General features: G+C 49.3%; 54 protein-coding genes and 1 pseudogene (1 of these 55 running past the window's edge). 16 read left to right on the top strand and 39 right to left on the bottom strand.

Going from position 1 to position 57671, the window contains the following annotated elements; genetic code table 11:
- From MOZ60_RS06615 to MOZ60_RS06605, 3 genes are all read right to left on the bottom strand, one after another.
- Positions 1–422 carry the 5' portion of a type IV pilin protein gene (locus MOZ60_RS06615; RefSeq protein ID WP_370596073.1) on the bottom strand. 127 nt of this gene lie to the left of the window's left edge, so 422 of the gene's 549 nt are visible here — the first part of the coding sequence; its start codon is at positions 420–422; its stop codon lies off the left edge, out of view.
- A gap of 80 nt (positions 423–502) precedes the next feature.
- Positions 503–949: a pilin gene (locus MOZ60_RS06610; protein WP_370596072.1), complete on the bottom strand. Its 447-nt coding sequence runs from the start codon at positions 947–949 to the stop codon at positions 503–505.
- A gap of 24 nt (positions 950–973) precedes the next feature.
- Positions 974–1519, bottom strand: a complete 546-nt coding sequence (locus MOZ60_RS06605) for a hypothetical protein (RefSeq protein WP_370596071.1) — start codon at positions 1517–1519, stop codon at positions 974–976.
- Between the two features lie 435 nt (positions 1520–1954).
- Here MOZ60_RS06605 and MOZ60_RS06600 point away from each other — a divergent pair, with 435 nt between their 5' ends.
- Positions 1955–2236, top strand: a complete 282-nt coding sequence (locus tag MOZ60_RS06600; protein ID WP_370596070.1) for a hypothetical protein — start codon at positions 1955–1957, stop codon at positions 2234–2236.
- A 23-nt stretch (positions 2237–2259) separates the two neighbouring features.
- On the opposite strand, the gene MOZ60_RS06595 is transcribed toward MOZ60_RS06600, so the two are convergent.
- The 9 genes from MOZ60_RS06595 to MOZ60_RS06555 form a co-directional block, all read right to left on the bottom strand.
- Positions 2260–2700, bottom strand: a complete 441-nt coding sequence (locus MOZ60_RS06595; RefSeq protein ID WP_370596069.1) for a type II secretion system protein — start codon at positions 2698–2700, stop codon at positions 2260–2262.
- A gap of 199 nt (positions 2701–2899) precedes the next feature.
- Entirely contained in the window at positions 2900–4111 is a 1212-nt protein-coding gene (locus MOZ60_RS06590; protein WP_370596068.1) for a type II secretion system F family protein, read from the bottom strand.
- Complete coding sequence (locus MOZ60_RS06585) at positions 4108–5202, bottom strand: type IV pilus twitching motility protein PilT (protein ID WP_370596067.1); 1095 nt, start codon at positions 5200–5202, stop codon at positions 4108–4110. The genes MOZ60_RS06590 and MOZ60_RS06585 overlap by 4 nt, the downstream gene beginning before the upstream one ends.
- Complete coding sequence (locus MOZ60_RS06580) at positions 5199–6887, bottom strand: GspE/PulE family protein (protein ID WP_108775628.1); 1689 nt, start codon at positions 6885–6887, stop codon at positions 5199–5201. Before MOZ60_RS06580 ends, MOZ60_RS06585 begins: the two co-directional genes overlap by 4 nt.
- A 132-nt stretch (positions 6888–7019) precedes the next feature.
- Complete coding sequence (gene tuf / locus MOZ60_RS06575; protein WP_108775630.1) at positions 7020–8213, bottom strand: elongation factor Tu; 1194 nt, start codon at positions 8211–8213, stop codon at positions 7020–7022.
- A 73-nt stretch (positions 8214–8286) separates the two neighbouring features.
- Positions 8287–10365, bottom strand: a complete 2079-nt coding sequence (fusA, locus tag MOZ60_RS06570) for an elongation factor G (RefSeq protein ID WP_108775631.1) — start codon at positions 10363–10365, stop codon at positions 8287–8289.
- Between the two features lie 19 nt (positions 10366–10384).
- Positions 10385–10855: a 30S ribosomal protein S7 gene (gene rpsG / locus MOZ60_RS06565; RefSeq protein ID WP_108775632.1), complete on the bottom strand. Its 471-nt coding sequence runs from the start codon at positions 10853–10855 to the stop codon at positions 10385–10387.
- 20 nt (positions 10856–10875) lie between these two features.
- On the bottom strand, positions 10876–11289 hold the full coding sequence (rpsL, locus tag MOZ60_RS06560; protein ID WP_108775633.1) for a 30S ribosomal protein S12: 414 nt from the start codon (positions 11287–11289) through the stop codon (positions 10876–10878).
- 299 nt (positions 11290–11588) lie between these two features.
- A complete protein-coding gene (locus MOZ60_RS06555) occupies positions 11589–13454 on the bottom strand; it encodes a diguanylate cyclase (RefSeq protein WP_370596066.1) in 1866 nt (621 codons plus the stop codon).
- Between the two features lie 125 nt (positions 13455–13579).
- On the opposite strand from MOZ60_RS06555, the gene MOZ60_RS06550 reads away from it, so the two are divergent.
- A complete protein-coding gene (locus MOZ60_RS06550; protein WP_108775635.1) occupies positions 13580–14509 on the top strand; it encodes a hypothetical protein in 930 nt (309 codons plus the stop codon).
- 79 nt (positions 14510–14588) lie between these two features.
- Here the strand turns inward: MOZ60_RS06550 and MOZ60_RS06545 are convergent, their stop codons facing one another.
- Together MOZ60_RS06545 and MOZ60_RS06540 are read right to left on the bottom strand one after the other, a co-directional pair.
- Positions 14589–15254, bottom strand: a complete 666-nt coding sequence (locus MOZ60_RS06545) for a CpXC domain-containing protein (protein WP_370596065.1) — start codon at positions 15252–15254, stop codon at positions 14589–14591.
- Positions 15255–15318: 64 nt separating this feature from the next.
- Positions 15319–16089: a ZIP family metal transporter gene (locus MOZ60_RS06540; protein ID WP_370596064.1), complete on the bottom strand. Its 771-nt coding sequence runs from the start codon at positions 16087–16089 to the stop codon at positions 15319–15321.
- 148 nt (positions 16090–16237) lie between these two features.
- On the opposite strand from MOZ60_RS06540, the gene MOZ60_RS06535 reads away from it, so the two are divergent.
- On the top strand, positions 16238–18751 hold the full coding sequence (locus MOZ60_RS06535) for a ribonucleoside-diphosphate reductase subunit alpha (RefSeq protein ID WP_370596063.1): 2514 nt from the start codon (positions 16238–16240) through the stop codon (positions 18749–18751).
- A gap of 13 nt (positions 18752–18764) precedes the next feature.
- Positions 18765–19820 carry a ribonucleotide-diphosphate reductase subunit beta gene (locus tag MOZ60_RS06530; RefSeq protein ID WP_370596062.1) on the top strand — a complete coding sequence of 352 codons (1056 nt, stop codon included), beginning with the start codon at positions 18765–18767 and terminating at the stop codon, positions 19818–19820.
- Positions 19821–19896: 76 nt separating this feature from the next.
- Here the strand turns inward: MOZ60_RS06530 and MOZ60_RS06525 are convergent, their stop codons facing one another.
- Together MOZ60_RS06525 and MOZ60_RS06520 are read right to left on the bottom strand one after the other, a co-directional pair.
- Positions 19897–20703 carry a ChbG/HpnK family deacetylase gene (locus tag MOZ60_RS06525; RefSeq protein WP_370596061.1) on the bottom strand — a complete coding sequence of 269 codons (807 nt, stop codon included), beginning with the start codon at positions 20701–20703 and terminating at the stop codon, positions 19897–19899.
- Positions 20704–20718: 15 nt separating this feature from the next.
- Positions 20719–22014: a PTS sugar transporter subunit IIC gene (locus MOZ60_RS06520; protein ID WP_370596060.1), complete on the bottom strand. Its 1296-nt coding sequence runs from the start codon at positions 22012–22014 to the stop codon at positions 20719–20721.
- 247 nt (positions 22015–22261) lie between these two features.
- Between MOZ60_RS06520 and MOZ60_RS06515 the strand changes: the two genes are divergently transcribed.
- A complete protein-coding gene (locus MOZ60_RS06515; protein WP_370596059.1) occupies positions 22262–23014 on the top strand; it encodes a MurR/RpiR family transcriptional regulator in 753 nt (250 codons plus the stop codon).
- 65 nt (positions 23015–23079) lie between these two features.
- Here MOZ60_RS06515 and MOZ60_RS06510 read toward each other — a convergent pair whose 3' ends face one another.
- The 8 genes from MOZ60_RS06510 to purE are packed head-to-tail and all read right to left on the bottom strand — an operon-like array spanning position 23080 to position 32488.
- A complete protein-coding gene (locus MOZ60_RS06510; RefSeq protein ID WP_370596058.1) occupies positions 23080–23469 on the bottom strand; it encodes a transcriptional regulator in 390 nt (129 codons plus the stop codon).
- Between the two features lies 1 nt (position 23470).
- Complete coding sequence (locus MOZ60_RS06505) at positions 23471–27181, bottom strand: phosphoribosylformylglycinamidine synthase (RefSeq protein WP_370596057.1); 3711 nt, start codon at positions 27179–27181, stop codon at positions 23471–23473.
- A complete protein-coding gene (gene purD / locus MOZ60_RS06500; protein ID WP_370596056.1) occupies positions 27181–28449 on the bottom strand; it encodes a phosphoribosylamine--glycine ligase in 1269 nt (422 codons plus the stop codon). The genes MOZ60_RS06505 and purD overlap by 1 nt, the downstream gene beginning before the upstream one ends.
- Before the next feature lie 12 nt (positions 28450–28461).
- Positions 28462–29640 carry a phosphoribosylaminoimidazolecarboxamide formyltransferase gene (locus MOZ60_RS06495; protein ID WP_277634761.1) on the bottom strand — a complete coding sequence of 393 codons (1179 nt, stop codon included), beginning with the start codon at positions 29638–29640 and terminating at the stop codon, positions 28462–28464.
- A gap of 1 nt (position 29641) precedes the next feature.
- Positions 29642–30352 (bottom strand): IMP cyclohydrolase, encoded by a 711-nt coding sequence (locus tag MOZ60_RS06490; protein ID WP_370596055.1) that lies wholly within the window; start codon positions 30350–30352, stop codon positions 29642–29644.
- Entirely contained in the window at positions 30349–30957 is a 609-nt protein-coding gene (gene purN / locus MOZ60_RS06485; RefSeq protein WP_277654803.1) for a phosphoribosylglycinamide formyltransferase, read from the bottom strand. Before purN ends, MOZ60_RS06490 begins: the two co-directional genes overlap by 4 nt.
- Positions 30954–31994, bottom strand: coding sequence for a phosphoribosylformylglycinamidine cyclo-ligase (gene purM / locus MOZ60_RS06480; protein WP_370596054.1), 1041 nt, complete (start codon positions 31992–31994; stop codon positions 30954–30956). The genes purN and purM overlap by 4 nt, the downstream gene beginning before the upstream one ends.
- Entirely contained in the window at positions 31994–32488 is a 495-nt protein-coding gene (gene purE / locus MOZ60_RS06475) for a 5-(carboxyamino)imidazole ribonucleotide mutase (protein WP_108775687.1), read from the bottom strand. Before purE ends, purM begins: the two co-directional genes overlap by 1 nt.
- Positions 32489–32778: 290 nt before the next feature.
- Between purE and MOZ60_RS06470 the strand changes: the two genes are divergently transcribed.
- Positions 32779–34410 carry a GGDEF domain-containing protein gene (locus MOZ60_RS06470; RefSeq protein WP_370596053.1) on the top strand — a complete coding sequence of 544 codons (1632 nt, stop codon included), beginning with the start codon at positions 32779–32781 and terminating at the stop codon, positions 34408–34410.
- Between the two features lie 62 nt (positions 34411–34472).
- On the opposite strand, the gene MOZ60_RS06465 is transcribed toward MOZ60_RS06470, so the two are convergent.
- Both MOZ60_RS06465 and MOZ60_RS06460 read right to left on the bottom strand, forming a co-directional pair.
- Positions 34473–34754, bottom strand: a complete 282-nt coding sequence (locus tag MOZ60_RS06465; protein ID WP_277009354.1) for a thioredoxin family protein — start codon at positions 34752–34754, stop codon at positions 34473–34475.
- Between the two features lie 57 nt (positions 34755–34811).
- A complete protein-coding gene (locus tag MOZ60_RS06460; RefSeq protein ID WP_108775654.1) occupies positions 34812–35393 on the bottom strand; it encodes a TetR/AcrR family transcriptional regulator in 582 nt (193 codons plus the stop codon).
- 108 nt (positions 35394–35501) lie between these two features.
- Between MOZ60_RS06460 and MOZ60_RS06455 the strand changes: the two genes are divergently transcribed.
- The 5 genes from MOZ60_RS06455 to crcB all read left to right on the top strand — a co-directional run bounded on the left by MOZ60_RS06455 (position 35502) and on the right by crcB (position 41223).
- Positions 35502–37667: an ABC transporter ATP-binding protein gene (locus tag MOZ60_RS06455; protein ID WP_370596052.1), complete on the top strand. Its 2166-nt coding sequence runs from the start codon at positions 35502–35504 to the stop codon at positions 37665–37667.
- A complete protein-coding gene (locus MOZ60_RS06450; RefSeq protein WP_370596051.1) occupies positions 37664–39517 on the top strand; it encodes an ABC transporter ATP-binding protein in 1854 nt (617 codons plus the stop codon). The genes MOZ60_RS06455 and MOZ60_RS06450 overlap by 4 nt, the downstream gene beginning before the upstream one ends.
- Before the next feature lie 443 nt (positions 39518–39960).
- A complete protein-coding gene (locus MOZ60_RS06445) occupies positions 39961–40134 on the top strand; it encodes a hypothetical protein (RefSeq protein WP_370596050.1) in 174 nt (57 codons plus the stop codon).
- 90 nt (positions 40135–40224) lie between these two features.
- Complete coding sequence (locus MOZ60_RS06440) at positions 40225–40815, top strand: DUF1287 domain-containing protein (protein WP_370596049.1); 591 nt, start codon at positions 40225–40227, stop codon at positions 40813–40815.
- Between the two features lie 48 nt (positions 40816–40863).
- Entirely contained in the window at positions 40864–41223 is a 360-nt protein-coding gene (crcB, locus tag MOZ60_RS06435; RefSeq protein ID WP_108775658.1) for a fluoride efflux transporter CrcB, read from the top strand.
- A 96-nt stretch (positions 41224–41319) separates the two neighbouring features.
- Here crcB and MOZ60_RS06430 read toward each other — a convergent pair whose 3' ends face one another.
- The 3 genes from MOZ60_RS06430 to tnpA form a co-directional block, all read right to left on the bottom strand.
- Positions 41320–41532, bottom strand: a complete 213-nt coding sequence (locus MOZ60_RS06430) for a helix-turn-helix domain-containing protein (RefSeq protein WP_370596048.1) — start codon at positions 41530–41532, stop codon at positions 41320–41322.
- A 309-nt stretch (positions 41533–41841) separates the two neighbouring features.
- Positions 41842–42849 carry a lactate oxidase gene (locus MOZ60_RS06425; RefSeq protein ID WP_370596047.1) on the bottom strand — a complete coding sequence of 336 codons (1008 nt, stop codon included), beginning with the start codon at positions 42847–42849 and terminating at the stop codon, positions 41842–41844.
- Between the two features lie 52 nt (positions 42850–42901).
- Positions 42902–43384, bottom strand: coding sequence for an IS200/IS605 family transposase (gene tnpA, locus MOZ60_RS06420; protein WP_370596046.1), 483 nt, complete (start codon positions 43382–43384; stop codon positions 42902–42904).
- Positions 43385–43461: 77 nt separating this feature from the next.
- Here tnpA and MOZ60_RS06415 point away from each other — a divergent pair, with 77 nt between their 5' ends.
- The 3 genes from MOZ60_RS06415 to MOZ60_RS06405 all read left to right on the top strand — a co-directional run bounded on the left by MOZ60_RS06415 (position 43462) and on the right by MOZ60_RS06405 (position 45532).
- On the top strand, positions 43462–44757 hold the full coding sequence (locus MOZ60_RS06415; protein ID WP_370596045.1) for an RNA-guided endonuclease InsQ/TnpB family protein: 1296 nt from the start codon (positions 43462–43464) through the stop codon (positions 44755–44757).
- Between the two features lie 428 nt (positions 44758–45185).
- Positions 45186–45359 (top strand): hypothetical protein, encoded by a 174-nt coding sequence (locus MOZ60_RS06410; protein ID WP_370596044.1) that lies wholly within the window; start codon positions 45186–45188, stop codon positions 45357–45359.
- On the top strand, positions 45356–45532 hold the full coding sequence (locus tag MOZ60_RS06405) for a hypothetical protein (RefSeq protein ID WP_370596043.1): 177 nt from the start codon (positions 45356–45358) through the stop codon (positions 45530–45532). Before MOZ60_RS06410 ends, MOZ60_RS06405 begins: the two co-directional genes overlap by 4 nt.
- Before the next feature lie 25 nt (positions 45533–45557).
- Here the strand turns inward: MOZ60_RS06405 and MOZ60_RS06400 are convergent, their stop codons facing one another.
- Together MOZ60_RS06400 and MOZ60_RS06395 are read right to left on the bottom strand one after the other, a co-directional pair.
- The gene (locus MOZ60_RS06400; RefSeq protein ID WP_108775661.1) at positions 45558–46904 is read right to left on the bottom strand and encodes an MATE family efflux transporter; all 1347 of its coding nucleotides are present in this window, start codon (positions 46902–46904) and stop codon (positions 45558–45560) included.
- Between the two features lie 37 nt (positions 46905–46941).
- A complete protein-coding gene (locus tag MOZ60_RS06395) occupies positions 46942–48399 on the bottom strand; it encodes an immunoglobulin-like domain-containing protein (RefSeq protein WP_370596042.1) in 1458 nt (485 codons plus the stop codon).
- A 128-nt stretch (positions 48400–48527) separates the two neighbouring features.
- On the opposite strand from MOZ60_RS06395, the gene asnA reads away from it, so the two are divergent.
- Complete coding sequence (gene asnA / locus MOZ60_RS06390; protein ID WP_370596041.1) at positions 48528–49538, top strand: aspartate--ammonia ligase; 1011 nt, start codon at positions 48528–48530, stop codon at positions 49536–49538.
- Positions 49539–49672: 134 nt separating this feature from the next.
- Here the strand turns inward: asnA and MOZ60_RS06385 are convergent, their stop codons facing one another.
- The 8 genes from MOZ60_RS06385 to MOZ60_RS06350 form a co-directional block, all read right to left on the bottom strand.
- Positions 49673–50590 carry a MetQ/NlpA family ABC transporter substrate-binding protein gene (locus tag MOZ60_RS06385; RefSeq protein ID WP_370596040.1) on the bottom strand — a complete coding sequence of 306 codons (918 nt, stop codon included), beginning with the start codon at positions 50588–50590 and terminating at the stop codon, positions 49673–49675.
- A gap of 12 nt (positions 50591–50602) precedes the next feature.
- Entirely contained in the window at positions 50603–51295 is a 693-nt protein-coding gene (locus MOZ60_RS06380) for a methionine ABC transporter permease (RefSeq protein WP_370596039.1), read from the bottom strand.
- Positions 51292–52371, bottom strand: coding sequence for a methionine ABC transporter ATP-binding protein (locus MOZ60_RS06375; RefSeq protein WP_370596038.1), 1080 nt, complete (start codon positions 52369–52371; stop codon positions 51292–51294). Before MOZ60_RS06375 ends, MOZ60_RS06380 begins: the two co-directional genes overlap by 4 nt.
- A 13-nt stretch (positions 52372–52384) precedes the next feature.
- Positions 52385–53596, bottom strand: coding sequence for a M20 family metallopeptidase (locus tag MOZ60_RS06370; RefSeq protein ID WP_370596037.1), 1212 nt, complete (start codon positions 53594–53596; stop codon positions 52385–52387).
- A gap of 264 nt (positions 53597–53860) precedes the next feature.
- Positions 53861–54496, bottom strand: a complete 636-nt coding sequence (gene pyrE / locus MOZ60_RS06365) for an orotate phosphoribosyltransferase (protein WP_370596036.1) — start codon at positions 54494–54496, stop codon at positions 53861–53863.
- On the bottom strand, positions 54493–55200 hold the full coding sequence (pyrF, locus tag MOZ60_RS06360) for an orotidine-5'-phosphate decarboxylase (protein WP_370596035.1): 708 nt from the start codon (positions 55198–55200) through the stop codon (positions 54493–54495). The genes pyrE and pyrF overlap by 4 nt, the downstream gene beginning before the upstream one ends.
- Positions 55185–56111, bottom strand: coding sequence for a dihydroorotate dehydrogenase (locus MOZ60_RS06355; protein WP_370596034.1), 927 nt, complete (start codon positions 56109–56111; stop codon positions 55185–55187). Before MOZ60_RS06355 ends, pyrF begins: the two co-directional genes overlap by 16 nt.
- Positions 56099–56827, bottom strand: a complete 729-nt coding sequence (locus MOZ60_RS06350) for a dihydroorotate dehydrogenase electron transfer subunit (protein WP_370596033.1) — start codon at positions 56825–56827, stop codon at positions 56099–56101. The genes MOZ60_RS06355 and MOZ60_RS06350 overlap by 13 nt, the downstream gene beginning before the upstream one ends.
- A gap of 458 nt (positions 56828–57285) precedes the next feature.
- Between MOZ60_RS06350 and MOZ60_RS06345 the strand changes: the two are divergent.
- Positions 57286–57671, top strand: a pseudogene (locus tag MOZ60_RS06345) (IS1634 family transposase); the annotation flags it as partial.

The raw sequence follows: 57671 nt of genomic DNA, 5'->3' as shown, positions 1-57671 counted from the left end.
TACCCATAGTTATCATTCCATAAACTATGTCCATGCATACGTTGTAACGCTTTTGACGTATAGAGAACAACATATAGAGTCCTGCTCTCTCCTTCTGGTCGATTGATACCTAACGTTTTGATGCCACCGCCAATCGTTTCATCATTTCCTGCAAGTGCAAACTGTCTGTGGATATTTCCGTTATTACCCTGTCCCTGATGAGTCATCTTCACAGGAACATACCACGAGTGATCCGGATCAGATGCAGCAGCTGCCATCACTTCTGCATAGGCGGCACGAAGATTAGCCTTATCAACAGCCTCCTGTGCTTTCAGTTTCTGTTTTGCGAAAACCGGGATGGATATCGCCACCAGTACTCCGATTATGGCAACCACGATCAGGAGCTCCGCTAATGTAAAGCCCTTATTCAATTTTCTCCTCATCTGTAATCACCTGCCCTTCTGAGTCTGATATTGTCTTCTAAATCGGTTCTTACATCAACAGGCCAAAGCAGCCTTCAACACTATCTATAGAAGTAATAGTAATCTACTGTACCGCTACCATCTTTCTTCAGATCAACACCTATTCTGTGATATATCCGATCGCCAAGACCACTGAAATTATTTAAGTCCCAGCTCGAAGGGTCGCTTGTTATCCATCCTATAACACAACCGCCTTCTCTACTTAGTCCTGCTCTTTCTCGTCCATCCTCCGTTGCACGATCCCATGCATCATGGATCGCAGTCACGGTTCCAGTACGGATATCATAGGTCCATCCCAGCTTGCCGGTATCCAAGTACGCGACAATTGCCGCAGCTTTAGCTGAACGAGCATTTGCAAGATTGGTCGCAAACCTTGCTTTCCTTAGCTGATTATTGAAGATCGGGATGGATATCGCCACGAGCACTCCGATTATCGCAACCACAATGAGGAGTTCAGCAAGGGTGAAGCCCTTCTTATTCTTTTTCATTGAGCATCACTCGCCCTCTCATAACTATAATAACGCCCCATATAACTGAAAGATCAGATAAATAGCCAAAAGTACGAGTACAATCGCAGCTATCATTCCTATCGTAGAAAATGATCTATTCCTTTTCCACTCCGTCTTTAGGATAGATGGTGTCAGAACACTCAGTGCGAAAATGATGATCATGTTAACGATATTCCATTGACATTTTACGCCGAACAAAAGTGAAGCTGCGCCAAGAATGATGCCAGCTATGCTTAAAGAAAATCTGCCCTTTGCATTTCCGCTCACTATGGTAGTTCTATTCTGCGAATAAATATACCCACCCTTCGGGAACTCCTTCCGAAGCTTTGAGATTTGCATCCACTCGCCAGACCCGTGTTTTACCAGGCTGCTGTCATCAAGTCTGTGCTCTCGCATCAACCGGCAGATATTGTCTTTATCACACGGACCGAAATCATATCCATTCAATCTGTAGTACCAGCCCAGTGAGTTTTTATATTTTACGCCTGCCGCCTTATATTCTTTTGCGCGCTGGTCTCTTTGATACCAGTCCCGTTCTTGAATACCCATATTACTCCCCCATCATAATCTCATGAATAAAGAATCAGATAATGCTTTCCGTAAATTTAATTACGCCCACAGGTTCTTAAAATTGCGGAAAACAACCTCATTCTGCGCAAATGTACACGTTGGAAATTGAAGATCAGATGGTCCATCCCGGTCATCTCCCTATTGGCTGATGGGCCATCATCATAGGTAACTTATATTTACGACCGCAGGTTCCAAAATCTGCGAAAAACGGCCTCATTCTGCGCAATAGTCTAGGATCATTACAAGCGATGGACAGGCACGCGTAATAGTGCAGAGCAGGTCACGAATACATGCCTCAGGGGCGTTTTAGTTGCTATCAGCATCCCAATTTTCACATCACAGCTGGAGAAGGCTAGAGAGGCTACTGACCTCGCTAATATTCGTGCAGCTTATGCTGAATGTTCAGTTGCAGTATTGACAGAGGCAAACTCTGGCAATGCTACATATAATAGCACTGATGGCTCTGCCTCAGAGGAGGTTGCTCTTCATCAGAAGACTACCGACTGGACAGATAATAACAAAGAAGCTAAGATTGGCAACCAGGTAGCAAAGAATAACTTTAATATTGCTGAAGGCAATACTAAGGCCACCGTTAAAATTGCGAAAGATGGCACGCTGACCATTACCATGGGGGTAAGTAGTTTCCTAAAAAAAGGGCTCGAGATTATCTTGATAATCTCGAGCCTTCTTTTTTGAGACTATTGGAGCGTTTGAGCTAATTATTTATCATATTCAAGTGTGCTAGCCGTTCCATCTTCGTGAATGGTTAAGGTTGCTTTTGTCGCGCCCTTACCAGGGGTGCCGGCAGAAATCCCACCAATACTTCCATCCTTTAATGCGTCGCTCTGCCAGTCTGCCTGAGTCTGATGCAATTTAATTTCAGCTTTATAAACAAGATTTCCGTCAGCGGCTGAGCCTGTAGTTGCTTTTAATGTAATGTCGCCTTCTTTTTTGTCAGCGCTAATAGCTGTTTCTGTTAATGCGTCAGCAGAGAGCTCAGCATACGCAGCACGGATATTAGCAGCATCAGTAGCCTCTCTTGCCTTCTCCAGCTGTGCTGTGAAGATCGGAATTGAAATAGCAACAAGAACTGCAATGATTGCAACTACAATGAGCAGTTCGGCGAGTGTAAAGCCCTTTTTCTTTCTTGAATCGTTCATGATAATCCTCTCCTTGTTTTTTTGGTTTGGAATCCCTCCTTTTTGAGTAGAGATTCGTCACTGTTATGCTAGCATTTGTACCTGTTTCGTTCAATCATCCATCTGTAATATGTTGAGTATTTTGTAATATTTTATGATAGATTACTGAAACTGTCAGGGTTTATTGCCTGTTGTAAATCCGCGGGGTTCTTCCTTTGCATCACATGTAGTTGTACATTGTAAACATCGGCAGGTACAGGGCAATGACAATGAAGCCGGCAATGAAGGCCATGATGATTAGCATGGTTGGTTCGATCTTGCCAATGGCTTTCTGTACAGCATAGTTGTATTCATTGGTGTAATAGTCGCCGATGGTTGTCAGTGTCTTTCCCAGTTCGCCGGTATCTTCACCGACGGCAGTCATTTCATCCAGAACATGTGGGAAGTATTTGCTTTCCTTCATGACTTCGCCCAGAGTATGTCCGGTCTCAACCTTTTCAGCCATAGGCGCTACATCTCTCTGTAATGCATAGTTGTCCATCACTTTGGCGGTAATGCGCAGGGAATCGGATACGGTCATGCCTGCCTGTGTCAGTGCGGCCATCGTAGAGGCAAACTGGGTCGCGCCCTGCAGGGTATTGATATTGCCGGTGATGGGCGATGTCAGCTTGTGCTTGGCCCACCAGAGTCTTCCTTTTTCGGTGGATACTGCGATTCTTGCCGCAACAACAGCCGCAAGAATCACTGCCAGGATGATTGGCCACCACTTGCTGAAGAAGGAAGAGATATGGATGAGAATAACGGTCATGGTTGGCAGTTCACCACCAAGGTCATTGAATGTGGAAATGAATGTCGGCATGACAACGATCATAACGATGGCAATGACAATAACTGCCACAACCAGGACAAAGATCGGATAGGACAGTGCCTGTCTGATCTTCTGGCTGACCTTGTAGCTTTTCTCATAGTATTCCTGCAGTGTCGCAAAGGCATGGTCAATCGTACCGGACAGTTCTCCTGCCCGGATTGTCTCGATGAACAGAACCGGGATCTGGGGGCAGTTTTTCTCAAAGGCATCTGCCATCGTGGATCCCTGGGCAACATCCTTTGCAGAGCTCTCCAGCATCTTCTTCAGTCTCTTGTCACGGGTCTGCTCTGCTACCATCATGATTGCCTTGTCTATGGCAACGCCAGAGCTGAGAATGATGGAAAACTGCGAGCACATGACACTGAGTGCCTTATGATCAATCTTCGTATTGATTTCCCTGTTCAAAAGATCATGCATGCCGCCCTGCTTTACTTCTGCAATAGACAGGACAATCGGATATTCCTGCTTGATGCTTGCCACCGCAGCGTATTCATCCACGGCATCCAGTACCCCAGATACCTTGGCGCCATCCCTTGACTGGGCTGTATATTTGTACGATATCATCGCAATCCTCCCATCTGTGTCTGTTTCACAAAGGACATGCTCATGCCTGCACTCTTGCGTACATATTCCTGATTCACAGCATTCTCTGCAGCTGTCTCAGCACTGATCATACCCTTTCTGACAAGGTCCAGCAGACAGTTGTCCATGGACAGTGAGCCAATACTGCGTGAAGCCAGCAGTGAAGACTGCATCTGCGGGGTATTTCCATCTCTGATCTGGTTGCGGATTGCCGCATTGACCATCATCAGCTCACAGGCAGCCACTCTGCCATGTCCTGACTTTCTGACAAGCAGCTGCTGGGACAATACTGCTTTCAGGACAGAAGCCAGCTGGACGCGAATTTCCTCCTGGCGCTCAGCCGGAAAAGCAGAAACAACACGGTCAACCGTATCCACAGCACCATTGGTATGCACGGTAGAAAAGACAAGATGTCCTGTTTCTGCTGCCGTCAGTGCAATTTCCATTGCGGCCGCATCCCGCATCTCACCAATCAGGATAATATCAGGATCTTCACGCAGAATAGATTTCAGTCCATCTGTCCATGACTGCGTATCCCTGCCAATCTCACGCTGTGAGATCAGGCACTGATCCGGTGCATAGACATATTCGATCGGATCTTCCAGGGTGATGATATGTTCTTTTCTTGTGTGGTTGATCTGATTCAGGATGGCGGCCAGGGTTGTAGACTTGCCGGATCCGGTTTCCCCAGTCACAAGGATCAGCCCCTTCTTCATGGACGCAAAGCTGTCTACTGCCGGCGGCAGTCCAAGCTCCTTCAACTGTGGAATACGGTCAGCCAGAAGGCGCAGTGCCAGTGACATCGCCCCATCCGTCCGGTACAGATTGATCCTGATCCGGCTGCCATCAATCTGCACGGCACCATCACTCTCACCAATCCTGCTGATGCCATCAAACCCCTTTGGATCCAGCAGTCTGGCATAGTCATCACAATCCTGACCAGTCACAATCTCATCATCCATATTCTCAAGCTGACCGTCAATGCGCAGCTTGACAGGAACTCCCGCCGCAATATGAATATCAGAAGCACCCTTCTCTTTTGCCAAAGCAACAATCTGTTCCAGCGACTTCATTCTACCGTCACCACCTGATGCACAACTTCATCCAGCGTTGTCACGCCATTTTCAACCAGATCACGGGCATTGGCAATCATCGGTACAAAATCACCCTGACTGGCAATTACCTCACGCAGCTCCGTACTGTTTTCCCCTCTGGCAATTGCATCACGGATCTTTGCATTCACAGGCAGAATCTCAAACACACCTGTTCTGCCTTTATAACCGGAGCCAAAGCACATGTGGCACCCTTTTCCCTTATAGAATCTGAACTGGGACGGATTTTTGATGCCGGCCAGATCACAGAGATATGGATCCGGCTGTATCTGCGTACGGCAGTTTGGACAGATGCGTCTGACCAGACGCTGCGAGATGATGCCTCTGACACTGGACGCAATCAGATATGGCTCAATGCCAAGATCACGCAGACGGTCAATCGCACTGATCGTATCCTCGGTATGAATCGTAGAAAGCACAAGATGGCCAGTCATAGCTGCCCGCAGCGCAATCTCAGCTGTCTCACCATCACGGATCTCACCTACACAAATCACATCCGGATCCTGTCTCAAGCATGCACGCAATGCACTGGCAAAAGTCAGTCCCACTTTCTCATTGATTGCGACCTGGGTAACACCCTCAATCTGGTATTCCACCGGATCTTCCAGAGAAATCATATTGATATCCGGTTTATTCAATTCCTGAATCATCGTATACATCGTACTAGTCTTGCCAGATCCGGTAGGACCAACAATCAGAATCATGCCGGAGGAATTATGCAGGATACGATCAAACTTGGCATTGTCACGATCTGTGATGCCAATGCCTTTTCTGGTCAGCGTTGCCGCATCACGCCACAGAATACGGATGACAACCGTCTCGCCAAAGATCGTGGGCATCGTATTCAGACGCAGATCAATAGTCTGGCCATTGCTGCGGCGGAACTGGGCACGTCCATCCTGCGGAATCCTGCGCTCCGTAATATTCATGCCGGCCATGACCTTGAAGCGGGAAACAACTGCAGACTGCAGCTGTGAAGGAATCGTCAGAATCTCCTGCAGATGACCATCCACACGAATCCGCACCGTCATATTCTCCTCATGCGGCTCCACATGAATATCACTTGCCTTCTCATCAAAGCCACGCTCCAGAATACTATTGACAAGCTTGACAGTCGGTGCCGATGAAGCCTCATCCTGCACCTCTTTTTCATCCGCAGCCGCACCAATCGTCAGTCCTCTTTCCTCACTCATCTCCTTGATGGCAAGGGCAGCACCTTCATTCTCATACAGAACACTCAGAGCACGGCTGATGGCATTGCTGTAGGCAATCATCGGCACAACCTTGCGTCTGGTCGCCTCACGCACCACTTCAAGCGCACGGAAATTCAGCGGATCTTCCATTGCCAGATACAGCTGACTGTTCTCAATCCTGACCGGGACAACACGGTACGCCCTGGCAATATTACGGGGCACAACCTGTGCCATAGACGGATCAATCTTCACTTTGTTGAGATCCACAAACTCAATGCCCAGCTGCATACGCAGCGTCTCAATCAGCTGTGACTCCGTAATAAACCCATTGTCAATCAATACCGTACCAAGACGCTTCCCAGTACCCTTCTGCAGCTCCAATGCTTTATTCACCTGCTCGCTGGTCAGCACACCGGCATCCACGAGCATTTCACCAAGTCTCTTATTCTTCATGGCAGACCTCCAAAGAACCTGATAATTGTACAGTAAGAATATACACCAAAACAGGATGATAACCCAGCCAGCAAGCCGCCTGATTGGAAAAACGCAACAAAAAAGATGCCTTTCGGCATCTTTGTGTATCACTTACTTAATGATTTCAGTGATGTTTCCGGAACCAACTGTACGGCCGCCTTCACGAATGGAGAAACGTGTTCCCTTTTCGATAGCGATCGGAGCCAGCAGGTTGACTGTCATCTCGACGTTGTCGCCCGGCATGCACATTTCTGTGCCTTCCGGCAGAGTGATGACACCGGTAACGTCAGTTGTTCTGAAATAGAACTGCGGACGGTAGTTGGAAACGAACGGTGTATGACGGCCGCCCTCTTCCTTTGTCAGAACGTAAACCTGAGCCTTGAACTCTGTATGAGGCGTAACAGAACCCGGCTTAGCCAGAACCTGTCCACGCTCAACCTGATCACGGTTGACACCACGGAGCAGAGCACCAATGTTGTCACCAGCCTGAGCATAATCCAGAGTCTTTCTGAACATTTCAATACCAGTAACGACAGTCTTGATGGTCGGCTTCAGACCAACGATCTCAACTTCATCGTTCATGTTCAGCTTGCCACGCTCAACACGGCCAGTAGCAACAGTTCCACGGCCAGTGATCGTGAAGACATCCTCGACAGCCATCAGGAACGGCTTATCGAACTCATGAACAGGAGCCGGAATGTATGTGTCAACAGCATCAAGGAGTTCCTTGATAGCCGGTGTCCACTTCGGATCACCCTGCAGAGCCTGATAAGCAGAACCACGGATAACCGGGCAGTTATCGCCATCGAAGCCATACTCATTCAGAAGTTCACGAACTTCCATCTCAACCAGGTCGATGAGCTCATCATCATCAACCATGTCGCACTTGTTCAGGAATACGACAATCTTCGGAACACCAACCTGACGGGCGAGCAGGATGTGCTCACGAGTCTGAGGCATCGGTCCATCAGTAGCAGCAACAACGAGGATAGCGCCATCCATCTGCGCTGCACCAGTGATCATGTTCTTGACATAGTCAGCATGACCTGGGCAGTCAACATGTGCATAGTGTCTCTTCTTTGTCTGATATTCAACGTGTGCAGTATTAATCGTAATACCACGAGCCTTCTCTTCCGGTGCACCGTCGATCTTGTCATAAGCCTCAAATACGGCCTTGCCATCTTCCGGATGCTCGGACAGATACTTAGTGATCGCAGCTGTCAGTGTTGTCTTACCATGGTCAACGTGACCGATAGTACCGATGTTGACATGTTCCAGCGTACGGTCGAAATGTTCCTTAGCCATAATACTTTTATCCTCCTGGTTTTTTTAGTCAGCCTGTATGTATTCTAATTTATACAGTTTTTAAAATCAATCATTACTTAGAAGCAGTGCTGTTTTTCTCGATAATTTCCTTAGCAATGTTCTTCGGCACTTCCTCATAGTGATCCATCTGCATCGTATAGATGCCGCGGCCCTGTGTGAACGAACGCAGATCCGTTACATAGCCGAACATGGATGCCAGCGGAATGTATGCCTTAACCTTGATTGCATTGCCTGTCTCTTCCTGCTCACGAATCTGACCACGTCTCTTTGTGACATCGCCCATGATGGTACCAAGGTACTCACTCGGGGCAGTGATATCAACAGACATGATCGGCTCCAGAATGGTCGGACCGCACTTCTTGGCAGCTTCCTTCAGTGCCAGAGAAGCAGCGATCTTATATGCCTGCTCAGAAGAGTCGACATCGTGATAGGAACCATCGAACAGCACAGCCTTGATATCTACAACCGGATAGCCTGCAACCAGACCATTCGGCAGTGCTTCTTCCAGACCCTGCTCAGTAGGCTTGATGAATTCCTTCGGAACGGAACCGCCAACTGTAGCATCCTCGAATTCGAAGCCCTTGCCAGGGTTCGGGGAGAAACGAATCCAGACGTCACCATACTGACCATGACCGCCGGACTGACGGATGAAGCGGCCTTCAACCTCAGCTTCCTTGGTAATGGTTTCACGGTAAGCAACCTGCGGTGCACCAGCAGTAGCCTCAACCTTGAACTCTCTTCTCATACGGTCCATGATGATATCCAGCTGCAGCTCACCAACACCAGCGATGATGGTCTGACCTGTCTCTTCATCCGTATATGTCTTGAAAGTAGGATCCTCTTCAGCCAGCTTAGCCAGAGCATCATCCATCTTCTGGGAGTCAGCCTTTGTCTTCGGCTCAACGGACATCTGAATGACCGGATCCGGGAAGACCATGGACTCAAGAATAATCGGATGATTCTCATCACACAGCGTATCACCTGTACCTGTGTACTTCAGACCAACAGCACCAGCGATATCACCGGCATAAACCTCAGTAATATCCTTTCTGTGGTTGGCATGCATACGCACGATACGGCCCAGTCTCTCACGCTTGTCCTTGGATGCATTCAGCACATAGGAACCAGCAGTAGCAGTACCGGAATATACTCTGAAGTATGTCAGACGGCCGACGAACGGGTCAGTCGCAATCTTGAATGCCAGAGCACTGAACGGCTCATCATCAGAAGGCTTTCTGTCTTCCTCTGTACCATCTTCCAGATGACCGACAATAGCCGGAACATCCACCGGAGAAGGCAGGTAGTCAACAACGGCATCCAGCAGCATCTGTACACCCTTGTTCTTGTAGGCAGAACCACACAGAACCGGGAAGAACTCAGAAGTCAGAACACCCTTGCGGATCGCACCCTTGATTTCTTCAACAGTCGGCTCTTCACCTTCCAGAACCTTCATCATCAGATCATCATCATAGTCGGCAATTGCCTCCAGCATGGTCTGACGCATCTCCTTGGCCTTGTCAAGGAACTGAGGCTCAATGTCCTCAACCTTGATGTTTGTGCCAAGGTCATTCTCATACATCTCTTCCTTCATTGTAACAAGGTCGATAATGCCGCGGAATGTGCTCTCCTTGCCAACCGGCATCTGGATTGCAGCAGCCTTGGCACCCAGACGGTCGCCGATGGACCTGACACTCATGTCAAAGTCAGCACCAGTCGCATCCATCTTGTTGGAGAATACGATACGCGGAACCTTGTACTCAGTTGCCTGTCTCCAGACAGTCTCAGTCTGCGGCTCAACACCAGCCTTGGAGTCAAGAACTGTTACCGCACCATCCAGAACACGCAGAGAACGCTCAACCTCAGCAGTGAAGTCGACGTGGCCTGGTGTATCGATGATATTGATCTGGCAGTCCTTCCAGTGGCAGGTTGTCGCAGCCGAAGTAATCGTGATGCCTCTTTCCTGCTCCTGGGCCATCCAGTCCATCTGCGAAGCACCATCATGTGTCTCGCCGATCTTGTGAATCTTACCTGTGTAATAAAGGATACGCTCAGTAGTTGTTGTCTTACCGGCATCAATGTGGGCCATGATGCCAATGTTACGAATCTTGTTTAATGGAAACTCTCTGGGCATTTTTAGCTCCTTCCCTCAATTACCAGCGATAGTGAGCAAACGCCTTGTTTGCTTCAGCCATCTTGTGTGTCTCTTCCTTCTTCTTCACAGAAGCACCAGTACCATTGGCCGCATCCATGATCTCATTTGCCAGTCTCTGCTCCATCGTCTTCTCATTTCTCAGACGCGCATAGTTGACAATCCAGCGAAGACCAAGAGTCAGCTTTCTCTCAGCACTGACTTCAACCGGAACCTGATAGTTGGCACCGCCAACACGGCGGACCTTAAGTTCCAGCTGCGGCATCACATTGCCCAGAGCCTTCTCAAATACTTCCATCGGGTTCTCACCCGTCTTCTTCTCAATATCTGCAAATGCATCGTACAGAATTGTCTGAGCCGTACCACGCTTGCCATCCAGCATGATTCTGTTGATCAGCTTTGTGACCAGCTTGGAGTTATAGATCGGATCCGGCAGTACGTCGCGCTTTGCTACATAACCTTTTCTTGGCATATTCTATCTTCTCCTATCTATTACTTCTTCGGCTTCTTAGCACCATACAGAGAACGGCTCTGATTCCGATCAGAAACACCAGCGCAGTCCAAAGTGCCTCTGATAATGTGATAACGAACACCAGGCAGGTCCTTGACACGGCCGCCTCTGATCATAACCACGGAATGCTCCTGCAGATTGTGACCAACACCCGGAATATAAGCAGTCACTTCCATACCATTGGAAAGACGTACACGGGCATACTTACGAAGCGCAGAGTTAGGCTTCTTCGGTGTCATTGTACCAACACGGGTGCAGACACCTCTCTTCTGCGGGGAACTCAGCTTTGTCGGACGGCTGTGCAGAGTATTGAAACCTCTGTTCAGAGCCGGGGACTTTGACTTGTAAACTTTATCGGTACGCCCTTTGCGTATCAACTGGTTTATTGTAGGCATCTATAATCTCCTTCCATCTTGTTTCATGCACACACAACCAAGTGTGCCGCCTCTTAGCCTAAATATAAGCTTTACGCACACGTAAAGCTCGTTTTCACTAAGCGAATCAATTCTATTTGTTTCCCCGCCCCCCGTCAAGCACTTTTTGATGAAACAGCAAACGATTCTAAATTGCAAAACGCAGTGCAGCAGCACTATCACGCTGAATTGTTTTGCATGAAGCATCGCTGTTTTGGCTTTTCCCCAGGGGTACAATAAAGCGGAAACAGCGCAAAGCCAGATAATCGCTGCTCCAGTGATTATCTGGCCACATTGACAACCATACCGTCATGACTGTGCTTGGTCTGATACATATAGTCATCTGCCCGGGCAATGGCCTGATCCAGAGGCACTGCATCGTCTATGCATACCTCACCAACGCTCAGTCCATTCAGTCTGGTCTTTTCTTTCTTCAATACAGAAGCACATACTTTCTCAATAGCCTCTTTGACCGGTGCCTGACAGACTGCCACAAACTCATCACCGCCATAGCGCATCAGAAAAGCATCTCTGTCCACTGCCAGACGGATGATCCGGCTTGCTGTACTGATTGCCTCATCTCCTGCCTTGTGGCCATACGTATCATTGATCTGCTTCATATGATCGATATCGATGAACGCAACATACACTCTTCCATACTTTGCCAGCACTTCCTTGTAGTGCATACTGCCATACTTCTCCAGTCCAAATCGGTTGAAAAATCCCGTCAGAGAATCATGAAGATACAGATCATCCAGCAGCTGATTGTGCTTTGTCATCACCACTTTGCGCCGCACATTCTCCAGTGCATTTTCAATCATTGACAGATACATGGCCAGGAAGCCATACTCCATCATCTCTGGTATCTCCGGCAGCACGACTATGCCAATGGCAAGACGGTTGCTGCGAAGGGGCAGCACCAGGTAGAAATTGCTCAGCTGCAGCATTTCTTCAGGCAGAATCTGACTCGATTCCACCTGTCCATAGCAGTGATACACAGAATCCGCTTCCACTGTATGATCATCCGCCGGTGCCCACACCATCAGATTCAGCGTATGGCTGTAATGACGGCAGTTGTCCGGATTCTCATAATTCTCCAGATAGCTCTGATCCAGCAATAATGCAAGATGATTCAGACCGGCATGACTGACTTCCTTCTCCAGTTCCTTTAGCAGCTCCACCAGGTTGGCAGCTGCCGACAGTGCCGGCAGATCATGCGACTGTATCCGCAGAAAGCGGTGAGCCTCCCGCATCAGTACACCATACGCATTGACAAGATATGACGGATCCTCCTGTTCACTATTGCAGCCGCAGGAATCATGCAGGACCAGGCGGGCAGGCACATAGACAGAAGAAATCTTCTTCTTTTCCTTCATCAGGGATATGATGGCACCAGCCGCCTGTTCTCCGATTTTCTCATAATCCCGGAACATCGTTGTAATCTGCGGAAATTTTTCATCACTGGCATTCTGGCCATCAATCCCCGTCAGAAGAATATCCTGCGGGATCCTGATGCCATGTGCCGCAAACCAGTCAGCGGCTCCGCGGGCAGCGGAATCATTGGCACAGATCAAGGCATCCGGCAGCCCATTGGCCAGACAGAACGCCGCCGCCTTTGCCCCATCCTGTTCCTGCCAGCCATGGCTGACAACCATGGCATCCTCTATGCCATACTGGCGGCAGGCATCCAGAAAGCCCAGTTCCCTCTGCTGAGACTCATACGAGCTCTGCAGACCACTGGCATAATACAGCCTGCGGGCATGATGAACCTGAATCACATGCTTCACCATCTCAAACATGGCCCCATAGTTATCCGTCCCCACATACACAGCATGATCAAGCGGATAGTTCACCGAGACAGCCGGAATGCCAAGCGCATAAGCCGCATCCACAATACGCTGTCTCTGGGCAACCGGCCAGGAACTGTTTCCCTGCAGCAGAATGCCGTCATAATCCTGCAGATGGCACAGATTGAAAATTTCCAGAGCACCTTCCTCAATCTGCTCATCCAGATAGCGTGCAAGCGCATTGAACACGTAAAAACGGACGTCCTTCTCCCTGCCAAGACGAGTCCTGATTCCCTTCAGAAGACCGGTCATCATCATGTAATTCCAGTCAAATGTCAGAAACGCAACCTTATATGTCATGTTTCCCCCACAGCTTCTTGTTTTTAGTATAGCACGCTTCGATTCTGCTGTATCATGAAGTAAACAATGCTGTCTGCTTTTCAAGCTTGACAGCAATCGTTATAATGTAGACCGGAGGTGTTTCCATGGCTAAAAACGTTTGCGATTTCTGCCTGAAAGAAAGCGGCGGGCTCTTCGGCAGAACAATCCGTCTTTCAGACGGCCATCATATCTGCAAAAACTGCCGCGCGATCATTCAGTCGTACGGCCTTCCCGTGCAGTTTGACCTGTTCCAGCAGCTGGTAACAGCCCACCCCAATCTGCGCGATATGATCATGGATGCCTATCTGGAAACACATGATCCCGGCACGGCCATTGCCAGGTTCTATCCCCTGCCGCGGGTGATGATGCATGAGGGAGAACACTGTATCAATGCCGTCGAAGCCGAGATGACTGTAAAAAAGAGTGAGATTCCTGCTGCCAATGCCGTAGCCTCCATTGCGGATATTCAGCGCAAGGATATTGTCAACCTGGCCGATGCACCGGAAGACACCTCACGCAGCGATCTGCAGAGAGTCAAGGGCATGCTGTATGAAAGTGAAGTCGCATTGTACTTCCTGTCTGAGAAGTTTATCAACTGCCACCGGCTGGGCTTTGTCAAGCGCAATACAGGTGAGACAGACCAGATTCAGGTGGTGACCAGAAAGTATACCTATACATATAAGGTTGCCCATGCAGATCTGTTTTTCATGCGGGAGCGCTTCTTCCGCAAGGTCAATGCGGCTGCCAACAACAAGCAGCAGCACCTGATCTACATCCGCAATGACAATGAACTCACCATCACCCCGGGTGTCTATGAAATCCCAAGATCCCTGAAACCAGGTATTTACAAGGTAAAGGCAGTCAAGGATGACGGCCTGCATATCCGTGATTCCATCGGCAGAGTCAAAGACTACTATGAAAATGAAGAGTGCATCGACCTTACTGACGGCGGCATTCTGGAATGCACAGGTGAATACGAACTGGAATGGGTTGCCAGCAATAAAGAAGAAGCAGAAAAGAAGACCAGAAGATGACAGCAGCTGCAGATGCGGCTGCTGTTTTTGCATACGAAAAAGGCTGTATGCACCGGCACACAGCCATATCTTCAAAATTTTAATTCATTCTGCCGGCCTGGCGGGATGCCCAGGCCTCATCCACCACAAAACTTTTGTCATTCTTCAATTGCGGCATCTGTTTTGCCATATCTTCATACATCTGCTTTGGCATCTGTGCAAAAGCAAGATCCTCTTTCCCGTCATCCACAACCAGTTCCCACCTGTCGCCATCCGTATTGAACCAGGCGTGCACAATGTTGTCAAAACGCTTGGTAGACAGCAGAATACTGACCGCCGTATACTTGCACATTTCCATCACCCTGTCATCCAGGCCAAGACTGGCAAGAACAATCTTTTCCTGCAGATCCGGAACTGATCTGACAATGCGGCACGTACACTGACTGATCCATGCCTGCACCGCATCCGGGAAACCATCTTCCTTCTGCCCGGAAAACAGCTGCTGGAACCTTGCGGCATCTTCATCCTTGTCAGCCAGTGCATACAGCAGTTTCTTAGAGCCATCGTGAAACAGACATGTATAAGAAAGTGCTGTCTGCTCACCACAATGCGGACATCTGTAGTAAAACGCCGACCCATCCAGAATATGACTGGCAGCCTGAGGATCCTGTAACGTATCCATCAGCTGATGAACCGTAAAGTCACCTGTTTTCCCGCACGCACCACAGGTCACCTTGGTTGTATATACATTCTTGATTTTTTCCATGATCTCTTCTCCTGCCCACATCATACCTGAATCCATCACAACATGTCGACAGGGAAAACAAATCTTAACCAAGTGCAACGTCCAGGATCATCATGATCACAAAGCCCAGTGCAAAGGAAATCGTTCCAATATTGGAATGCTTTCCTTCTGACATCTCCGGCACCAGTTCCTCTACAACAACATACAGCATGGCACCAGCCGCAAAAGCCAGTAAATATGGCAGAATCGGCACCACGAGATCTGCTGCCCAGATCGTAAACAGGGCAGCAATCGGCTCCACGGCACCTGAAAGTACACCGTACCGGAATGTTTTCGAGCGCTTCATGCCCGCTGCCATCAACGGTGCAGACACAACCGTACCTTCCGGAAAATTCTGGATGGCGATGCCAATCGCCAGGGCCAGAGCAGATGCCAGAGAAACACTGCCGGCAAGATATCCTGCATACACAACGCCAACCGCCATGCCTTCCGGAATATTGTGAATCGTGACAGCAAGGATGAGCTTGGTGCTGGACTGCAGAGCAACATCCGGTCCTTCCGTGCTTTCATCCATATGCATATGCGGAATGACATGATCCAGCAGAAGTAAAAAACCTATTCCGGCAAGAAAACCAATGGAAGCCGGCAGAAAAGACAGCCTGCCAAGGTTTTCAGACTGGCTCAGCGCAGGTTCCAGCAAAGAGAAGAACGTGGCCGAAACCATCACCCCAGCCGCAAAGCCTTCCATAATCTTTCCTGTCTTCTCACTCATCTGCTTCTTCATCAGAAACACAACCGCAGCACCTAATGAAGTGCCAAGAAACGGTATCAATATACCAATGAGAATATGACTCATATCAAACTCCTTTTACAGCTATTAGTATGCGTATTTTACAGAATACTTGCAAATTATTCACTTTCTCCTGCGTACTCTTTCAGTACGGTCAAATCTGTTGCCGGGAAGTCAAAGATTCGATACTGTTGGAGCAATCGGAGAAATGGTGATGAAACAGGTAATCAAGCGTAATGGAACAGTAACGGCGTATCAGCCGGATAAGATCAAAAATGCAGTGTCCAAGGCATTTGTGCAGGTGCATCAGGAATATACAGATGTACTTGGCAATACGATTCTTTCTTCTGTGGAAGCGGAATTGGATGGCCGTGATTCTGCCTCGGTGGAAGAGATTCAGAATGCGGTGGAAAAGAGCCTGATGAAGGAAGGCTTTTATGATGTCGCAAAAGCTTATATTCTGTATCGTCAGAAACGGACGGAGGCACGTGATGTGCGTTTACAGCTGTCTTCTCTGCTGAAAGATGAGAAGCTGAATGAGGTGCTGTTTGATATTCAGAAGGACTTCGGGGACTATGATCTGAAACGTTTGGCATTGAAGTTTCAGTCCATGGATAAGGAAGAATTATCTTCTTCTGAACGGATGGGAGTGCTGATCCGCAGTGCAGAGGAGCTCACCAGCAAGGAAGAACCGCGCTGGGAAAAGATTGCCGGCCGGCTGCTGGCTTACCAGTTCCATCAGGATCTCAGAGCAGAAGAAGACAAGCTTGGCATTCACAGCTTCTATGACAAGATTGTCTGGCTGACAAAGGAAGGCTACTATGGTGCCTACATTCTGGATGCCTATACCAGAGAAGACATTGATACACTTGCCGGTTATATGGATGATGACCGTGACAAGCTGTTTGCCTGGGCTGGCCTCGATCTGCTGTTATCGCGCTATGTGATTCACACCCGCCATCATGTCAGGATGGAATCCCCGCAGGAGATGTACATGGGTGTGGCCATGCATTTAGGCATGAATGAGAAAAAGGACCGGCTTGCCATTGTCAGACGCTTCTATGACATGATGAGTCTGCATAAGGTCACCATGGCAACCCCTACCCTTGCCAATGCCCGCAAGCCATACCACCAGTTGTCCAGCTGCTTCGTGGATACCGTGCCGGATTCTCTGGATGGCATCTATGCATCCATTTCCAACTTTGCGGAAGTATCCAAGTTTGGCGGCGGCATGGGCATGTATCTGGGAAAGGTCAGAGCCAGAGGCGGCAGTATCCGCGGGTTTGAAGGTGCGGCTGGCGGTGTCATCCGCTGGATCCGTGTCATCAATGATACGGCCGTAGCCGTTGATCAGCTGGGTGTACGCCAGGGTGCTGCTGCTGTATACCTGGATGCCTGGCACATGGACCTGCCTGAGTTTTTACAATTGAGAACAAACAATGGCGATGACAGAATGAAAGCACATGATATCTTCCCGGCTGTGTGCTATCCCGATCTGTTCTGGAAGATGGCCAATGAAAACCTGAACCAGAACTGGTATCTGATGGATCCCCATGAAATTCTCATGGTAAAAGGATATGCCCTGGAAGACAGCTGGGGAGAGGAATGGGAAAAGAAGTATCTGGATTGTGTCCATGATGCCCGCATCCGCAAACGTACAGTTTCGTTAAAAGAGATTGTGCGTCTGATCCTGCGCTCGGCAGTGGAAACAGGCACACCGTTTGCCTTCTTCCGTGATGCTGTCAACAGAGCCAATCCCAACAAGCATGCCGGCATGATCTACTGCTCCAACCTGTGCACAGAGATTGCCCAGAACATGAGTGAATCCGAGATTGTCTCACAGACCATCACCACAGAGAATGGTGAGAATGTGATTGTGACCGCGACAAAGCCAGGCAATTATGTGGTATGCAACCTGTCATCGTTATGCCTGGGCAATATCAATGTGGATGATCAGGAAGAACTGGAGCGTGTAACGACAGATGCCATCCGGGCGATGGATAATGTCATCGATCTTAACTTCTATCCTGTTCCGGCAGCGAAACTGACCAATCATAAGTATCGTTCCGTTGGACTTGGCATCTCCGGCTATCACCATATGCTTGCAAAGCATCAGATCAAATGGGAATCTGAAGATCATCTCAGATTCGCAGACAAAGTGTTTGAGGATATTGGCTACGCAGCGATCAAAGCTTCCAATGAACTTGCCAAAGAGCGCGGCAGCTATTCCCTGTTTGAAGGATCTGAATGGCAGAGTGGTGAATACTTTGCAAGAAGGAATTACACGAGTGAAAGATGGCAGAAACTGAAGGAAGAAGTGAAGAAATATGGCATGCGCAATGCCTATGTCATGGCCACAGCGCCCACATCTTCAACTTCCATTCTGGTGGGATCCTCTGCTGGTCTGGATCCGATCATGAACCGGTTCTATCTGGAGGAAAAGAAAGGTGCAATTCTGCCAAGAGTGGCACCGGATCTTTCACCGAAAACATGGTGGTATTACAAGAATGCCCATGAGATTGAACAGATATGGTCTGTCAAAGCTGCTGCCGTCAGACAGCGCCACATTGATCAGGCCCAGAGCTTCAATCTCTGGATTACCAATGAATACAAGATGAGCCAGTTGTTAAGACTGTACATTCTGGCAGATCAGCTTGGGGTCAAGACCATTTACTATGTACGTTCCCGCTCGCTGGATCCATCAGAGTGCGAGAGCTGCTCAGCATAACAGGAGAAAACGCATGAGTGAGAAAATTCAAAGAAAGCCGCTTTTCAATCCCGATGGCGATACTGAAGTACGAGACAGAAGACTGCTGAACTTCAACACCACCAACATCAACGATTTCAACAACCTGAAGTATCCATGGGTATCTGACTGGTACCGCAATGCCATGAACAACTTCTGGATTCCAGAGGAAATCAGCCTGAATCCAGATAAGTCCGACTACCCGAATCTATTGCCGGCAGAGCGCACTGCCTATGACAAAATTCTCAGTTTCCTTGTATATCTGGATTCTCTGCAGTCAGCCAATCTGCCAAACATCAGCCAGTATGTCACCGCCAATGAAATCAACCTGTGCCTGTCCATCCAGACCTTTCAGGAATGCATCCACAGCCAGTCATACAGCTATATGCTGGATACGATCTGTTCACCGATGGAAAGAGACAACATTCTCTATCAGTGGAAGGAAGATGAGCACCTGTTAAAGAGAAACACGTTCATTGGCAATCTGTACAATGAATTTGTTGCAAACCAGGACAAACGCTCCTTCCTGCAGGTATGCATCGCCAACTTCATCCTGGAGGGCATCTACTTCTATTCCGGCTTCATGTTCTTCTATAACCTTGGCAGAAATGGAAAGATGCCCGGCTCGGTGCAGGAAATCCGCTACATCAACCGTGATGAAAATACCCACCTCTGGCTGTTCATGGAAATCATCCACATTCTGCAGAATGAAGAACCACAGCTTTTCAATGAAGAAAACACCCAGATGATCTATGACATGATCGACGAAGGTGTCCGCCAGGAAATTGAATGGGGCAAATATGTCATTGGCAATGAAATTCCCGGCCTGAATGAACAGATGGTGGAAGACTACATCAAATATCTGGGCAATCTCAGACTCAGATCCATCAACCTGAAACCTTTGTATCCAGGACTGGAAGAAGAACCGGAATCCATGAAATGGGTCGCACAGTACGCCGATGCCAACCAGGTCAAGACAGACTTCTTTGAAGCACGCAGCTCAGCCTATGCCAAGAGCAGTGCCATTGAGGATGATCTGGATCAGCTGTGATAGAGCAAAAGACGCAGACAAAAAAGGAAGCGGTGTTCAGGAGATATCCTGATACACGGCTTCCTTTTCCATATCCTTACTTTTCTTCCCAGTCACGAGGCAGATCACGGAATGTAATCAGTTCAATTCCATGATCCTTTACCCATTGGGCAACTGCATCCGACGTGACTGCTTCAAGATCTTTTGCCCGGCAGAGATTAAAGCTGGACAAGGCAAAGATTCTGGCATCCGCATAGCCGCAATGGCATACAAGATATCCATATTCCTTTCCTGAAGAAAGCATGCCGCCAGCATCACTGACAAGATAGCCTGTCATATCCTCTTCCAGCTGCTTTTCAGGAGATGCCCCAAACTTGTACCAGCCCATACCGGCAGGCGCCACATTTTCCTTCTTCATGACGCTGTCTGTCCAGATGCAGTGATACTTTGCAGCAAGCTTCTGTGAAACGGCCATCGTTGTAGCAGTGCCATAGGCATGATTGTGGATATAATCCGGTGTATGGCCAACCAGCTTTATGTACATCTTGATCTGGGCTTCAAACTCCGCTTCCAGCTGGTCAGAAACAGCGGCCAGATGGTCATGGCCATTTTCATCCGTATCCATTGCCCGATTTTCACGGGAACCATAGAACATACCATCTTCCTTCGTCAGTGCTGGCAAAGCCTCATGTCCCAGCAGAGAAGGACCAGTAGACGCATTGAGATCAATGCCAAAGGCAATCTGATCTAAGAAAGGAGAAATCTCATCCACACATTCCTTTGCCCAGGGCATATTGGCAAACAAACCGGTATTACGGATAATGCCATGACGGATAGCTTCAAGAGCACCCCTGGCACATCCTGGTGTAATCCCATAATCATCCGACTGTGCAATCAGTTTCATTTCCTGTTCACTCCTTTACTGTGCATTCTCTTCTGCCTTTTCCTGCAGCGTTTCAGCCTCCTGCTTCTGGATCTGCCTGTCATATGCTTTGACAAACGGAATATAGATCACAACATCCAGTGCAAACAGGACACATCCCCAGAATAATCCACGTATGCCATAAGAAACAAGATTATTGACAAAGAAAGGAACGAATCCGCCGGCGGTGGCACCTGTCGCATAGCCCATGAGGCCTGTTTTTTCCAGCAGCCAGGTACCCCAGACAGCGATGGATGGTGTCAGAATCACCCAGGGAATGAAGAAAATGGGGTTGAGAATCATTGGAAAGCCGAAGTAGATAGGCTCATCGACGCCAAACAGAGATGGCAGCAGACCAAGTTTGGTAATCGAACGGTTGGCAGTAGATTTGCATACGATCAGTGCAGCAATGACAAGCGGCAGAGAACCGCTGCTGTAGCTCAGAATCGTGCCGGTCACCATGTGAGGCAGAGGCTGGCCAGCCTGGAAGGCAGCCAGATTTTCCATCTGCAGCTGAGTAAACAGAAGTGTAATCACCGGGCCGATGGTCATGCCGCCATGAATGCCCAGAAACCACATCAGATACAGGACGACCATGATGATCCACAGGCCAAAGATATTGGCGCCAAGTGCCTGCAGAGGAAGGGAAACAACGGCATAGACAGCCTGCTGCATGGAGCCTACAGGTGTTGCTGCAAAGATCATTCTGACAATACCGGCAAGAAGAATAGAAATGGTACCCGGAATGAGAAGTGTAAACTGAACTGCAATGTTGGGCGGTACGGAGTCCGGCAGCTTCACAGAAAGATTTTTTGCTTCACAGAACTTGAAGATCGCACCAGTTCCAAAGGCAATGAGCAAAGCGGTAAACATACCGGCAGAGCCAAGCCATGACATCGGCAGGGTGGCACTGCTGTAGGCATCTGCTGCCTCTGTATACGGCGTTACAATCAGAAAGCAAGCCAGAGCAACAATAGCAACGCCAAGACCACCGCTCTTTTTCAGATTGTACGTATGGGCAAATTCATAGGCAGTCAAAGTAACTACATATACTGCCAATAACCCTACCGTAAAGTTATAAATAGCACCAAGAGCACCATACAAAGGTGTTGACTGCAGCCATGCCTGATAGCCGCCAATACTGATTCCTTTGAACAAGGAAGCAAAACCACCGATCATCGTTACCGGCAGCATCCGCATGAATGCATGCTGAATAACCTGCAAAAACCGAATGCCGGCAAACTTAGCCGAAGCATCCACCAGCCGATCCGTAAAACTCTTCTTCGTACTCATCTCTGTCCTCTCCTGAATGATGAATCATTCACACCACAATACCGTTTCACTTTGTCCATGACTGCAAAAGCCTGATCAGAGCTCTTCACGGGCAATCAGTAAGCGCTTACCTGACTCCCACATTCTATCACTGATGAATCATGAGTCAATGTTATTTTTTATTATTTTAAATTGTCATTCATTTATTTCATTTCTCATTTTATGCATCATCATTCAGTGCTATCATGATGATCAGTGAGGTTAACGCATGAATATCATCACCCGCATGGACTCCCTGGTGGCATCCTATACTGCCACTGACCGAAGAATCTATGAAGCCATCAAAAAGTTCCCAGACCGTTTCGCTTCTGACTCGATCCGTAATCTTGTCCAGTATCTTGGCATCTCTCAGCCAGCCCTGACAAGATTTGCCAAAAAGCTTGGCTTTTCCGGCTTTCTGGAATTTCAGTATCAGTTTCGTCAGGATTACTCCGCTGTCAAAACAGACAAGATACCGGAAAAGCGCAGTGAATTCTTCAGCCAGTATCTGCAGAACACAGAAAACAGTCTTGATCCTGCGGTTCTTCACACTCTCGGCCAGCGGATTTACAATGCACGCATGACGTATTTTACCGGTTACTCTATTGCCGGCCTGCCCGCCAGATACATCGGCGGATTCAGCAGTCTGGGCATGCTGGTATCAGGCGTCTATGTTGCCCCGGACGATCTGCCTCTTGGCTTTGCAGGAGATGAGGTGCTGCTGATCTATTCCGCCATTGCCGGCGACAGATTCCGCACCTACCTTTCCATGCTTTCCCGCATGGAGCATAAGCCCTATATTGTCATGATCACCATGAATGCAAAGCATCCCCTGCGCAAATTCACCGATCAGCTCATTGTCCTGCCAGAAGCAGGCATCATCAGTGACAACACCTCCGCCATGCCCGAAACCATGGAATTTCTGATGTTCACAGATCTGCTCATCCAGCAGATTCAAAATCTTCCCAAAACAAAGAAATAAATTGAAAAGTGGCAGAACCAGTATTGTCTGATTCTGCCGCTTTTCTATGCTTTTAACAGTGATTTTTACTGGTTGACTCTTCTCTTCCAGTACTGTCCTACCGGTTCATCTGCCCTGTCTTTGGTCCATGGTACTTCATGCCGTTCAAAGTAGCCGATCACTTTTCCTTCTCTGACCACTGGCACAAACCATTCCCGTTCACCGGTCTTGTTGTTATACGCCTCAAACATTTCGTTTGTTTCACCATGGTCTGCTCTGTCCAGGAAGGCTTTGATTTTATTCTGCGAGTTTGTGTTGTGGCAGTTGAAGATCGATGTGCCGATGACAACCCTGTCTCCATAACGTTCCTTTGCTGTCCTGTTCAGCCAGCGGATGGTGTGGGTACGGTCACAGAAGACCACTTCATAGGGCAATGCATCAAGGATTGCCCTGTATACTGTTTCGTCCAGTTCCATATTACTTGAAGTAATCGACTGCACCCTTGAACATCAGCTCTTCGGTGTTGATGTCCGGAACGTTGGCATACAGGTTCTTACCGGATCTTTCGGCATGGCCCATCTTACCCAGGATTCTGCCATCCGGAGAAGTAATGGCTTCTACAGCCTGGAAGGAATTGTTCGGATTGAAGCGGATATCGTTGGTTGGATTGCCATTCAGATCACAGTACTGTGCTGCAATCTGTCCGTTTTCCTTCAGCTGCAGGTACTGTTCCGGATCAATGACAAATCTGCCCTCACCATGAGAGATCGCCACTGTCTTGACCTCACCTGGTGTGAAGTAGCGGAACCAGGGTGACTTGTTGGACGCAATTCTTGTGTCAACAAGCATGCTCTGGTGTCTGCCGATCGTATTGAATGTTAATGTCGGGGCATGCTCATCCGGTTCTGTAATCTTTCCATACGGCACAAGACCAAGCTTGATCAATGCCTGGAAGCCATTGCAGATGCCAAGCATCAGGCCTTCACGCTCATTGAGCAGCCGTTCCACCGCAGCCCTGACTTCCTGATTGCGGAAGAATGCCGTAATGAACTTGGCGCTCCCCTCCGGCTCATCGCCGCCGGAGAAGCCGCCTGGAATGGCAACAATCTGACTGTGATCCATCGCCTTGGCAAAACCTGTCACAGACTCTCTGATCTGTTTGGCACTGCGGTTGCGGATGACAAAGATTTCTGTCTCAGCACCGAACTTTTCAAATGCTCTGGCCGTATCCCACTCACAGTTATTGCCCGGGAATACCGGAATCAGTACATGCGGCTTTTCACACTTGTAGGACGCATGCAGGAAGTTATTGGCATGATAATTGACCGGATCATAGGTCTTGACTTCTGTCTTGTTGAGATACGGGAAGACATCCTGCAGCTTGCTTTCCCAGGCAGCCTGCAGCTCATCCAGACCAATCTCCACATCCTGCATGACAAGACGATAAGTATCGGTGGTCATGCCGACAAGCTGGGCACCTTCGATCTCTTCCTCAGTCTCAAACAGGAAGGATCCGCTGGCATCCACAAACAGCTTCGTATCATCAAAGCCCTCTGCTGCCTTGAAACCCAGGTGATTGCCAAGCGGGCACTTCAGCAGTGCATCCGCAATGCCATGCGGACCAAGTGCCGTACAGGACAGCACATTGCCATCATGAATCATCTGCTCCATGGCATCCATCGTATCACGCACACTCTGCCATACCGGCAGGCCGTTTTCATCATAGTCCGGCTTCAGCACATACAGATAATGCCCTGCCTCTTTCCACTCATCCGATACAACCTGATCCGCCTTGGCAAGAGATACCGCAAAGGCAATCAGCGTCGGCGGCACATCAATATCATCAAACGTACCGGAAGAAGAATCCTTTCCGCCGATGGCCGCCACCTGCAGCTCCTTCTGTGCCTGCAGAGCACCCAGCAGTGCTGCATACGGACGGCCCCACTTCTTCGGTGCCGTGCAGCGGCCAAAGTACTCCTGGAAACTCATCCAGGCATGATGGCGGCTGCCGCCGGCTGCCACAATCTTACTCAATGCATTGATCACAGACTTCTGGGCACCCTTGAACGGAGAAGCTGACATCTGATACGGATCAAAGCCCCAGCTCATCAAAGATGCCGTATTTGTCTCACCCTTTAACAGCGGAATCTTGGCAGCCATCGTCTGAATCGGGGTCAGCTGCCTTCTGCCGCCAAACGGCATCAGTACAGTACCCGCACCAATCGTTGAATCAAAACGCTCAGACAGACCGATCTGTGAACATACATTCAGATCACTGGCAAAGGAAAGAAGCTTTTCCTTTGTCGGCACACAGGTTTTGTCTTCTTCCGGCTTGTCTGCCTCAACAATGACATCGGTATGCTTCGGGGCACCATTGGTATCCAGGAATGCTCTGGACAGGGAAACAATCGAAACACCATCCAGGTTCAGCACCATGCGCGGCTCTTCGGTTACCACTGCCACAACCGTGGACTCCAGGTTTTCCTTGTCCGCCAGCTGCTGGAACAATGGTGCATCCTTTTCTGCCACAACCACAGCCATACGCTCCTGGGATTCCGAGATCGCAAGCTCTGTGCCATTAAGACCCTTATACTTGACCGGCACCTTGTTCAGATCGATGATCAGACCATCGGCCAGCTCACCAATGGCAACCGATACACCGCCGGCCCCAAAGTCATTGCACCGCTTGATCAGGCGCGTTGCTTCAGGATTGCGGAACAGTCTCTGCAGTTTGCGCTCTTCCGGGGCGTTACCCTTCTGTACTTCAGCACCGCATGTTTCCAGAGAATCATCATTGTGTGCCTTGGAAGAACCCGTAGCACCGCCGCATCCATCTCTGCCTGTACGGCCGCCCAGCAGGATCACGACATCACCTGGCTCAGGCCGCTTGCGGATGACATTGGCAGCCGGGGCAGCCGCAATGACCGCACCAACTTCCATTCTCTTGGCAACATAGTTGGGATGATACAGTTCCTGGACAAGACCTGTGGCAAGACCAATCTGGTTGCCATAGGAGCTGTATCCATTGGCTGCTGTTGTCACGATCTTTCTCTGCGGCAGACGGCCCGGCATCGTATCCTCAATCGGCGCCGTCGGATCGGCTGCACCCGTGATGCGCATCGCCTGATACACATAGGAACGCCCGGACAGCGGATCACGGATCGCACCGCCAAGACATGTCGCCGCACCGCCGAACGGCTCAATCTCCGTCGGATGGTTATGCGTCTCATTCTTGAACATCAGCAGCCAGTCCTGCTGCTCACCATCCACATCCACCTTCATCTTCACCGAGCACGCATTGATCTCTTCACTCTGGTCCAGATCATCCAGCCTGCCGATCTTCTTGAGATACTTGGCACCAATCGTACCAAGATCCATCAGGGTAACAGGCTTAGCCTGCCGGCCGGCATAAACGGTCTCCCGCAATTGGGCATATTCCTTTGCCGCATCTTTGACATACTCTGGTTCAATCTCAATCTTGTTCAGACGTGTATTAAAGGTTGTATGACGGCAGTGATCCGACCAGTACGTATCAATCACCATGATCTCGGTGAGTCTTGGATCACGCTTTTCTTCCTCTTTGAAGTACTTCTGCAGAAAGATGATATCTGCCAGATCCATGGCCAAGCCATGGTCCTTGATAAACTTTGCAAGGCCTGCTTCATCCAGGCTGCAGAAGCCATCCAGCACCGGCGGCAGCGGCGGTTTCTGATAGGAATCCTGGATCGTTGCCGGTTTCAGAAGGGAAGCCTTTCTGGCTTCGACCGGATTGATCAGGGTAGACTGAATCAGTTCCTTTTCCTTGTCCGTGAACTCACCCTTGATGTAATAGATTCTGGCTGTGCGCACCAGCGGTCTTTCCTTGCCAGTGGCCAGCTGAATGCACTGGGCACAGGAATCTGCTCTCTGGTCAAACTGACCAGGCAGATATTCCACTGCCAGCACATAGTCATCCTTGTCCGGGGCCGGTGCTTCCTCATTGTAGTAATGATCTACCTGAGGCTCAGACAGAATGGTGCGGGCTGCCAGTTCAAAATCCTTTGGATCAATATTCTCGATGTCATAGCGGTTGACAATGCGCACCGCTTCAACCGGTCTGCGCAGAGCTGTCTCAAGATCTGTGCGGACACCCTCTGCCTCAGTTGCATATGCTCTTTTCTTCTCTGAAAAACCACGATATACCGTCATTACAATACCTTCCTGCCAATATCATGGCGATAATGCATATTCTCAAAGCCGATCTCATCTACGGCCGCATATGCCTTCGCCAGTGTTTCCTTCAGATCACTGCCAGTGGCCATGATGCCAAGCACACGGCCGCCATTGGTATAGAACTTTCCATTTTCCTTCTTTGTGCCAGAATGATACACATACACACCCGGATGCTGGCCATTCTCATCCAGGCCATGGATTTCATAGCCCTTCCTGTAGCTTTCCGGATAGCCGCCGCTGGCTTCCATGATGCAGGCCGCAGCTTCATCAGACCACTCAATATCCAAGTCCGCCAGCTTTTCATCATGCACAGCCTGCATGATTGTAAATAGATCACTCTTTAACAGCGGCAGGACAACCTGGGTCTCCGGATCACCGAAACGGCAGTTGTATTCCACAACCTTCGGTCCATCCTTGGTTAACATCAGGCCAAAGTACAGCACACCCTTGAAGGTGCGGCCTTCCTTGTTCATGGCATGCATGGTCGGCACAAAGATCTTCTCCATGCATTCCTTTGCAATCTCTGGTGTATAGACAGGAGACGGGGCAATGGTGCCCATGCCGCCGGTATTGAGGCCCTTGTCGCCATCATCGGCACGCTTGTGGTCCATGGACGATACCATCGGCACAATCACATGGCCATCGGTGAAGGAAAGCACGGATACTTCCGGTCCTTCCATGAACTCTTCCACAACCACTTCATTGCCGCTGGCACCAAACTTCTTGTCGACCATCAGTTCCCTGACAGCAGCTTCTGCCTCTTCCTCATTCTGCGCAATCAATACACCTTTGCCCAGGGCAAGGCCATCCGCCTTGATCACCGCCGGCCATGTATTTCTCTTCTGCAGATAGGCAAGCACATCAGCTGGATCGGTGAATACTTCATAAGCAGCTGTCGGAATGCCATACTTCTTCATCAATCCCTTGGCAAACACCTTGCTTGCTTCAATCTGGGCTGCTTTCTTGTTCGGGCCAAAGCTTGGAATGCCGGCTGCTTCCATGGCATCCACCATGCCAAGAGCCAGCGGATCATCCGGCGTCACCACGCAGAAATCAACGCCATTGTTCTTGGCATAATCCACCATGCCATCCACATCGGTGGCAGTGATATTCACGCATGTGGCAAGGGAGGCAATGCCGCCGTTGCCAGGTGCACACACAATTTCATCAATACTTTTATTTTTGGAAAGCGCACGGATCACGGCATGTTCACGGCCGCCGCTGCCAACTACCAATACCTTCATGATCACATCTCCTCAATGATGGAACAGGCGCAGACCCGTAAAGGCCATGACCATGTCATACTTGTCAGCTGTCTCAATGACATTGTCATCCCGAATCGATCCGCCCGGCTCAGCCACATATTTCACGCCAGACAGATGGGCGCGCTCAATGTTGTCGCCAAACGGGAAGAACGCATCAGAGCCAAGTGAAACATTCTTCAGCTCTTTCAGCCAGGCAAGCTTTTCTTCCTTTGTGAAAGGCTCCGGCTTTCTGGTGAAGAACTGTTCCCAGACACCATCCGCCAGGACATCTTCCGGATGTTCTCCGATATAGTTATCAATGCAGTTGTCACGGTCTGCTCTTCTGATCTTTTCCACAAATGGCAGCGAAAGAACCTTTTCATTCTGACGGAGCCACCAGTTGTCAGCCTTGGAGCCAGCCAGCCTTGTGCAGTGCACACGGCTCTGCTGTCCTGCCCCGATGCCAATGCACTGGCCATCTTTGGCATAGGCAACCGAATTGGACTGCGTATACTTCAGGGCAATCAGCGAGATCATCAGATCACGCTTTGCTTCTTCCGGCAGATCCTTGTTCTTTGTCACAATATTGCTGAACAGATCTTGGGAGATCACGGAGTTGTTGCGGCCCTGCTCAAAGGTCACGCCAAACACCTGCTTGTGCTCAATCGGATTCGGTACATAAGAAGGATCGATCTGAATGACATTGTACTTACCCTTCTTCTTTGCACACAGGATTTCCAGTGCTTCCTGGGTATAGCCCGGGGCAATGACGCCATCGCTGACTTCTTTCTTCAACAGAAGGGCCGTTGCCTTGTCGCAGATATCAGACAGTGCCGCAAAGTCACCATAGGAGCTCATTCTGTCAGCGCCTCTTGCACGTGCATAGGCACAGGCCAGCGGGCTGAGATCGACATCGTCCGTGAAGTAGATCTGCTTGTCGATGTCAGACAGAGGAGATGCCACGGCAGCGCCGGCCGGTGATACATGCTTGAAAGATGCCGCACTAGGCAGGCCCGTGGCTGCCTTTAACTCTTTGACAAGCTGCCAGCTGTTCAAAGCATCCAGAAAGTTGATATAGCCCGGACGGCCATTCAACACTTTCACAGGAAGATCAGAACCATCCTGCATATAGATGCGGGCCGGTTTCTGATTCGGATTCATGCCATACTTCAGTTCCAACTGATTTGCCATCTCATTCTCCTTCGTTTTTATTGAAAATCTGTGTTTCTGTTTCCCCTGTTTCCAGATTGATCTGTCTGGTAAACAGAGACACTTTGTTATCCTGATTCAGACTCTGCCAGATATGCTGGCCAAACAGTGAAAAGTTCTCATGGACCATTGCCCAGGATACCGGCTCACCGGCAAAGGAAGGCAGCGGATTGCCATCATCCTGATACGTTGTGATCACACGGCCGCTGCCCGGGGCAACATGGCTGTAAGAGAACGTGAAGCGCAATGTGCTGCTTTCATCTCCATCATCACTCTTCAGAATCGACATCGTTAAAGAATCACCCTTGACAAGTGCTGAAATGCGCGGTGTCCAGTTAGGACCATCCGGTTCAAAGGTACGTGTATCCAGTGCTTCTTCAAAACTCTTGCCATCCTTCAGGAAATCCAGAATGGTATCGGTCTGATCGCCATTGGTCACAATCGTATTGTCCTGGAAGACTCTGACCGGATGATAAATGATCAAAGATGGATCAGAGCACCGGGAAGGATCAAAAGCCTGGGTGCGGATCCCGTCATCGGTTGTCACAAAGATCCGGTTGCGGCTGTTATCTGAACGTCCCATGATCCAATAGGCAATGCGCATCTTCTTTCCACATGGTGTACGGCCAATGGCAATGCCCCGGCCCGGATATGTCTTTGCCTGCAGCCAGGCATACAGATCAACTGGTTTCATGACTTTTTCTCCTTTTCAATTCTCTCGGCAAGATCGGCCGCCGCCTTTGGCAGCAGAATCCATTCTGCCTGTTCCATCACCCGCTTCTGCAGCACTTCCGGTGTATCACCCGGCAGAATTTCCACCGCTTTCTGGGCAATGATCTGTCCGCCATCAGGGATCTCATTGACATAGTGCACGGTTGCACCGGTCACCTTCACACCCCGCTTCAAAGCTGCCTCATGCACATGCAGGCCATAGTAGCCTTTGCCGCAGAAAGAAGGAATCAGGGATGGATGAATATTGATGATGCGCTTTGGATAGGCCGCAATCACACGCTGGCCAAGGATCGACAGGAAGCCTGCCAGGATGACTTCTTCAATGCCATTGTCTTTCAGCAGGGAAAGCATGGCCTGATCATAATCCTCTGCACTGGCATAGTCTTTTCTGCGGATCACGGCTGTCTTCTTGCTGAACTTCTCAGCCCTCTCCAAAGCATAGGCATCCGGGCGGGATGAGACAACCAGCACAATCTGGCCATACGGGATCTTACCGTCTTTCTCCGCATTCAGCAGAGCCTGCAGATTCGTACCGCCGCCGGACACAAGAACTGCAATCTTTGTCATCTGAATGTCACCGTATGGCTGCCTGGCACCATTTCACCAATGACATAGGCAGGCACATTGCTTTCTTTCAGGGAAGCCAATGCAGCCTCGACATCTTCCTTAGCCACGATAACCATCATGCCAATACCCATATTGAATGTATTGAACATGTCATGTTCAGAAATGCCGCCTTTCTTCTGGATGAGATCAAAGATTGGCAGGATGGGCCAGCTGCCCTTTGTCATGCAGGCAGACAAGTTTTCACCAAAGGCTCTTGGCATATTCTCATAGAAGCCGCCGCCGGTAATATGGGCGATGGACTTCACGTGTACCTTATTTAATAAAGAGAGCACCGGTTTGACATAGAGTTTTGTCGGTCTTAACAGCACTTCACCAAGCGGCGCCCCAAGTGCTTCCCTGTACTGATCCAGCACCGCCGCATTGTCAATGCCGAATACCTTTCTGACCAGAGAGAAACCATTGGAATGCACACCGGAAGATGCCAGGCCAATGCATACATCACCAGCCATGACACTGTTTTTATCCAGGATCTTTTCTTCTTCGACCATGCCTACAGTAAAGCCAGCCAGGTCATATTCGTCTTCCGGCATCAGGCCTGGATGCTCAGCTGTTTCCCCGCCGATCAAGGCACAGCCGGATTCCTTACAGCCGTTTGCAACGCCTTTGACAATGGCCGCAATCTTTTCCGGCTCATTTTTTCCGCAGGCAATGTAGTCCAGGAAGAACAAAGGTTCTGCACCGGCACAGATGACATCGTTGACGCACATGGCAACGCAGTCAATACCAACGGTGTCATGCTTGTCCATCAGGAAGGCAATCTTGAGTTTGGTGCCGACCCCATCGGTGCCGGATACCAGCACCGGCTTCTTCATGCCGGCAACCTTCGGCGCAAACAGACCGCCAAAGCCGCCGATTGTATCCAGCACTTCCTCACGGGCAGTGGATGCCACATCCTTCTTCATCAGTTCAACCGAACGATAGCCGGCTGTCACATCCACACCGGCATCCTTGTAGCTCTTTGAATAACTCTTATCCATTACTTTGCAAACTCCTTCTGGATGCCGGCATCCTTGGCAATGACGCCATCGTGCATTCTGACACGCTCATCAGCTAATTTCTTTGCAAGATCCTGATCGCCGACGGCAAGGATTTCAAGTGCCAGCCAGGCAGCATTCTTGGATCCATCGATGGCAACGGTCGCAACCGGAATGCCGCTTGGCATCATGACAGTCGCAAGCAGTGCATCCGTACCCTCCAGGGCTGCACTTTTCAGCGGTACGCCAATGACCGGCAGGGTTGTATGAGCTGCCAGCACACCAGCCAGTGCAGCGGCCATGCCGGCACCGGCAATGATGACGCCAAAGCCATTCTCTTCAGCCTTTTCTGCAAAAGACGCTGCCTCCACAGGCGTGCGGTGTGCACTGTAGACATGCACTTCATACGGTACCTCAAACTGATCCAGTACGGCGGCAGCCTTCTTCATGACAGCAAGATCGCTGTCACTGCCCATGACAATCCCAACTTTTTTCATCTGTTCTCCTTTGTCCATAACAAAATCAGCCCATGGATACTCCATGGGCGTAATGCGTGTTGTGAAATGATGGCAGAACTGCTCCATCAGCGTGGAAAGGGCGCGGTACATCAAACCAGTCAAGCAAAGAAACCGCCATAGTCCCAACCTTCCTTCCCAAACTGCCAGTCAATGCCAGATAAAAACCAAGGTAATATTAGTAAAAAACACCGTGATTGTAAAGGGAATGGGAAACACCGTGAAAGGCGGCATTACATTTTTTCATAAAAGAGGATGTCGGCAGAGCAGAAATGCATATTTCTTCAGGAAATACGGAATGTTTTGACTACAATAGAGGCATGACCAGCAAGTATTCGCAGAAAATTCAGGCGCTGACAGAGATCTGTCTGGATGTACGCCATCAGGAGGATGACAAGGTCAGTGCGGCTTCTGATGTCATCATTGAAGCCGGCAAAGCTTCCCATGATCATTACCTGCAGGGAATCGGCATCTATGCCCGCTGCTTCGTGCTGTACCGCAACGGCCATACAATGAAGGCCAATCATGATCTGCGCAAAGCTCTGAGCCATCTGTCGCATACCCGGGCATGGCCGCAGCTCATCAGTACGCTGAATATGATCGGGCTGATATCGATGCGTATTGGCGATACTGCCAGTGCCATGGAATCCTTTCTGCAGGCACTTACGATTGCGGAACAGTACAGTCAGACAGCCGATATCGAACTGCTGAACATCAACCTGACAGATGTCTGTCTGCGGGCCGATGCTTTCGGCAATGCCTATGCATACATTCTCAAAGCGGAAAGCCTGCTGGACAGCCTGAAGCAGAGTGAGCGCTATGTGGAGTTTGCCTGCATTGCCATAGGCGAGGCAGCCCTGCTTGCGATGTTTACGCACCAGGATGAAGATGCCAGAAAGCACATGAAGCTGCTTGATGATCTTGTGCGGAATCATCCCGAGGCAGCGGATAATCCGGTGCTCAAGATTCTGGAGCTGTACAGCATCAAAGACCCTGTCAGTGCACATACATGTGCAGTGCGCCTGCTGCCGTTTATGAAGCGGAAGGATATCCAGGATGAAGGCGGCACCGAGTTTCTCTTCTATCTGCGCTATCTTTCTTCTCACGGCTTCAAGGAAGAATTCCACCAGATCAGCACCTACTTCATCCGGTCACTGAATGAAGAAAGTATGCCCGGGGATATTATTCCAGCCCTGCAGGAGATTGTTGCTTTTGAAGAGGCAAGCGGCCAGAGAGAGAGCTTCCTGCATGATCTGCAGCTGCTGTGGAAATATGCAAGAATTGCAGATAAGGCATCCCGTGAATCCATGATTCACTATATTGAAACAAGAAATACACTGCGTGATACCATTCGTCAGAATCAGATTCTGACTCACCTTGCGGATACGGATCCGCTCAGCGGCATTGCCAACCGGCGATATCTCAGCAAAGTAGCTGATGAATGGTTTGAGACAGCACGCACAAAGAATATTCCTTTTGCAGTCGAGATGATTGATATCGACCACTTCAAGACGATCAATGATACAAAGGGACATGATGCCGGTGATGCGGCCATCCGGATCATGGCAGGATGCCTGCAGAATATTCATGATGGCACAAAGATCTTTGTTTCAAGGTATGGCGGCGATGAGTTCATTGTTCTCTATCTTGGCATGACCTTTGACCAGGTAAAGGAAAAAGCAATTGCGCTGCGCGACAGTGTTTCTGCCGCATCCACAAAGGCAGGCATTCCAATGACCATCTCCCAGGGAATCGTCCATCATAAAATCAGGGCGGACAACAAAATCTGGGACTATACCTCAAATGCCGACTACGCCATGTACTATGCCAAAAAGAGCCATCCCGGTGCAATCATGATCATTGACCACCAGAAGGATCTCCAGCATCCTCTTTATGAAGATTAAAGGGCTGTAACAGTTGAATAAGCTGTTACAGCCCCTTTTATGATCTTGCTGCAGTGATCTGCTCAGTCTTCCAGTGCTCTTTTAAGCACCTTCTCTACCTTTTCACGCGTCTCGGCTTTCTTTTCACCAATATGCGCCTCATACAGCTTCTCATGACCAATGAACATGCTTGGATTTGCCATATAGTCATACTGATCGGCAATCTCCGGATGTTCATATTCATCCACTTTTTCAAACTGTACCTTGGCATATTCAGGATGTTCCTGAATGAGCTCCTGAATCACTTCATCCGCCTGCCGGCAGTAAGGGCAGGTATCCAGATGGAAATACATCACTTTCTGCATATGTGCACTCCTTTGTTTACAGACAAAGCTTAGCAGAAGATCCACCCGAATAACAGTTTAATGACCATCCGGCCGCAGAACCTCCTGCACCATCCTGAGATATGTCTGCTCAAGTTCAATGTCAGAGGACATCGTCGCCCAGCACTGCAGGCATCCAATCAGCAGGGTCATTTGCAGCTTCATGATCTCTTTTACACTGAGATCCGTACGGATTCTGTTCTGTTCAATAGCGCGCTGATAGATCGCAGAGATCATCTCACGCGTCCATTCGTTCGGATGCGGCCTGCTTCTGTCTCCTTCCACAAAGCTGCTGGCAAGGTTCATAATCATCGCCTTGCGCACAACCTCTTTGCCAAGTCCTTCAAAATGCTGTGCACTCATACTGCAGAACTTCAGAATCTGCTCCCACGGATCCGCAATCTTCATCAGCTCTACGGCCAGCTTTTCCCCACTGTATCCGGAAGGACGGAACACATCCCGGATCAGATCCTCCTTGGAGTCATAATAATAATAGAACGTATTCTTGGAAATTCCTGCTGCTTTGGCAATCTCATTGACCGTCACATTGTCATATCCCTTTTGCCGGAACAGAGACAGCGCCTTCTGCCGGATCTCCCTTTTCTTGTCATTCTCACTCATGCATGCGTATTTATAACATATATTTTAAACTCTGTAAATATACTTATATGCCCGCATTGACACTGATATATTACCAGAGTAATATATCGAGGCAAAGGAGTAAAGATTATGTTAAAAGCATTCCGCTATCTGAAGCCATACTGGCTCAGTGTGCTTGCCATTATCGGGCTGATCTTCGGTCAGGTGCAGGCTGAGCTTGCCCTGCCGGACTATATGTCCGATATCGTTACCTATGGCATTCAATACGGCGGCGTCAAAGAAAGCGTGCCGGAAGCCATGCGGGCATCCACCCTGCAGCATATGTCATACTTTGCGGATGACGCTGCGGATGCCTGGACCATTGTTTCAAAGGGGGACAGTGACTACGAAAAGGAATATCCAGCCGCAAAGGAAGAAGACATTGCCGTTCTCAAGGATGGTGCCTCTCCTTCTGATCAGGCAAAGAAAGCATTCCTGCTTGTATCTCTGCTGGACTCTGAGGAGGTCCTGAAGCAGTTAAATATGACATCCGCGGATCAGCTGTACGCTGCCATGGATGCAAGTCCCGCCATCAAAGAGCAGATTCTGTCCACAGCAGATGAAAAGATCTCCGGCTTTACCGAGGAGAACCTCACCAGTGCTGAGATCATGGCAGTCAAAAGTGAATACACAGCCCTTGGCATGGATATGGCGCATCTGCAGTCTTCCTATATCCTGAGTGAGGGCGGAAAGATGCTGGTGATTGCAGCACTGGGATCACTGGCCGCAATGATTGCGGCTTATCTGGCCTCCCGCACCGCAACCGGTGCCTGCCGTGATATGCGCAGAGATGTCTTTGCCAGGGTGGAATCCTTTTCCAGTGAAGAATTCTCCCACTTTTCCACTGCCTCTTTGATTACCAGAACAACTAATGATATTCAGCAGGTGCAGCAGGTCATCACGATGATGCTGCGGATTGTGCTGTTTGCACCGCTGATGGGGCTGACATCCCTGCTGAAGGTACTGCGCTATCCCGGTATGTTCTCTATCCTGCTGTGGATTATCGCTGCCATCGTCGTACTGATGCTTGTATCCTTCATCCTGGCGATGCCCCGCTTCAAAAAGATCCAGCAGCTCGTTGACAGGCTCAATCTGGTCACCAGGGAGCAGCTGGAGGGAATGCTTGTCATCCGTGCCTTCAACAACCAGAAGACGGAAGAAAAACGCTTTGATGCCGTAAACAAAGACATCACCAGCGTCAATATCTTTGTCAACCGCCTGATGGCAGTGATGATGCCGGCCATGACCTTTCTGATGAGCTTTGTGTCCGTGCTGATCATCTGGTATGGTGCCAGGCAGATCGATGCCGGCACCATGCAGATCGGTGCCATGATGGCCTTCCTGCAGTATGCCATGCACGTACTGATCTCCTTCATGATCGTTGCGGCCATCTTCATCATGATTCCCCGTTCCTCCGTCTCTGCAAAACGTATCTTTGAAGTTCTGGAAACAAAGCCAACCATTCTGGATCCGGACAACCCAAAGCAGATGCCAGAAGAAGCAGAGCCGATTACCTTCGATCATGTTTCCTTCCGCTATCCCGGTGCTGAAAAAGATGTGCTGGAGGATATCAGCTTCACTGCCAACCCTGGTGAAACGGTTGCTTTCATTGGTTCAACAGGCTCTGGCAAGAGTACGCTGATTAATCTGATACCACGCTTCTTTGATGTCACCAAGGGTGCCATCTACTATGGCGATACGGATATCCGCGAAGTGACCCAGCATGATCTGCGTGAAAAGATCGGCTATGTGCCGCAGCAGGGCGTTCTGTTCTCCGGTACGGTCCTCTCCAACCTGAAGTACGCTGATCCCAATGCCGGCAATGAGGCGGTAAAAAATGCTCTGGCGGTATCACAGGCACAGGAATTTGTCAGCCGTATGCCGGAGGGAGTGAATACGCCTATTGCCCAGGGTGGTACGAATGTTTCTGGCGGTCAGAAGCAGCGTCTGTCTATTGCCCGTGCTCTGACCCGGTCAAAAGCACAGATTCTGATCTTTGATGATACGTTCAGTGCGCTGGACTATGCAACAGACGCGAAGCTGCGCAGTGCGCTGCATGAAATGGTTCAGAAGACAAAAGCTACCGTATTTATTGTTGCCCAGCGGATCAGCACAATCCGTCATGCGGACCGGATTGTCGTGCTTGATGAAGGCAGAGTAGCCGGCATCGGCACCCACGAAGAGCTCATGAAAGACTGCCGTGTTTATCAGGAAATTGCCCGCAGTCAGCTGAACCAGGAGGAACTTGCCAGATGAGTGAAAGAAAAAACAGGCCAATGATGCACGGTCACCATGGACCGATGGGGCCGGGTGAAAAAGCCAAAAACTTCAAGGGCACCATGGGCAGGCTGCTGAAATATCTCAGGCCATTCTGGATGATGATGCTCCTTTGCATTCTGTTCAGTGTCATCTCGACTGTCTTCACCATCATCGGGCCGAAAATCCTCGGCAATGCAACAACAAAGCTGGCTGAAGGCATCATGGCAAAGTATGCCGGCAAGGGCAGCATCGACTTCTCTGCCATCTTCATCATTCTGCGCAATCTGACCATCATCTATCTCGTTTCCCTGCTGTTCTCCTATCTGCAGGGCTGGATCATGGCCGGCATTTCCCAGAAAGTCACATATAACCTGCGTCAGGAAATCTCCCGGAAGATCAACCGTCTGCCTCTGAAGTACTTTGACCATCAGACCCATGGCGAAGTACTGTCACGCATGACCAATGATGTTGACACGGTTTCCCAGTCACTGACCCAGTCTCTCCAGCAGATTCTTTCTTCTCTTGTGACCGTCATCGGCATCCTGATCATGATGTTTACGATCTCCGTGCCTATGACAATCATGGCCCTGGCCGTTGTGCCGCTGTCCGGCATTGCCGCCGCCCTCACCGTCAGAAAGTCCCAGAAATACTTCACGGCACAGCAGAATATGCTTGGGGAAGTCAACGGTCATATTGAAGAAATGTACGGCGGCCATCTGGTGATGAAGGCCTTCAATGGCGAAGAAGAATCGATTGAAAAATTTGACAGGCTGAATACAGGTCTGTACCAGAGTTCCTGGAAAGCACAGTTTGTTTCGGGGATTCTGCAGCCCGTCACATCGTTCATTGGCAACCTGGGCTATGTCGGCGTCTGCGTACTGGGCGGCTGGCTGGCGATTCACAACGGCATGGCAATTGGTGATATCCAGGCATTCATCCAGTATGTGCGCAGCTTCAACCAGCCGATCACCCAGACTGCCCAGATGATGAATATTCTGCAGTCCACCGCAGCAGCAGCTGAGCGTGTATTTGAATTCCTGGATGAAAAGGAAGAAGAACCAGATACGGCAGATCCTGTTTCCATCCGTGATGATCAGGGCAGGCTGCAGATCCGCGGTGATGTGGACTTTGACCATGTAAGCTTTGGCTATGATCCGGACAAGATCATCATCCATGACTTCAACGCGCACATCAAAGCAGGCAGTCAGATCGCGATTGTCGGTCCAACCGGTGCCGGCAAGACAACCATTGTCAAACTGCTGATGCGCTTTTATGACCTCAACAGCGGTGATATCAGGATCGACGGCATCGATACAACAAGAATGACAAGACAGGATCTGCGTTCCTGCTTCGGCATGGTTCTCCAGGATGCCTGGCTGCATTCCGGCACCATCATGGAAAACATCCGCTATGGCAAAATGGATGCCAGTGATGACGAAGTCATCAAGGCAGCCGATGAAGCCTACGTGGATCACTTCATACGCACACTGGAAGACGGCTATCAGACCGTCATCGATGAATCCAGCACCAACATCTCCCAGGGACAGAAACAATTGCTGACAATAGCAAGAGCCTTCCTGAGCAATCCCCGCATCCTCATCCTGGATGAAGCAACCTCCTCGGTAGATACAAGAACCGAAATCCTGATCCAGAAAGGCATGGAAAACCTCATGAAAGGCAGAACATCCTTTGTGATAGCCCACCGTCTTTCCACCATCCGGAATGCCGACATGATCCTTTGCATGGACCATGGCGACATCGTCGAAACAGGCACTCATGAAGAACTGTTAGCTAAAAACGGCTTCTATGCCAAGCTCTACAACTCACAGTTCCAGGATATCAGCTGAACTAACAGGAATCCTGAAAATGGGATTCCTTTTTTCATGCAGGATCCACACATACACTGACCAATTGCCGCGTTCAGAAAGAGAAAGAATCCAATGCAGAATACAGCAAGACAAAACACCAATCACCCTTCATTCACAAACACCATTTCATCTCTGCAACAATTCATTTCTGATACAATACCTTTGTCCAACGGAAGGAGCCTAAAACTTGTATTTTTTGACACTATGCCAGAAAGTTTTACTCCGCACGGCATAAACACTGAGGTTTTCAGCAATTCTGGAAATACGACACTCCAAGAAAGCCAGATTTTCACTTTTGCCCCGCAAACCCATCAAAAAAGCAAGTATTCAAGCCATTTCAGAGGCATGGGGTTGGATTATCATTTTCCCGTAAGGGAATAGAAACCATCATCAATCTGGCATCGAAAGAGTATTCCAGATGTTTGGAAAAATATCTGCAGCCGGACGATCGCTTCATCACCTGCATTTTCGGTGAGCCGGTGCAGATCAAAGCGTTCAACTGGAGCGGCTATCATTTCGATGCCGATCGCTCGTCCGATATGGAATTTGTTTTCATCCGCGCGGGAATTCCCGGAAAGAAAGCCGGATGTAGCTGACAATCAGAATTTATGAAGAAGTTCAACAGAAAAAGAATGATTTGCCTCATCGCGCTATTGGTCGCTCTTCTCTTGATAAGTGTGTTCTTCATGCCGCATCATCAGCGGACATCTGCAAAGAGACTGCCTGATCTGTACCAAACGCAGATCCCGCAGTTTCATAGTTCAGTGGATAAAGACAGAGACGGAATTGATGACCAGACGGACATTCTGCAGGGAGCATTGGCGTATGTCAGCACGCAGCCACAGTACAAGAGCAAATATTACAGCACCGGCTATCCCGATGACGGTTATGGAGTCTGTACAGATGTAGTGGCATTATCGATGAGAGGCGCCGGATATGACCTCATGGAACTGGTGGATGAGGATATCAAAGCACATCCGGGAGATTACAATGTAGAGACTCCCGATAAGAATATTGATTTCCGAAGGGTGCAGAACCTGAAGGTTTGGTTTAAGAACAATGCGGTCAGTCTGACCACCGATCTCTCTGACATCGAAGAGTGGCAGGGCGGTGACATCGTTATTTTTAAAAATCACATAGGAGTTGTTTCAGATCGAAGAAATAAGGATGGGGTTCCTTATGTAATTCATCATAATTCTCCGCATCAGGTATCCTATGAAGAGGACATACTGGAGAAACGAGATGATCTGGTCGCCCATTATCGGATCTCGGAGTAATGGATATGTTCTATGCCTGACGGTTGTACGAATAGGAAACGGACGAATATGAACATTATTATTGTTGGGTTTGGCGGAGCAGTCGGAGCAATCTGCAGGTATCTGATCACCTTGCTGCCCGTTCATCCGGAAAATGGATTTCCAATAAAGACATTCATGATCAATGTCATCGGTTCTTTTATCATTGGCCTGGTGGCCGCTCTTGCTGCAAGGAATGCAATGAGTCCCAAGGCAGTGCTGTTCTTAAAGGTCGGCATCTGCGGAGGCTTTACCACATTTTCTTCCTTTGCCCTGGAGACGGAAGGGCTTCTGGAGAAGGGGAGCACCGGGATCGCCATGCTGTATGTCATTCTGAGTCTTGTCTGCGGAGTCCTGGCTGTCTTCGCGGCAGAACGACTGATTGGGTGAGATTAGGGGAGTCTAAGAAGATAAAAAGTCAACCTGCCGGCCGGGCAGTAAATGCGGATAGACAGCGCAGATCAAAAGTTACTGGCAGGAAACCGGTCATGCATTATGTTTATCATCAATCTCAAACAGCTTGTCCATTGCCACCTGATAGTATTGGCTGAGCCGCATGGCAACTTCCAGTCCTGGTTCCTGCTCGCCCCGTTCATAGCGGGAGAGGGAGTCCTTGCTGATGAAAAGAGCACCCGCGGCCTCCCGCTGGGTGAGGCCCATTGCCTTGCGGGCCTCCTGTAAATGTGTTCTGACTGGCATAGGTTCCTTTCTGTGACGTTGCCGCTTGAAAGCGTCATTTCGACGTCACATTCAAGCTTCCCTTTCTGTACCGCGCTTTTCGCGGCACGTTGGATTATCATTTCCCCGTAAGGGGATAGAAACAAGCCGTCTGCATCTGGTGTGATGCAAATGGCAGAATCTCCAATATGTTCCTTTGCGGCATTACCGATCTGCGCATCTGTGTCTTTGCTTTCCGATAGAAAAAGATCTTTGCTGGAGGTTTCAGAACTGTTTGCGTTCTGTACCACCTGCAAAGATCTCTTCAGGATATATTCTTCGTTCTTTTCTTTATCGCAGCAATTTTGCCTTTTTCACATCTTCGATGGTCTTTGTGCCTGCCAGCTGCATGGTAATGGACAGCTCCATGTTGAGATGGTCAAAGACTGATTTCACTCCCTCAGCACCGCCAAGATTCAGACCATAGATTACCGGGCGTCCAACTGCCACCAGATCAGCACCGCTTGCCAGAGCTTTGAAAACATGCTGACCGCGGCGGACGCCGTTGTCAAAGATGATCGGAACACGATGGCTGACAGCTTCTGCAATCGAAGGCAGTACGGCAATGGAAGCCGGACCGCCGTCGAGCTGACGGCCGCCATGATTCGATACCCAGATGCCATCTGCACCTGCCTGTATCGCTGTCAAAGCATCCTGGGGAGACTGGATGCCCTTTACCAGCACAGGCAGTCCCGACATCTGCTTTACCTTTGCGACATCTTCCGGGACAAAGTCCTGTTTGGCTGCAGCGTAAATCTCAGAGATGCCCTTGCCGACGCCATCACTGGAACTGTATGCCGCAAGATTCGGCATTGACAGCGGAAACTGAAAGTGGGAAACAACATCTTCCTCCCGGTATCCGCCCAGTGTAGAGTCAACCGTCATGATGATCGCCTTTACGCCAGCCTTCACTGCTTTTCTGATCAGGAATTCATTGAACTGATCATCCTTGCTCATATAGAGCTGGAAGAACTGTGGTGCTCCCGGAGCGGCAGCTGCTGCCTCTTCTACAGAAGTACTGCCATATGTACTCATCGAAAACAGAGTGCCTGCTTTGGCTGCACCAATTGCCGTATCCACTTCACCTTTGACATGTGCCAGGCCATGTGCTGCAGAAGGTGCCTCAATAATCGGTGTTTTCAGCTGAATTCCAAAAATGGAAGTTGACAGATCCGCATGGTCAATTCCCTGCAGGACACGCGGCACGATCCTGATATCATTGAATGCACGCGTATTCTCACGCAGTGTCCATTCATCTTCAGCACCCTCACGGATATATCCAAAAGCCCCACGGTCCATGCGTGCCTTCACACGCTCTTCAATGAAGAATAAAGCAAGGAATCCCGGCAATTCATTGCTGGGAGGAATTGCTGTTCTTTTCTCTTGCGGGTGAGTGATCTCCACCTTTGCCATCATACTGATTTTGGATATACCGTTTTACTGTTTCTTTGCTCATGTTGCCAACACTGCCAACATAATAGCTTGGCGCCCATAGCTTATCACCCCAGAACATAGCTTTTCTAATTTCCGGATGTGCTTTCAGAAACAGTCTGGCAGACGCTCCTTTCAGGTTTTTTACCACATCAGTAATGCTGTACTTTGGCTTGAAACTGCACAGCAAATGGATATGTTCTGGCATCACTTCCATTTCCTGAATGTCTACATCTGCCTGCTTTGCAAGACTTTGCAGAATATCTTTCATCTCATTCACAAGCTCAGGCGTTGTAAACCATGGATTACGGTACTTCGTACACCAGATAATATGAAAGTGCAGATTATACACATATCCACGTTCATAAACGGCATCCTCAATTCGATCAATATGTCTCTTCATATGTATCCTCTTTTTTGCTTTATATATTATATGTATACCATATATAATAAGCATTATATATGTGTTATAATAATAACATGAAGAAGATGTCTGATTACATGTTCCATATTGGACTGCAGATGCGTGTGTATCCGTCTGATCGACAAAAGGCAATGATTCGCATGAACGGCGGCGCCTCACGCTTTGTGTACAATCGTCTGGTGGCTGTGTACAATGAGATGTTCCGTCTGAGAAAAAGTGCATCACTGTCTCCAACAGACGCAGAAAGGCTTGCATATCTGGCATCTGCATATGGTGATGCAAAATCCATCAAGAACGCAATTCCTTTCTTGTGGGACTGCGATTCAGACATGGTACTTCATGCCATTATGAACTATAAGCGGGCGTGGATTCAGTTCAGAAAAGTGAAAGGAACCAGTATTCCGACATTCCACAAGTTTGACAACACATATTGCTATCAGACCAGTAATCACTATGCCGGAAAGAAGTTGAATACCATTCCACACGTTGTCGGCCTGTACGAAGGAAGCGTACGCTTTACAGACAGGAATCATCTTGTGCTGCCGATGCTTGGTACGATCCGCATGAAAGGTTCCCGCAAGCTGATTGATGCGCTGCTGAATCGTGTTGCAGAAACACGCATTGGTACTGTCACCATCAGGATGGATACGTGCGGAGACTGCTATATTTCGCTTGCTCTGGCATCAGACGAACCATTTCATACTGCTTATGTCAGAACTGGCAGAGCGGCAGGCATGGATCTGAACCTGTCCAACTTTCTGATGGACAGTGATGGCTGTGTGATCGAGTCACCGCGTTATATGAAACAGGCAGAAAAGAAGTTGTGCAAAGCGCAGCGTGTCCTTTCGCGAAAGTGCGAAGCTGCCAGACGAGATGGCCGAGACTATCGTACGTGCAGAAATTATCAGGAAGCACGTCTCAGACTGGCCAAATGCCATCGTCATGTGGCAAATCAAAGATTGGACTTTATCAGATGTACAGCAGACAAAGAAGTCAAAAGCCACGACTATTTGTTTGCCGAGGATCTCAAAGTTCGAAATTTGAAAAAGAACCACAAATTGGCAAAGGCAATCTCAGACAGTGGATGGAGAACTTTTCTGACTGAGCTGCAAAACACAGCTTCCAAACGCGGTAAAACGTGTCTGCTTGTCGATCCCAGAAACACGACACAGACCTGCTCGTCATGCGGCTGTGTTATGTCAGACGACAACAGAATCGTACTGGGGCAGGAAGAATGGGTGTGCCCAATGTGCGGTTCACACCATGTACGCGATCATAACGCCGCAATCAATATCAAAAATGCCGGTCTTGCCTTACTGCAGGAATCCGGCATTGCAATAGATAACTGCTGAAAGGCAGTATGGCAGTACATTCCTGCCTCATAGTTTGGCAACTCACTATGATAACCGCCCTCTCACTGGCAGACCTACACTTACCTGCTGCGGCAGATAAGCGAGTCAGCTGTATCAGGGCAAGTTGGAGTGCACGACTGCACATTCTATGTGCAGCCGTGTTCCTTCAAGCCTGCGGGCTTTAACCGCGGTAGTTGACGGCCGGCAATATTTACGATCTCAATCGGATGCTCAGCATTACTTGTATAATAAGCCATACACAATCTCCTCCTTCAGTATTGTCCAGCTATTATAGATACTGGTTCCGGGATTGCAAGACATATACATTCAGCAGACAGCACAGATTTACCAGAATTTAACGTCTGTATGATCATAAGTGGATGGAAGAAAATATACTGCACCTGCTATCCTTGATGCAGGAGGTATGTATGAAATACGAAACATTCTGTGTAGACTACCATCCCCATACCGCTGCCATGGCTGTTGCCGCAGCAGAAAAGGCAAATGAACTGGATGCCAAAGGATACAAAGTTCTCTCCTTTACTGTCACCAACTCTGGCAAAGGCATTATTCTGGCAGAAAAAAGCGGAGAAACCGCATGAAGAATCTGCTGTATATTCTCATCTGTTCTGACTTTGTGCTGGCTGCGCTCAGTCTGGCAGGTCTTCTTGCCGGCGGCAATCTTTCATCCTTTGTACAGGGCATGCTGCCGGGAGTGCTGGCCGGCATCGGACTGATTGCGCTGATCATGGTGAAAAAAGAAGACAAAGACTGAAAAAAACGTCCGGCGGACGTTTTCTTTATGATAGGGCTATTTTTTCCTGATGGCGCAGGTAGAAGAAGAAGGCGATGGAACTCAGTGTCCAGGTCAGAGGATATACCCAGTAGGCAAGCAGGATATTGTGCCAGACCAGGCCGATGGTAAACAGGATGGTGACACGGACTGCACACCAGCAGAACAGCATGACAGCCATCGGTACCATTGGCTTGCCCAGTCCTCTTAATACAGCTGAGGCAATATGAGAATAGCCAACCAGAAAGTAGAAGAAACCGGTGACTCTGGCTCTGCCTGCCCCATACACAATGACGTCGGGATCACGGTTGAATAAGCCAACAATCTGCGGGGCAAAGAGGAAGAACAGGACGCCCATGATCTCAATCATGGTCAGTGATACAGCAAAGCCAAAGTGCATGCCCTTTCTGACTCTCTCATATTTCTGCGCGCCCATATTCTGGGAGATATAGGTTGTCATCGCCATGGAAAAGGCGGTAACCGGCAGGAAGATGAAACCTTCTGCCTTGGTGCTGGCACCGATGCCGGCAATGGCCATGGCACCGAAACTGTTGATATAGGACTGAATCAGGATGTTGGAAATATCGATGACCGAGCCCTGCAGAGCTGTAGGCAGGCCGTAATCTGTAATCTGCTTCAAACTTTCCTTATCAAAAGCAATATGCGTGATATGCAGGCAGACAGGCTCCGGTGCTTTTAACAGCCTGATGAAAACCAGGATCGCAGTCAGTACTTCTGACATCACAGTGGCGATGGCCGCCCCATCCACACCCATGTGGAATACCGCGATAAATACGATATCCAGCACTACATTGATCATGGAAGAACAGATCAGATAATATAACGGATGCTTGGAATCACCGGCCGCCTGCAGGATGCCGGTCATGGTGTTGTACATGATCAGACCGCCAAAGCCGGCAAAGTAGATGCGCAGATAAAGACTGGATAATGGGAAAACATCTGCTGGTGTCTTCATCCAGTGCAGGATGACAGGTGTCATCATGACGCCAATGATGGTCATGGCAACGCTCAGAACCAGGCCAAGAGCAACTGTTGTGTGAATGGCAAGCTTTGTCTTCCGGCTGTCTCCAGCCCCAATGCTGCGAGAGATAATGACACCGGCGCCGGTGGAAAAGCCCATGAAAAAGCCGGTGAACAGGAAGACAAGCGAACTGACACCGGATACGGCTGCCAGTGCCTTTGCGCCAAGGAAGTTGCCGACAATCAGGGAATCTGCGGTGTTGTACATCTGCTGAAACAGATTGCCGACAAACAAAGGGATCGCAAAAAAGATGATCTCTTTGCGAAGATCACCTTCGGTCATTAAATGCAGAGATGAGTTTGTACGTTCCATGCCCCATATATATCACTGCTGTGCTGTTTCTTCAACATCAGTTATTGATATGGTGATGGGCAGTGAAACTGTTGTCTCCCAGCTTTTCAAAGTGGTAGCCATTCGCCAGTCCCCATTCAATGACCCGTGATACAGCATCCACGGAGAAGGACTTTGTATCATGCTGGAGAACGACAGCAGGATAGCCCCTGGCACTGACAGAAGAAATGCCATTTGTAATGTTATCAAACACCTGATCGGCACTGTCAATATTGCCGGCATCCCCACTGGACACATTCCAGTCAAAGTAATGCAGTCCCTTGGCAGACGCCTGCTGGGTCAGCGTACTCATAATGCCGGAACAGTAGTTTGCACTGACGGTATTGGAAGAGCCGCCCGGAAAGCGCATCAGGGATGCATAGCTGCCCGTCTGCTGAAATACACGGGCATTCTGTCTGTTGAAATCTGCCCAGTAAGCATCCGTACTGGCATAAATCTGAGCATAGTTATGTGTTTCTGTATGCACTGCCACGGTGTGGCCGCGGCGGTATTCCTCCCCGATCAGAGAATCATCCCCACGTCCGGTTGTAAAGAATGTTGCCTTGACATTGTACTGATCCAGAATATCCAGCAGTCTTCTTGTATTGTCAGATGGTCCATCATCAAAGGTAAGATAGATTGTTTTCGCATCTTCCCTGCCAGAATGGTTCTGAGGCACCGGAATGACATGCACCGTTCTTGTTATGGCTGTACTGTGGCCATAGCTGTCAGATACCGTATATGTCACCGTATAATCACCCGGTGTACTGGTATCCACACTGCCATCCATTTCGATCTTATTTGTAACATCATCTTCACTGTCATCCAAGGCAGTAACACCAGGATCATACGTTGTTCCAGCAAACACTGTCACATCACTGTCATCACCGCCATCCCCAAATGACAATACCGGTGCCTCCCTGTCATCATAGACGATCCTGCGGACAGCCACTGCATAATTGCCTGCACTGTTTCTGACAGTATACTTCATGTACTGCCCATCAGTGGTCACAGAAACAGATCCGGTCAGATCTCCATCCGTACTGTCACTGGCAGAATAGCCTTCTTCCTGATAGTCATGATTGTATGGCGTATAAGCATCCGGATTGCTTGTTAATGTAATCTCTGGTGTGTGGTAATCTCTTACCTCAACAATCCTTTCAGCACGCTTATGATATCTTCCTTTGCCAGCTTCATACTGAATGGTATACAGTCCCTTTTCATCCACATTTACCGTACCGGAAGTCTTCACTTCTGCTTTTTGATGCAGAAATGGCAGGATGCGGTTGGTCAAAACAGCATCCGCCCCAGGATCAACATATGTTTCATTTACCTGCTGAAAGACATGCGGATCACCACGCAATGTCAGACGCAATGTAAAATGAGTGATGATGCATAATGCAATGATGACAGCAGCCGCAATGGCAATGGACACCACTGCCCAGCGGCGCAGTTTTCTCTTCCTCCTGTGCTTCATGCTTATCAATCTAGCATGTTTTATTACGGACAGCACACCAAAATATGAATCTTAATCTTTTCTTAAGAATAGATTGTTCTTTTCTGTGCCTTTCTTTCGGGATACAATCATGCACAGGAGATCAGATCATGAAAGTTACGATACCAGAAAATTATCAGCCGACGCTGGATGTGCGTCATACGCAGGAAGCAATCAAGTATATCCGTGATACATTCCAGCGGGAATTCGGAAAAGAAATGAATTTGTCCCGGGTCAGTGCACCATTGTTTGTGACAAAGGCGAGCGGTCTCAATGACAATCTCAATGGCATTGAGCGCCCTGTTTCCTTTGATGCCCAGGATCTGCCCGGCGAAAAGCTGGAAGTAGTCCAGTCGCTTGCCAAATGGAAGCGCTGGGCTCTGCAGAAATATCATTTTGAACCAGGTGAAGGCCTGTATACCAACATGAATGCCATCCGCAGGGATGAACTGCTCGATAACCTGCATTCCATGTATGTGGACCAGTGGGACTGGGAGAAAGTAATCAATAAAGAAGACAGAAATATTCCAATGCTGGAAAGCACAGTCCGTACCATCTTCAAAGTCATCAAGCATATGGAACATGAAGTCTGGTATAAGTATCCCGAAGCTGTATGCCATCTGGCAGATGATGTATCCTTCATTACGGCTCAGGAGCTGGAAGACCTCTATCCGGATCTTTCCCCAAAAGAAAGAGAAAACAAGATTGTCAAAGACAAGAAGTGCGTCTTCATCATTGGCATTGGATCACCATTGAAGAGATCCGGCAAGCCACATGATGGCAGAGCACCAGACTATGACGACTGGAGCCTCAATGGCGACCTGCTGTTCTATCTGCCCTCTCTTGATCAGGCCCTGGAGATTTCATCCATGGGAATCCGCGTAGACGAAGAATCTCTTGTGAAACAGTGCAAAGCTGCCCATTGTGAAGGCAGGCTGCAGCTGCCATACCATCAGGCCATCCTCCACCATGCAGTTCCCTACACCATCGGCGGCGGCATCGGCCAGTCCAGACTGTGCATGTTATTGCTGAACAAAGCACACATCGGTGAAGTTCAGGCTTCCATATGGCCGGATCAGATGGTCAGCCAGTGCCAGGAGCACAATATTCATCTGCTGTAAAACAGGGCAATTAAGCCCGGCATTTGTCTGTCTGCTGACAGTTATGCCGGGCTTTTTCTGTCCTGCTGATGAAAAAAGACAGATTGTCATGCATGTTCACCAGACAATCTGCCGCACATTTGTCAAAAACTGTTTTATTCTTTCTTTCCTGCCAGCTCCTTGAGTTCATCCAGGCTGCTGACTTTTTTGGAGTAAAGGGTCAGCGGTGCGGAGGATGTATCGCCGATGGCAGTCAGATCATAGCCCTGGGAGTCAATTTCAGACTGGAGGTATGCTTTGTGCTGGAAGGCATTGAGGTCGATTTCACCGGAGTTGAGTGCTTCATTGGGGAGGTTGTAGGCATCGAATGTCACAACTTCAATGTAGATGCCTGCATCTTCATCATCGAGTACTTTCTGGACGGCTTTCCATACATCTCCGGTTCCGCAGATGCCGACTTTGATGACTTTCTTGCCAGCTGAATCTGAGTTGTATCCTTCGATGCTGTCCACAAAGTCCGCATCAACTGTATAGTTTTCATCATAGTCAAATGCCGGAACGGAAGAACCTTTGTTCTTTTCAAGGATGTATTCTGCAACGAGCTGAGACTGATAGGCTTTGACAATGGTCTGGTAGTCCGGATTGTCCTTGTCAGCCGTTCTGGCCACAATGACATTGATGAACGGATTGTCGGATCCCTTTTCCTGTACCTCCGTAATCAGGCCGTCTTTCTCAGGAGACAGTCCTCCCGGAACGGCATAGGTGCCGTTGACCGTCGCAGCCGCATAGTCATCCAATGTGGATACCAGAGTATTGGCTGCTGCCGGGACGATTTCAATGTTATAGATATACTTTGTAATGTCAGCCAGTTCCGGTGTATAGCCAGCATCGGGATCCACTTCAATCAGGCCTGCTGAGGTCAGCAGGTTGATGGCTCTTGCCTGGTTGGTGGCATCGCTTGGCACACCGATCTTGATCGCTTCGGCTGTGGATGATTTGGCGCCGCAGCCTGTTGTGACCAGAGTGCCGGCAGTGAGAACGGATACGAGAATCTTCTTAGCTGTGTGATTCATTTTTCTATCTCCTTATTTAAAAAGTTTTTTATTTACAGACGCATGGGCCAGTGAATTTCCCACCAGCTGCAGCAGTGATACAAAGACGAGCAGAAATAATACGCAGAGATTGACAACATCCTGATAGTACATGTTCTGTCCCTGATTGATGGCAAAGCTGCCGATGCCTCCGGCCCCGACAGCACCTGCTGAAGTGGTCAGGCCAACCAGGGAAATGGATGTGATTGTGACGGCGCGGAACAGATCGGGCAATGCTTCATGAAGATAGACGCGGAAGATGATGCCAATGGTGCCGCTGCCCATGGCACGGGCTGCTTCGATCTTGCCGGGATCCACATCGCTCAATGCACTTTCTACCTGTCTGGCAAAGAAGGGAACGGCACCGAAGACCAGTGGGACAATGGCTCCGGTTACGCCAATGGAAGTACCGGTAATGAATCTTGTCAGCGGGATCAGGAAGATCAGCAGAATAATGAAGGGAATGGACCGGAAGATGTTGGTAACAATCTCCAAAATGACATGAACGCCTTTATTGGGACGGATGCCGTCGGATCTTGTGACGACCAGCAGGATGCCAAGAGCACCGCCGATGACCAGAATCCAGATGCCGGCAATGAAGAACATCTGGAAGGTTGCCTGCAGGCTTTCAAGGAACATGTTCCAGTATTTGACAACATTGGGAAACAGGCTTTGAAACAGACTCATGCTTTCACTCCTTCCACTCTGACACCCCTGTTTTCAAGATAGGCAAGGGCTTTTCCGATATTTTCTTTTGTGCCTCTGACACTGGCAATGATGGCACCCAGAGCACTGTCTTCCACCAGATCGACATTGGCCAGGACAATGGAGACATTGACATCAAACTCACGTGAGACAATGGAAATCAGGGCATCTCCTACAGATTCTCTGGTGAAGACAAGTTTGACCAGACGGCTGTCAGAAGATGAAAGTGCCATGCCTGCCTGATGCTTTAACAGCTCTGAGATTTTGTTCAGACCGCTCGAGCTTTCCACAAACTTCTTTGTGATCGGCTGCTTCGGCGAGGCAAAGATGTCATAGACTGCGCCTTCTTCAACGATCTTTCCGTTTTCCATGACGGCAACTTTGTCCGCAATCTCCTTGATCACTGCCATTTCATGGGTAATGACGACCAGGGTGAGGCCAAGTTCTTTGTTCAGTTTCTTCAGCAGAGCAAGGATGGATTCCGTCGCATCAGGGTCCAGGGCGCTGGTTGCTTCATCGCACAGGAGTATCTGAGGTTCTGCCGCCAGGGCTCTGGCAATGGCAACCCGCTGTTTCTGACCGCCAGACAGCTGAGAGGGATAGGCATTACGCTTGTCTGAAAGATTGACAAGGGCAAGCAGGGGATCCACTCTGTCTGCAATCTGTTTTCCTGACAGATGGCGGTAGCGCAGTGAATAAGCCACATTGTCAAATACTGTACTGCGGTCCAGCAGATTGAAGTGCTGGAAGATCATGCCAATGGAATGGCGCAGATGACGCAGATCCTTTTCTCTGAGCTGTGTCTGCCGGCCGTCTTTTTCCAGCAGAAGTCCTTCCTTGCCGGCATGCACCGTACCGAAGCCATCGATGGAAATCGTACCTGACTGCGGCTTTTCCAGAAAGTTGATGCAGCGCACCAGCGTGCTTTTGCCAGCGCCGGAATAGCCGATCACCCCAAAGACTTCTCCTTTGCCAATGCTGAAAGAGACATCATTGACGGCATGAACCTGACTGCTGTTCAGGTCATAGGTTTTGCTTAAATGCGATATTTCAATCATGCTTTCTCCCTTCTTACAGCGGCAGTTCCTTCTGATGGGCAACATGCCATGCATGGTCTTCCTTCACCTTCTGCAGCAGTGCTTCATCCTCCAGCAGATCAAGTGCTGTATCTGCCAGCACCGCTGCGCCCAGGCCGATGGCATCCAATCCCTTCTGACTGCAGGCAGCCCTGACAAAGTCAGGTGAATGGCCGGCAATCTTTGTGCTGGAAATGCCGATATGCGGCTGAATCGCAGGTACAACCTGAGATACATTGCCCACATCCGAGCTGCCCGGCTGCACCGTGTCTGGTTTGTGTGTGATCTGCTGTCCGAACAGGTTCAGATTCTTTTCATAGATGGCATCCAGGGATGGTGTAACGACCATGTTTTCCACCAGGTTCTGATACAGCTTGATACTGCCGGTGCATCCCGTTGCCAGTGCTGCGCCCTTGACGATGTTTTCCACCCTGGCATACAGCTCATGCAGCGTATCAATGTCAGCTGCACGGATATACCACTTGGAATTGGTATGTTCCGGAATGACATTGGGTGCCGTGCCGCCCTCGGTGATAATGCCGTGGATCCGGATGCGGTTTGTCAATTGCTGACGGAGGACGGAGATGCCGTTATAGACAAGAATCTGCGCATCCAGGGCATTGATGCCATCCTGAGGATCACCAGCCGCATGGGCAGCTCTGCCATCAAAGGTGATATCCACCGGTGCACAGGCATAATTCCGGGATGACAGATAGTGTTTGTCATCGCCGCCGGGATGCACGCACAGGGCAAAGTCCACATCTTTGAAGTAGCCTTCTCTGACAAAGGAACCCTTGGCACTGCCATTCTCACCGCCCTCTTCACCAGGGGTGCCATAGACTCTGACCTCACCGCCGGTTTCATCAATGACCTGCTTTAAAGCTGCAGCGGCCAAAGACGAGGTGGCGCCGAACAGATTGTGGCCGCAGCCGTGGCCAAGACCTGCAAGAGCGTCATATTCTGCCAGGAAGACCGCCACCGGGCCTGGCAAGGAAGATTTGTACCTTGCCGCAAAGCCTGTGCGGTGCCCGGCTGCGGGCAGCTCGATGTCAAACCCTTCTTTGGATAACTGCTCTGATAATGTCTGACTGGCAAAGAATTCATAATTGGATACCTCCGGCTTGTCATGAATCGCAAGCGCAATCTTCTGATACACAGGCAGCTGTGCCTGTACAAATGCATTGATTCTTTCTTTTCTTTCACTCATCTTCTTATCCTCATAAAAAGGCACCCGCGAATACCTCACGGGTGCCTTGCAAATGCAGATTGGGTCACATAAAACCTATGATCCCCTGTCAACACAGCTGTGATCACCCGTTAACCATCTGCACATGCACATCATCATCGTTGTCTTAGCTGTGTTCATATTCTGCATCTCCCTTTCTATGCCAATCATTTTACAGGGAATGTTTCAGAAAGCAATTTCAAAAAATCAATGCTCAGTTATAGCTTTTGCTTATGAGAATACGTATTACTGGTTGATCCAGCTTTCATCCTCAGGATGATCGCGGAATGCCAGCAGTCTCTTGATATCACGTTCTTTGATATAGCCTTCCTCTGCTGCACAGGCCGCAATCGTATCAAAGTTGGTCAGTGATACATTTGCAACATCGTTGTCTGCCAGTCTCTTTGCGGCTTTGGCCATGCCATAGGTCACAATGGACGCAATGCCAAGTACTTCTGCCCCGGCATCCCGCAGAACATTGACCACATCCACGCAGCTGCCTGCTGTAGAGATCAGATCTTCGATGACCACGGCCTTCTGTCCAGGCAGAATCTTCCCTTCGATCTGGTTCTTGCGGCCATGGTCCTTGGAGCCCGTGCGGACATAGCCCATGGGCAGATTGAGAATCTGGGCAGTAATGGCCGCATGGGCAATGCCCGCTGTCGAAGTACCCATCAGAATCTCTGCATCGGGATATTTCTCTTTGATCATTTCGGCAAGACCGTTTTCTACATCATTTCTGACCTGTACATCGGACAGTGTCAGGCGATTATCACAGTAAACAGGTGATTTAATGCCGCTGGCCCAGGTAAAGGGATCATCCGGCTGAAAGAAAACCGCTTTGATCTTCAGCAGGTCCTTAGCAATGATTTCGCTTCTCATCTTGTCTCCTTTGTAAATTCTCTGACGCATTCCTGGTAGGCTGCCACTGGATCCTGCGCCTGGGTGATCGGTCTGCCGACCACGATGTAGTCGCAGCCCACTCTGGCTGCCTGGCCCGGTGTCATGATGCGCTTCTGGTCATCCTTCTGGCTGCTGGCAAAACGAATGCCAGGTGTCACCGTCACAAAGTCAGCACCGCATGCCTGGTGTACCTGATCCGCTTCCCATGGCGAGCACACCACCCCATCAAGCCCTGCTGCCTTTGCATTCTGTGCATAGTGCATGACGACATCCTGCATATCCCGGTGGATATCCAGTTCATTCTCCAGAGCTGCCTGATCCGTGCTGGTCAGCTGCGTGACCGCGATCAGCAACGGCTGCTTTCCCTGTTTGACGGACAATCCCCGTCTGGCAGCCTGCATCATGGCAATGGTGCCAGCCGCATGGACATTGACCATGTCCACATCCAGATTTGCCAATACACGGCATGTCTTTTCTACCGTGTTAGGAATGTCATGCAGCTTGAGATCAAGAAAAATCTGATGTCCCCTCTGTTTCAGTTCTCTGACAATATCCGGTCCTTCACTGTAAAACAGCTCCATGCCGATTTTGACAAACGGACGCACCTGACCAAAGCGGTCCAGAAAGGTCAGCGTATCTTTCTTTGAAGCAAAATCGCAGGCAATGATTACATCTTTTGACATATATGTCCTCCTCCTATGATCGCATCGAGATTTTCAATGTTGTATCGTTTCATGGCTGCAGGCAGATCATGGATGATCTTTGCACAGGCCATGGGATCTTTCAGACTGGCACTGCCGACTTCTGCGGCACAGGCGCCGGCAAGCATCATTTCAATGACGTCTTCCGGCGTGGAGACACCGCCGATCCCAATGATCGGAATGCGCACTGCCTCATACACCTGATAAACCATGCGCAATGCAATCGGGAAGACGGCTGGTCCTGACAGCCCTCCTGTAACATTGGCCAGTACTGGTTTTCTTGTTCGTAAATCAATGCGCATCGCCATCAGGGTATTGATCAAGGCAAGTCCATCGGCACCAGCAGATTCACATGCCTTTGCAATCCGTGTGATATCGGTCACATTCGGTGACAGCTTGACGATGACCGGCTTATCACTGACAGCCTTGATCGCTTTTGTAACGGCATAGGCCGCATCCGGATCCGTGCCAAAGGCCATCCCGCCGCCATGTACATTGGGACAGGAGATATTTACTTCCAGCCAGCCGATCTCCCTAATGCCATTCAGCTTCTCTGCCACTTCTTTGTATTCATCAATGGAGAACCCGGCAATGTTGGCCATGAATTTCTTGTGATATACCTCTTTCAGCTTTGGGATCTCTTCCTGGATCACGGCATCCACGCCCGGATTCTGCAGGCCGACACTGTTTAACATGCCTGCATTGCCTTCCGCAATTCTCGGCAGTGGATTGCCATATCTGGGCTCACGTGTGATTCCCTTGCAGGAAAAGGTACCAAGCTGATTGATGTCATAGAAGCGGGCATATTCCCATCCATAGCCAAACGTGCCGGAGGCAGGGATGATGGGATTGTCTAATGGAATTCCACAGAGAGATGTCTTCATGCCTGCCATAACAATTCCTCTTTATTGAATACCGGTCCATCATGGCAGATGCGCCTTGGTCCGTTTTTTGTCATGACGGCACAGCCCATGCAGGCACCAAAGCCGCATCCCATGCGGGCTTCCAGTGATACCTGCACAGGAACCTCTGCTTTTTCTGCCACCCCCTGTAACATTCCCATCGGTCCACAGGCATAGATACACGTCGCATTTGCTTTCATGCCGTCTGTGACAAGCCCCCTGTGTCCAAGGCTGCCATCCTGTGTATAGACGCTGACATCACAGCCCATCTTCTGCATTTCGTCCAACAGGATCGCATCCTTTTGACTCTGAAAGCCGGCCAGTACGGTAACCTGCTTTTTCTGACAAAGCAGCTGTCTGGCAAGATACGGCATTGGTGCCATGCCAAGACCGCCGCCGATTAACATGGGATGATCGCCTGCGATGGTCAGATCAAAGCCGTTACCGCATGGTCCCAGCAGGTTGATGTCTGCATAGGATGGCAGCTGCGTCATCGCTCTGGTGCCTTTGCCAATGACACGGTAGATCAGCGTGATGACATTGGCCTGCACATTGGAAACACTGAATGGCCGCCGCAGAAACAGACCCGGAATCTCTGCATCCACAAACTGTCCCGGAACCAGATCCATCTGCACCTGTATCTGCATCTGCCAGATTTTTTCTGTGATGGCATGGTTAGTGAGGATGACACCGTTTTTTTCTTCCATCTTTTCCTCCTGCCGCAAAAAAAGTCTTCCCGCAGGAAGACCGTACATTTCTCATCTTACTTGAAAAGTATGTTCTGTCTTCCTGATCTCTCTGTATCAGATTAAAGACTGCGTAATTTTTTTATCATGCCGTATGCACTTTGTCAACGCTCTTTGCTTTGGCATGCAGGAAGGCAATGAGCTCTGCACTGCAGTATTTCTTGATCACAATCTGCCCGCTGCCCGGCTTTGCCATCAGATAGAAGGCTTTTCCATCCTCCAGGATTTCCTGCAGGTCACTGTACAGCAGCCCCGTCTTTAGACTTTAGCACCATGAAAGTTTAGAGGCAGATCAGAACAGGAATACGCACAAGCCCTTTTGTACCAAGGGTTTTTATTATCTTCAGCTCACTTGACAAAATTGTTTTTGGATATTGATTAAAATGGTGTAATGGTGTATTATTGAAACGGGCGACTTTATGGCTTACTTTCTTAAGATCCAGAACCAGGCTAACAACACTTATCTCGCTATCTATGAATCCTTTTATTCTCCGGATTCCAAGGGCACGAAGCACCGTTGTTTCAAATCTCTTGGCTCTGTTACCAAGCTGCAGCGTGAGGGTATTGAAGATCCCGTCGCTTACTACAAAGCCGAAGTAGGACGTATGAATGCCGAACGGAAAGCTCAAAAGGAAGTTCAGAAGATTTCTTCTGTTTCTCCCGGGAAGTACCTCGGCTACTTTCCTCTGAAGTCAATTCTTGAGAAACTGGATATCCGCAGATTCGTGGATATGTATAAACTGACCACTTCCTATGATTTCGATCTGTACGAAGTCCTTTCTTCTTTGATCTATGCCCGGGCCGT

Source organism: Grylomicrobium aquisgranense (assembly GCF_033971865.1).
Classification (GTDB): Bacteria; Bacillota_I; Bacilli_A; order Erysipelotrichales; family Erysipelotrichaceae; genus Bulleidia; species Bulleidia massiliensis.
Note: the sequence above shows the minus strand (reverse complement) of the source record. Positions and strands in the feature narration are given on the sequence as shown.

Bases quoted from the DNA above. Each gene is read 5' to 3' on its own strand.
- MOZ60_RS06490 (WP_370596055.1), bottom strand. From the start codon at position 30,352: ATGAAACCAGTTGATCTGTATGCCTGGCTGCAGGCAAAGACATATCCG.
- MOZ60_RS06515 (WP_370596059.1), top strand. From the start codon at position 22,262: ATGAATATCATCACCCGCATGGACTCCCTGGTGGCATCCTATACTGCC.
- MOZ60_RS06580 (WP_108775628.1), bottom strand. From the start codon at position 6,887: ATGAAGAATAAGAGACTTGGTGAAATGCTCGTGGATGCCGGTGTGCTG.
- pyrE (WP_370596036.1), bottom strand. From the start codon at position 54,496: ATGAGAAGCGAAATCATTGCTAAGGACCTGCTGAAGATCAAAGCGGTT.
- MOZ60_RS06545 (WP_370596065.1), bottom strand. From the start codon at position 15,254: ATGGAAAAAATCAAGAATGTATATACAACCAAGGTGACCTGTGGTGCG.
- MOZ60_RS06405 (WP_370596043.1), top strand. From the start codon at position 45,356: ATGAAGAATCTGCTGTATATTCTCATCTGTTCTGACTTTGTGCTGGCT.
- purE (WP_108775687.1), bottom strand. From the start codon at position 32,488: ATGAAAAAAGTTGGGATTGTCATGGGCAGTGACAGCGATCTTGCTGTC.
- MOZ60_RS06590 (WP_370596068.1), bottom strand. From the start codon at position 4,111: ATGATATCGTACAAATATACAGCCCAGTCAAGGGATGGCGCCAAGGTA.
- rpsG (WP_108775632.1), bottom strand. From the start codon at position 10,855: ATGCCAAGAAAAGGTTATGTAGCAAAGCGCGACGTACTGCCGGATCCG.
- MOZ60_RS06400 (WP_108775661.1), bottom strand. From the start codon at position 46,904: ATGGAACGTACAAACTCATCTCTGCATTTAATGACCGAAGGTGATCTT.
- MOZ60_RS06415 (WP_370596045.1), top strand. From the start codon at position 43,462: ATGAAGAAGATGTCTGATTACATGTTCCATATTGGACTGCAGATGCGT.
- MOZ60_RS06410 (WP_370596044.1), top strand. From the start codon at position 45,186: ATGAAATACGAAACATTCTGTGTAGACTACCATCCCCATACCGCTGCC.
- tuf (WP_108775630.1), bottom strand. From the start codon at position 8,213: ATGGCTAAGGAACATTTCGACCGTACGCTGGAACATGTCAACATCGGT.
- MOZ60_RS06550 (WP_108775635.1), top strand. From the start codon at position 13,580: ATGGCTAAAAACGTTTGCGATTTCTGCCTGAAAGAAAGCGGCGGGCTC.
- MOZ60_RS06520 (WP_370596060.1), bottom strand. From the start codon at position 22,014: ATGAGTACGAAGAAGAGTTTTACGGATCGGCTGGTGGATGCTTCGGCT.
- MOZ60_RS06495 (WP_277634761.1), bottom strand. From the start codon at position 29,640: ATGGCAAATCAGTTGGAACTGAAGTATGGCATGAATCCGAATCAGAAA.
- rpsL (WP_108775633.1), bottom strand. From the start codon at position 11,289: ATGCCTACAATAAACCAGTTGATACGCAAAGGGCGTACCGATAAAGTT.
- MOZ60_RS06440 (WP_370596049.1), top strand. From the start codon at position 40,225: ATGCCGCATCATCAGCGGACATCTGCAAAGAGACTGCCTGATCTGTAC.
- MOZ60_RS06595 (WP_370596069.1), bottom strand. From the start codon at position 2,700: ATGAACGATTCAAGAAAGAAAAAGGGCTTTACACTCGCCGAACTGCTC.
- tnpA (WP_370596046.1), bottom strand. From the start codon at position 43,384: ATGAAGAGACATATTGATCGAATTGAGGATGCCGTTTATGAACGTGGA.
- purD (WP_370596056.1), bottom strand. From the start codon at position 28,449: ATGAAGGTATTGGTAGTTGGCAGCGGCGGCCGTGAACATGCCGTGATC.
- MOZ60_RS06585 (WP_370596067.1), bottom strand. From the start codon at position 5,202: ATGAAGTCGCTGGAACAGATTGTTGCTTTGGCAAAAGAGAAGGGTGCT.
- MOZ60_RS06450 (WP_370596051.1), top strand. From the start codon at position 37,664: ATGAGTGAAAGAAAAAACAGGCCAATGATGCACGGTCACCATGGACCG.
- MOZ60_RS06470 (WP_370596053.1), top strand. From the start codon at position 32,779: ATGCATATTTCTTCAGGAAATACGGAATGTTTTGACTACAATAGAGGC.
- MOZ60_RS06505 (WP_370596057.1), bottom strand. From the start codon at position 27,181: ATGACGGTATATCGTGGTTTTTCAGAGAAGAAAAGAGCATATGCAACT.
- MOZ60_RS06460 (WP_108775654.1), bottom strand. From the start codon at position 35,393: ATGAGTGAGAATGACAAGAAAAGGGAGATCCGGCAGAAGGCGCTGTCT.
- fusA (WP_108775631.1), bottom strand. From the start codon at position 10,365: ATGCCCAGAGAGTTTCCATTAAACAAGATTCGTAACATTGGCATCATG.
- MOZ60_RS06395 (WP_370596042.1), bottom strand. From the start codon at position 48,399: ATGAAGCACAGGAGGAAGAGAAAACTGCGCCGCTGGGCAGTGGTGTCC.
- MOZ60_RS06530 (WP_370596062.1), top strand. From the start codon at position 18,765: ATGAGTGAGAAAATTCAAAGAAAGCCGCTTTTCAATCCCGATGGCGAT.
- MOZ60_RS06350 (WP_370596033.1), bottom strand. From the start codon at position 56,827: ATGGAAGAAAAAAACGGTGTCATCCTCACTAACCATGCCATCACAGAA.
- MOZ60_RS06555 (WP_370596066.1), bottom strand. From the start codon at position 13,454: ATGACATATAAGGTTGCGTTTCTGACATTTGACTGGAATTACATGATG.
- MOZ60_RS06430 (WP_370596048.1), bottom strand. From the start codon at position 41,532: ATGCCAGTCAGAACACATTTACAGGAGGCCCGCAAGGCAATGGGCCTC.
- MOZ60_RS06380 (WP_370596039.1), bottom strand. From the start codon at position 51,295: ATGAGTCTGTTTCAAAGCCTGTTTCCCAATGTTGTCAAATACTGGAAC.
- MOZ60_RS06465 (WP_277009354.1), bottom strand. From the start codon at position 34,754: ATGCAGAAAGTGATGTATTTCCATCTGGATACCTGCCCTTACTGCCGG.
- MOZ60_RS06510 (WP_370596058.1), bottom strand. From the start codon at position 23,469: ATGGAACTGGACGAAACAGTATACAGGGCAATCCTTGATGCATTGCCC.
- MOZ60_RS06425 (WP_370596047.1), bottom strand. From the start codon at position 42,849: ATGGACCGTGGGGCTTTTGGATATATCCGTGAGGGTGCTGAAGATGAA.
- MOZ60_RS06525 (WP_370596061.1), bottom strand. From the start codon at position 20,703: ATGAAACTGATTGCACAGTCGGATGATTATGGGATTACACCAGGATGT.
- MOZ60_RS06455 (WP_370596052.1), top strand. From the start codon at position 35,502: ATGTTAAAAGCATTCCGCTATCTGAAGCCATACTGGCTCAGTGTGCTT.
- MOZ60_RS06535 (WP_370596063.1), top strand. From the start codon at position 16,238: ATGAAACAGGTAATCAAGCGTAATGGAACAGTAACGGCGTATCAGCCG.
- MOZ60_RS06355 (WP_370596034.1), bottom strand. From the start codon at position 56,111: ATGGCAGGCATGAAGACATCTCTCTGTGGAATTCCATTAGACAATCCC.
- MOZ60_RS06605 (WP_370596071.1), bottom strand. From the start codon at position 1,519: ATGGGTATTCAAGAACGGGACTGGTATCAAAGAGACCAGCGCGCAAAA.
- crcB (WP_108775658.1), top strand. From the start codon at position 40,864: ATGAACATTATTATTGTTGGGTTTGGCGGAGCAGTCGGAGCAATCTGC.
- MOZ60_RS06375 (WP_370596038.1), bottom strand. From the start codon at position 52,371: ATGATTGAAATATCGCATTTAAGCAAAACCTATGACCTGAACAGCAGT.
- purN (WP_277654803.1), bottom strand. From the start codon at position 30,957: ATGACAAAGATTGCAGTTCTTGTGTCCGGCGGCGGTACGAATCTGCAG.
- asnA (WP_370596041.1), top strand. From the start codon at position 48,528: ATGAAAGTTACGATACCAGAAAATTATCAGCCGACGCTGGATGTGCGT.
- pyrF (WP_370596035.1), bottom strand. From the start codon at position 55,200: ATGTCAAAAGATGTAATCATTGCCTGCGATTTTGCTTCAAAGAAAGAT.
- MOZ60_RS06370 (WP_370596037.1), bottom strand. From the start codon at position 53,596: ATGAGTGAAAGAAAAGAAAGAATCAATGCATTTGTACAGGCACAGCTG.
- MOZ60_RS06385 (WP_370596040.1), bottom strand. From the start codon at position 50,590: ATGAATCACACAGCTAAGAAGATTCTCGTATCCGTTCTCACTGCCGGC.
- MOZ60_RS06610 (WP_370596072.1), bottom strand. From the start codon at position 949: ATGAAAAAGAATAAGAAGGGCTTCACCCTTGCTGAACTCCTCATTGTG.
- MOZ60_RS06540 (WP_370596064.1), bottom strand. From the start codon at position 16,089: ATGAGTCATATTCTCATTGGTATATTGATACCGTTTCTTGGCACTTCA.
- purM (WP_370596054.1), bottom strand. From the start codon at position 31,994: ATGGATAAGAGTTATTCAAAGAGCTACAAGGATGCCGGTGTGGATGTG.